This is a genomic window from Microbulbifer sp. ABF4_143, assembly GCF_056160225.1.
The window spans coordinates 169,818-227,488 of record NZ_JBSWWT010000002.1; the positions used below are offsets into that span (position 1 = coordinate 169,818).

Consider the following 57,671-nt stretch of genomic DNA (forward strand, 5'->3'; position numbering starts at 1 on the left):
CTGGTGGTCCCTGGCGAATTGATTAACCTGCGCGGCCTTTGTCTCCGCTATATCTCGAGTATAGACACCGCAGATCGCTTTTCCCTGTGTGTGTACCTGCAGCATCAACTGGGTCGCGCGCTCGCGATCGGCGCCGAAAAACAGCTCCAGGGTCTCGACAACGAAGTCCATAGGGGTGTAGTCGTCATTCAGCATCACCACCTTGTACATGGGTGGGCGCTTGAGTTGGGGGGGCGCCTCTTCAAGCGCCAGGTCGCCGTCCAGATCGCCCGGGTAGTGGAAGCCGTCGTCGGTGTCGTTCGAGTGTAGTTTAATGGCCAGTGAAATTCCCATAGTGTTAGTCAATCAAATCCTGCGAGTGGATGTGAAACGGGCGAACCGATTTTGCAGCCAGCCATTGTAACCTCATTTGACGTGGGGCACAGCGGGCGCCAGCAGCTCTTGACATTCACAAACCAGTTGGCTACAAGAGGTATTGCCTGCCCTTCGCAGGGCGCAATCGCGAAAATCGCGAGTTTCAAGAGAGTCGCGCAAATGGGAACTGCAGTCGCGACTGATGCGCAAGCAAGCGCAGATAACAATAAAGACTCTGTAAGGCGGCCAGCAGTCGCCCCGGCAATTAGAGGGAATTCGCCATGCCTACCGGTACCGTCAAGTGGTTCAATAACGCCAAGGGATATGGGTTTATTCTTGCGGATGAAGGGGGGGAGGACCTGTTCGCGCACTACTCCGCGATACAGATGGAGGGCTATCGAACCCTCAAAGCGGGCCAACAGGTCACTTTTGACATTATCAAGGGAGAAAAAGGCTACCATGCGGCCAATATCTCCACGCTGAGCGCCAAGGACACCGCCGAGGGAGAGAGTGGTACGGGGACCAAGAGCCAGACGCAGCGCGAGCAGGAGGCGGCAGCCCTCGAATAGTCTACCCCGGCGCAAGCGGCGAAAACGGGAATATAAAAAAGCCCCGCACCTTTCGGTGCGGGGCTTTTTGTTGTTGGCGTTTTGTCGGCGCTGGCGGGCGGACACAGGGGCCGCCCTCCAGGGGCATCAGGCCATGTGCTTGATCACTTCTTCGCCGAACTCGGAGCAGGATTTCAGCTCCGCGCCGTCCATCAGGCGCTCGAAGTCGTAGGTCACGGTCTTGGCCTCGATGGCACCTTCCATGCCCTTGATGACCAGTTCTGCGGCTTCGTTCCAGCCCAGGTGGCGCAACATCATCTCGGCGGACAGAATCAGCGAGCCAGGGTTCACCTTGTCTTGGCCGGCGTACTTGGGCGCGGTGCCGTGGGTGGCCTCGAACAGGGCCACCTCGTCGGACAGGTTGGCGCCGGGCGCGATACCGATACCGCCGACCTGGGCCGCCAGGGCGTCGGACAGGTAGTCGCCGTTCAGGTTCAGGGTCGCGATCACGTCGTACTCCGCCGGGCGCAGCAGTATCTGCTGCAGCATGGCGTCGGCGATTACGTCCTTGATCACGATTTCCTTGCCGGTCTTCGGGTTCTTGAAGCTGTGCCAGGGGCCGCCGTCCAGGGGCTGGGCGCCGAACTCTTCGCGGGCCAGCTCATAGCCCCAGTCGGCGAAGGCGCCCTCGGTGAACTTCATGATGTTGCCCTTGTGCACCAGGGTCACGGAATCGCGGTCCTGGTCGATGGCGTACTGAATGGCCTTGCGCACCAAGCGCTTGGTGCCCTCGGCGGAAACCGGCTTGACGCCGATGCCACAGTGTTCCGGGAAGCGGATCTTCTTGACGCCCATCTCTTCCTGCAGGAACTTGATCACTTTCTTGGCCTCGTCGGTGTCGGCTTTCCACTCGATACCGGCGTAGATGTCCTCGGAGTTCTCGCGGAAGATCACCATGTCGACCTTGTTCGGCTCCTTGACCGGAGACGGAACGCCGCTGAACCAGCGCACCGGGCGCTGGCACACGTAGAGGTCCAGCTCCTGGCGCAGAGCGACGTTCAGGGAACGGAAGCCGCCGCCCACCGGGGTGGTCAGCGGGCCCTTGATGCTGACCACGTATTCTTTGATCGCTTCCAGGGTCTCGGCCGGGAACCAGTCGCCGGCGTAGGTCTCCGCGGCCTTCTCGCCGCAGTAGATCTCCATCCAGGCGATGGACTTGTCGCCGCCGTAGGCCTTTTCCACCGCGGCGTCGATCACCTTGCGCATAACCGGGGTGATATCCACACCGATGCCGTCACCCTCGATAAAGGGAATAATGGGGCGATTCGGTACATTCAGCGAACCGTCGGAATTGACTGAGACTTTTTCGCCGTCTGCCGGCACTTGGATATGACCCATATTGCTTAAACTCCCAAAACTCTACGACTCTTTAGGTCGTGCGTTGCTTGCCCCGCCGCTCCTGACAATCCGGCGGGATGAAAAAACGGCGGGATTATATCAGCATCGGCCCGTTTTTGTAGTTGGATTACAATAGTCGATTTTAACCATGTCGCGGATCATTCTCTTCAACAAGCCCTACGGCGTCCTCAGCCAGTTCACCGACGACAGCGGGCGCCCCACCCTCGCCGACTTCATCCGCGAGAAGGGCTTCTACGCCGCCGGCCGGCTGGATTTCGACTCCGAGGGACTGCTGCTGCTCACCGACGACGGCGCCCTGCAGCACCGGATCAGTCACCCGCGGCAGAAGCTGCCGAAGACCTACTGGGTGCAGGTGGAGGGGGAGATAGACGATCGCGCCCTGGCGGCTCTGCGGCGCGGCGTGCAGCTCAAAGACGGCCCCACGGCGCCGGCGAGGGCTAAGCCCCTGCCCGAGCCGCCCCTGTGGCCGCGGCATCCGCCGGTGCGGGAACGCAAATCCATCCCCACCTCCTGGCTGGAACTGACCATCCGCGAGGGGCGCAACCGCCAGGTGCGCCGCATGACCGCGGCGGTGGGCTACCCCACCCTGCGCCTGGTCCGCACGGCTATAGGAAGCTGGCAGCTGGGGCATCTGCAGCCTGGCGAGCAAAGGATGGAGGAGGTTTTCACGGCTCCGGGCGCCAAGCCGGCGGCCCACCGGCGCCGCACTCAGCCCCGCCGGCGCCGCTGAGCAACCCTTAATCGCCACTAAGCTAAGGCGAGAGCAAAGCGGTCTTGGTCACAGACCCCTTTCGCGGGTAAAATTCGCCCCCTTTTTATGGCCCCGTAGCAGCTGATTGCCCCAACCTATGTCTGAATCCGTCTCCAAACAGCCCCAGCGTGTCATTGTCGGCATGTCCGGCGGTGTTGACTCCTCCGTCGCCGCCCTGTTGCTGATGCAGCAGGGATACCAGGTGGAGGGCCTGTTTATGAAGAACTGGGATGAGGACGACGGCACCGAGTACTGCACCGCCAAGGCGGACCTGGCGGATGCCCAGGCGGTCTGCGCGCGGCTCGGTATCAAGCTGCACACGGCCAACTTCGCCGCCGAGTACTGGGACCACGTATTCGAGTATTTCCTGGCCGAGTACAAGGCCGGGCGCACGCCGAATCCGGATATCCTCTGCAACCGCGAGATCAAGTTCAAGGTGTTCCTGGAGTACGCCGAGGTACTCGGCGCCGACGCCATCGCGACCGGCCATTACGCGCGGCGCAAGGATATCGACGGCCGCACCTACCTACTCAAGGGCCTGGATACGAACAAGGACCAGAGCTACTTCCTGCACGCGGTGGACGAGGCGGCCTTCGCCAAGTCCCTGTTCCCGCTCGGCGAGCTGGAAAAACCGGAGGTGCGCCGCATCGCCGAGGAAAACGGCTTCGTCACTCACGACAAGAAAGACAGCACCGGTATCTGCTTTATTGGCGAGCGCCGCTTCAAGGATTTCCTGGAGCAGTATCTGCCGGCTCAGCCGGGCGACATGGAGACGCCGGAAGGCGAGGTCATGGGGCGCCACGCGGGCCTGATGTACCACACCATCGGCCAGCGCCAGGGGCTCGGAATCGGCGGCGTCAGGGGCGCCGGCGAGGAGCCCTGGTATGTGGTGGGCAAGGACCTGGAGCGCAATGTGCTGATCGTCGCCCAGGGCGCGCACCACCCGCTGCTTTACGCCACCGGGCTGGAGGCGGCACAGGCTCACTGGATCAACGGCAGCGCGCCTGCGGCGGCCCACACCCAGGAGGGGCTGCGCTGCCGGGCCAAGACCCGCTACCGCCAGCCGGACCAGGAGTGCACGGTAAAGGTCCGGGAAAACGGCGACCTGGTAGTGACCTTCGACGAGCCGCAGCGGGCCATCACCCCCGGTCAGTCACTGGTGCTCTACGATGGTGAAATCTGCCTGGGTGGCGCCGTAATCGAGAAAGCCACCGGCGTGGGCACGGCCCTGCCGGAAAAATATCAGAAGAATTGAGGAGCGACTTTGAGTAACTGGCGGGATCAGGCACTGGCGCTGGCGGCCATATTCCAGGCCGCGACCCTGGTGGAGCGCCTGGCGAAGACGGGCACGGCACCCCAGGAACAGCTGGAAACCGGCGTCTACAGCCTGTTCCAGCTGAATCCGGACAATACCGAGGCGGTGTTCAACGGCGTGGGCAAGCTGCTGCCGGGCTTAAAAGTCTCCCGCCAGCTGCTGCAGTCGCGCCAGCACCCGGAATACACCGACTGCCTGCGCTACGCCCTGTCGATCCTCTACCTGCAGCGGCAACTGAGCAAGAAGAATGACCTGCTGGCGATCATCGGCAGCCGTCTGGAAAAGGCCAAGGCCCAGGCGGAGCACTTCACGCCAACTCACGAGAATGTGTTTTCCAATCTGGCCGGTATCTACAGCGACACGTTGAGCACCTTCCGCTTTCGCATCCAGGTGCTGGGTGATTTCAATTACCTGCAGCAACAGCGCATCGCGAATCAGATACGCGCCATGCTATTTGCCGGCGTGCGCGCCGCCACCCTGTGGCGCCAGCTGGGCGGCCGCCGGCTGCACCTGCTGTTTCAGCGCAAGAAACTGCTGGCCGCGACCGACGCACTGATCGCGCAAATCGAATCCACAAGTCACTAAACCCGGAGATTTACCATGACAGTCGAGCTATCCGCCCTTACCGCGGTCTCTCCCATCGACGGACGCTATGAAAGCAAAACCGCACCGCTGCGGGATATCTTCAGCGAGTACGGCCTGATTCGCGCGCGGGTGGAAGTGGAAGTGCGCTGGTTGCAGAAGCTGTCCCAGCACCCGCAAATCGAGGAGGTGCCGCCGTTCGACGAGGGGGCCAGCCAACTGCTCGACGCCATAGTGGCGGACTTCTCCCTGGAGGATGCGCAGCGCATCAAGGAGATAGAGCGCACCACCAACCACGACGTCAAGGCGGTGGAGTATTTCCTGAAGGAAAAAATCAGCGGCAACGAGCAGCTGGCCAGGGTCAGCGAGTTCGTGCACTTCGCCTGCACTTCCGAGGACATCAACAACCTGTCCCACGCCCTGATGCTGCGCGCCGGCCGCGACCAGGTGCTGCTGCCGGCAATGAATCAGATTGTCGCCGAGATTGCCGAACTGGCGAAAAAATTCGCCGATGTGCCGATGCTGTCGCGCACCCACGGCCAGACCGCCAGCCCGACGACGGTCGGCAAGGAACTGGCCAATGTGGCCGCGCGCCTGCGCCGGCAGATCAAGCAGATCAGCGACGTGGAGCTGCTCGGCAAAATCAACGGCGCCGTGGGCAATTACAACGCCCACCTGTCCGCCTACCCGGATGTGGACTGGCAGAAGAACGCGGAGGAATTCGTCACCTCTCTGGGTCTGACCTGGAACCCCTACACGACCCAGATTGAGCCGCACGACTATATCGCCGAGCTGTTCGATGCGATCGCGCGCTTCAACACGATTCTGATCGACTTCGACCGCGATATCTGGGGCTATATTTCCCTCGGCTACTTCAAGCAGAAGGTGGTGGCCGGCGAGGTGGGCTCCTCCACCATGCCGCACAAGGTGAATCCGATCGACTTCGAGAACTCCGAGGGCAACCTGGGGCTGGCCAACGCGGTATTCCAGCATTTGGCCGCGAAGCTGCCGATTTCCCGCTGGCAGCGCGACCTGACCGATTCCACCGTGCTGCGTAATATGGGGGTCGGCGCCGGCTATTCGGCAATCGCCTACGCCGCGACCCTGAAGGGCCTGGGCAAACTGGAAATCAACCGCGAGCGCCTGGCGGAAGACCTGGACAACGCCTGGGAAGTGCTGGCGGAGCCGATTCAGACGGTGATGCGCCGCTACAACATCGAAGAGCCCTACGAAAAACTGAAGGCGCTGACCCGCGGCCAGGGTATTACCCGGGAAACCCTGAAGACCTTTATCGACAAGCTGGATATCCCGGCCGAAGCGAAGCAGGCTCTGCACGAGCTGACGCCGGCCTCCTATATCGGCAATGCCGTGGAGCAGGCGAAGAAAATTTAACTCCGATCAGGCTCGCTGGCGGGCCTGCTACCGGTAGCGGCTTGTGGGACACGCCGTAAATCCATCCCTGGAGGCATGTCTGCGAGATCCCTCTCGCAGACAGTCCCGCAAGCCGCTACCGGCATCAGTCCCTTCGCATTTCACTTCGTACTGGTAGCAACCATGATCAAGCCGTTGACGCATTTGGGCGAACTGCCGGTAGCCGACTTCCTGCGCGACTACTGGCAACAGAAACCCCTGTTGATCCGCAACGCCTTCCCGGACTTCGTCTCGCCGATTTCCGGCGAGGAACTGGCCGGCATGGCCCTCGAGGAGGCGGTGGAGTCGCGCCTGGTGCTGGAACACGGCGACGAGGGCCCCTGGCAGCTGCGCAACGGGCCCTTCACCGAGGAGGACTTCCTGTCCCTGCCCCGCAGCCACTGGACCCTGCTGGTACAGGCGGTGGACCAGTGGCTGTCGGAAGTGGCGGAACTGAAAAAGTATTTCCGTTTTATTCCGGACTGGCGCCTGGACGACGTGATGATCAGCTATGCCGCCGACAAGGGCAGCGTCGGTCCGCACTTCGACCACTACGATGTGTTTCTGCTGCAGGCGGAGGGCAAGCGGCTGTGGCACCAGGGATCGAAAGTCGATGAGCGCAGCCCGCGCGTCGAGGGTACGCCGCTCCATATTCTCAAGGACTTCGAGCCGGAAAACAGCTGGCTGCTGGAGCCCGGCGATATGCTCTACTTGCCGCCCCAGTACAGCCACTGGGGTATCGCCGAGGGCGGCTGCACCACCATTTCCATCGGTTTCCGCGCCCCGTCGGCGGCGACCATTCTCGAGGATCTGGCCGCGGAGCTGGCCCGCGGGCTGCCGCAACGACTGCGCTACACGGACCCGGGAATCGCGCCGGCGGCCAACCCTGCGGAAATCGATCCCGATTCGGTAGCCCGGCTACAGGAACAGCTGGGCAGCTGGCTGCAACAGCCGCAGAATATTGCCCAGTGGTTTGGCGCCGTGATGACCGAGGCCAAATACCCGGATACCGTGGCCCTGGACGCGGGCGGCGCGGAGGACTGGCGCGAGCAGCTGGCCGCAGGCGCCGAGCTGGTGCTGAACCCCGCCTCCCGCTGCGCCTTCTGCCGTGAACCCGAGACGCTGTTTGTGGACGGTGAATCCTTCCCCGCCCCGCTGTCCTTCGCCGAGCGCTTCTGCGAAAACCACACCATCGCCCAGGGCGATATAGACGCGTTTCCGCAGATCGCGGAGCTGGTGGAGCAGCTGGTGGCCCAGGGCAGCCTGATCTATCCACCGGAGGACTTCTGATGGATATCTGGACAAAACCTACCGCGCCGGCCACCCGCCGGCTGCGCTCTCCAGCGGTGCTCTGATATGGTCGAGACAGTGATTCGCGAAGCCGACTGGCACAGGGATCGCGCATTGATCCGCCGCGTGCGCGAAGCGGTCTTTATCCGCGAGCAGGGGGTGGACCCGGCCATCGAGTGGGATGACCAGGAGGACACGGCGCGGCACTTTCTGGCGATGCGTGGCGGCGAGCCGCTGGGTACCGGCCGCATCACCGACGCCGGCAAGATAGGCCGCATGGCGGTTGCGAAATCCGCCCGCGGCGGCGGCCTGGGATTGCGCCTGCTGGAATACATCTGCGACTACGCGCGGGCGCGCGGCTTCGAACGCGTCTATCTGCACGCCCAGACCCACGCCGAGGGGTTCTACCGCAAGGCCGGGTTCATCCCTGAGGGAGAGACGTTTATCGAAGCCGATATTCCCCATATCAGGATGGTGCGCCGTTTTGACTGAGCAGCCCGGACCGCAGGCGCGAGCGCTCGACGGTATCGCCGACTTTCGCGCGGCACTGGTCGACCTGTTGCGCGGCGCGCGGCGGGAGCTGTGTATCTTCTCCGAGCAACTGGCCCGCCCCCTCTACCACGACGCCGAAGTGGTGCAGGCCTTGTCGGAATTCGCGCGCAGCAGCCGCTTTGCCCGCGTGCGCATACTGATCCGTGAAAGTGAATCCCTCGCGGGCCGCTCCCACCGCACCCTCGCGCTGGCGCAGCGCCTCAGCTCGCGGATAGAGATCCGCAGGGTCGAGGGTGGGGTGGATACCCCGGACTGGGAGTTCGCGATCGCGGACGGCCGCCGGCTGCTCAGATGCGACGACCGGCAGCTGTGGCTGGGCAGCTACCAGCCGCAGGCCCAGGTGCGCGCGCGCGAACTGCTGGACGCTTTCGAGCGCGACTGGCCGCTGGCGTCGACGGATCCGAACCTGAGACGCCTGTCTCTCTGACTCTCCGCTTCCCTCTGCCCCCAGCCCGCCTTCGGGGCGTGACCTATCCGGCGCTTCGCCGGCGCCCCACTGCGCAATTCCGCAAATTTCCCCGCCTCCGAATCGGAATGGCGGCAAATTGCCTTCGCATTTCACGCCATGGCTTTAGCATGATTCGGGAAAGTCAGCGCTGTCATTGGCTTTTTATTGCCCATCTGCGCGGGTTTCCATTCGCGCAGGGCACACCGAGAAATGATAAGAAAAGGAGATCTCCATGATACGCAACAGGCTTAGCGTCATCCTCGCGGCCGCGGCCCTGGTTCCCGCCGGCCAGGTACTGGCCCACGGCAGCATGGTGGTGCCGGAGAGTCGCGTCTACAACTGTTTCCTCAACAATCCGGAAAACCCCAGTGACCCGGCCTGTGCCGCGGCCAAGGAGGTCGCCGGCCCGCAGGCCTTCTACGACTGGAACGGCGTGCGCCAGGGCGATGCCGCCGGCAATCACCGCGAGGTGGTGCCGGACGGCCAGCTGTGTGCCGGTGGCGGCGCCCAGTTCGCCGGGCTGGACCTGGCGCGCCCCGACTGGCAGGCGACGCCGATAGCGCCCAAGCCGGACGGCACCTTCGACTTCGAGTTCTGGGCCACCGCACCCCACGCCACCCAGGACTGGGTCTTCTACGTGACGCGGCAGGGCTACACGCCGGACGCGCCACTGGCGTGGGGCGATCTGTTCGAGTTCTGCCGTCTCGGCGATGTGCCCCTCGGCGCCGACAACCGCTATACCCTCAACTGCCCCCTGCCGCCGGTGACCGGCAAGCATGTGATCTATACCACCTGGCAGCGCTCAGACAGTCCCGAGGCCTTCTACACCTGTACCGATGTGATTATCGGTGGTGCCAGCAGCCCCTGGGTGGACGAGGGCCCCTTCAGCGCGCAGAGCGATCTGGCCGCGGGCAGCACCGTGACCCTGCGCCTGTTCAACAGTACCGGCAACGATATGGAGAGCGTCCAGTACACTGTCGCCGCCGGCGCCACGGCCGCCGCCGACTGGGCCTACGCCTTTGCGCAGGCGGTCAACAGCCAGTCCCAGTACGCGCGTATCGGGGTGCTGGATCCCGACAGCGGCGATATCACCCCGCTCCACGCGGCCAGCGGCAACCGGGTCTACACCGAGGCGGATCTCGACCTCAGCCACGAAATCGATATCCAGATACCGGCTGGCAACAGGGCTCCGGTGGCCGCGGTCAGCGCCGATCCGGAGTCCCTGACCGGCGCCGGCAATGTCAGTCTGTCCGGGGCCGGCTCCAGTGACGCCGACGGCGATCCGCTCAGCTATCGCTGGGCAATCACCGCCGGCAGCGGCGCCAGCCTGAGCGGTGACAGCGGTGTGTCGGTCACGCTGAATCTGAGTGCGCCGGCGCAGGACCAGACGGTAGCGGTGCAGCTGACCGTCAGCGACGGTCAGCTGTCCGACAGTGTCGCGACGGAGATCACCCACCGCGCCGGCGGGGGCGGCGACTACGACCATGTGTATCCGGACGGCATTGGCAGCTATGTGCCGGGGGAAACCCTGGTGCGCGGCGGCGATGGCGAGCGCTATCAGTGCCGCCCCTGGCCCAATGGCGACTGGTGCAATGTCAACAGCCCGTACCACTACGCGCCGGGCTCGGGTGTCAACTGGCAGGATGCCTGGATACGCCTCTAGCGGGTTGTTGAAAAAGGTTATCCCTGACCTTTTTCAACCCGGGTTTACGGCGCATGTCCGCAAACCCTCAACGACAAATCAAGCACTTAGGTGCTTGATTTGCGGCCAGGCCGGCCAGCCTTTCACCGAGATACATGGCCGTGAGCCTGTCCAGCCGGTGCACGCCGCCCCCTTCCGTCTGCAGCGCGATCAACCCGGACTGGGCGCCCATTCGGTTGCGGCCGCAGGCGTCCCAGCCGGTGGGCAGGTCGATGCTTGTCCACAGCATGCCGTGCTGGCTGGCAAAGACCTGCAGCGTCTGAATCGTGTTCAGCTGGTCGCCGCTGGGGCTGGAGCCGATGGTAAAGCCCGCGGCCAGTTTACCGGCCCAGGTGCGCCGGCTGTAGCGCTCGCTGGTGGCATCCATAAAGGCCTTGAACTGCGCCGAAACCGAGCCCATAAACGTCGGCGAGCCGAAGGCGATGCCTGCACAGCTATCCAGCTGCCGCATGATCTCGCTGTTCGTGTAGCGGCCGCGGTCGATATCGTCGCCGTTTATTCTGAAGACCGAAGCCTCGGTGCCCGCAATCGATCGAATGCCGGCGGCTACCGCGCCCGCCAGGGTCGCGGTGGTGCCACCGGCGGAGTGGTAGACGATCGCAAATCTGCTCACGCCTGTGCTTCCCGCGCTTCGAACAGGGCGGCGAGCGCGCTGTCCACCTGGGGTTCCCGGGGTACCTCTATCTTGAAGATATCGGCGAGGGTATCGCGCAGTTCCTGTGGTCCCGCAAGCCTGAACGTCATTTTCGGACCCTTGAGCGGGTGGTAGCTCAGCTCGCGGCCGCGCAGCGTGTGACGGCCGCCGGCGAAGGCGCGTACCGCGATCAGTTCCCGCACGAAGCGCGACTCGGGGTGCGTGGAGCAGTACCAGTTGAACACCTTGTAGTCGCCGGCGGTCTGTTTCTGCAGATCGAAGCTGTAGACCGGCAGCCAGTTTCCGTCGATCCGGGTCTGCAACAGGTAGTCGCCCCCGGTTCTGCGCAGCCGGTAGACCCCATGGCTGGTGGTCTGCTCGGTTTCGATATCCAGTCGCAGCGGCGCCGTCGGGGTCTGCGCGCCGAAGCCGACATCCAGCAGATACGGAACTTCCGCTATTTCCGCGCGCAGTATCATATGGGATTGCGCCGGCTGGTGATTCTCCGGCACCTGCCACAGTACCCGCGCCGCCAGCCCGGTAACCGCTATGCCGATTCCCTCCAGTACCGCACGGAACAGGCCGTTCTGCTCGTAGCAGTAGCCGCCCCGCCCGTCGCGCACCAGCTTGCGTTCCACCGACGGCAGCTCGATATCCACCGGCCAGCCGAGAAACGGATTCAGGTTTTCAAACGGAATCGACTGAGTGTGCAGGGAGACGAGGGTTCTGACCGTATCCAAATCCGGCGACGGGGTGCCGCTGTAGCCGATACGTTGGAAATACGCGGGGAGATCGATTGCTGCTGCGTTCATGCTGACAATTTCCTGTAGCCGATAAAGGATGCGCGCAGCTTAGGACCTCAAGTTAAGTTAAGGTCAAGAGAAAAAGCTGGAGAAGAATTCTTGTGGCACCGAAGGCGCCGTGGATACCTGGGCCGCCAGGGATGGCCGTTGGCCGCGACTGATGTCCGAAGTGAACGGAAAGTTAGCCGGCAACTAAAAAAGGCCCCGCAGGGCCTTTCTTGTTTACGCATACTTTGCTTTGAACTCCCGCCGCCGGCGATGCAGTACCGGCTCGGTGTAGCCATTCGGTTGCGCGCAGCCCTCGAACACCAGTTCGCAGGCGGCCTGGAAGGCGATGCTGTTGTCGAAGTCCGGCGACATATCTCGGTAGTTGGGATCGCCGGCGTTCTGGCGGTCCACCACGGCGGCCATGCGCTGCAGGGTTTCCAGCACCTGCTCCCGGGTAACCACGCCCTGCTTCAGCCAGTTGGCGATATGCTGGGAGGAGATGCGCAGGGTGGCCCTGTCTTCCATCAGGCCCACGTCGTTGATATCCGGCACCTTGGAACAGCCGATGCCCTGCTCCACCCAGCGCACCACATAGCCGAGAATACCCTGGGCGTTGTTGTCCAGCTCGCGCTGGATTTCCTCCGCGCTCCAATTGGTGTCTTCCGCCACCGGCACTGTCAGGATATCGTCCAGCTTCGCGTGGGGGCGTTCCGCCAGTTCCTGCTGGCGTTTGGCGACGTCCACCTTGTGGTAGTGCAGCGCGTGCAATGTGGCCGCCGTCGGTGACGGCACCCAGGCGGTGTTGGCGCCGGCCATCGGGTGGGCCAGCTTGGCGTGCATCATTGCCGCCATCTGATCCGGAATCGGCCACATGCCCTTGCCGATCTGTGCCCTGCCCTTCAGGCCGGTGGCCAGGCCCACATCCACGTTCCAGTCCTCGTAGGCGGCGATCCACTTGGACTGTTTCATATCGCCCTTGCGGATCATCGGGCCGGCCAGCATCGAGGTGTGGATCTCGTCGCCGGTACGGTCCAGGAAACCGGTGTTGATAAACACAACGCGCTCTTTGGCGGCGGCGATACAGGCTTTCAGGTTGACGGTGGTGCGGCGCTCCTCGTCCATAATGCCCATCTTCAGCGTGTTGCGCTCGAGTCCCAGGGCGTCCTCTATGCGGTCGAACAGGGTATTGGCGAAGGCCACTTCCTCGGGGCCGTGCATCTTCGGCTTGACGATATAGATGCTGCCGGTGCGGGAGTTTTTCAGCGGCCCATTGCCGCGGATATCGTGCAGGGCAATCAGGCTGGTGATCATGCCATCGAGTATGCCCTCGGGTACCTCCTCGCCGTCGCCGTATAGTATCGCGTCGTTGGTCATCAGGTGGCCGACATTGCGCACAAACAGCAGGCTGCGTCCGGGCAGCGTAAAGGGATTACCGTTCGGCGAGATATATTCCCTGTCCGGGTTCAGCTTGCGCTCGAAGGTCTTGTCGCCCTTGCGGATGGTTTCCGTCAGGTCGCCCTTCATCAGGCCGAGCCAGTTGCGGTAGACAAGCACCTTGTCCTCGGCGTCCACGGCGGCGACGGAGTCTTCGCAGTCCATGATGGTGGTCAGCGCAGACTCCAGCAGGATGTCCCTGATACCGGCCGCATCGCTCTTGCCGATCGGGCTCTCCCGGTCGATCTGAATTTCAAAGCGCAGGCCGTGCTGGCGCAGCAGAACGGCGTTGGGCTTTTCGATATCGCCGCTGTAGCCGGCAAACTGCTTGGATTTTTTCAGTGTGGCGATATCACCGTTGGCCAGCTCGACTTCCAGCAGCGAGCCGTTGATGCGGTACTGGACCGCATCCTTGTGACTGCCGCAGGTCAGCGGCGCCGACTGGTCGAGGAATTCCCGCGCGTACTCGATCACCTTGGCGCCGCGCACGGGGTTGTACTGGCCACCCCGCTCGGCCCCGCCCTCTTCGCTGATCACATCGGTGCCGTAGAGGGCGTCGTAGAGGCTGCCCCAGCGGGCATTGGCCGCGTTCAGCGCGTAGCGGGCATTCATCACCGGCACGACCAGCTGCGGACCGGCCATGGTGGCGATTTCCGGGTCGACATTTTCCGTGGTCGCGGTGAAGTCCGCCGGCTCATCCACCAGGTAGTCGATCTCGCGCAGAAACGCCTTGTATTTTTCCAGATCGCGGTAGGCGCCGGGATTGTCGCTGTACCAGCGGTCAATTTTTTCCTGGATCTGATCGCGCTTTTCCAGCAGTGCGCGGTTCACCGGTGCCAGGTCGCGGACAATCTTTTCGAATTCGGCCCAGAAGACATCGGCACTGACGCCGGTACCGGGAATCACTTCCTCGTTGACCAGTTTGTGCAACGCCGATGCGATTTGCAGTTCGCCGATTTGGACTCGTTCCGTCATATCCGGGCCTCTCGCAGATTGTTGAAACTCGATTGTTCACCTGGGGCATTCTAAACAGCCGCCCGATCATACCGCTAATTTATAGGCGGAATTTCCGCTATTCACATTTTGAATTTTATTGTGAAGCGTGTGTTCGCCTTGACAGGGGTTGCCCCGACGATCCACTCGGAGCGAAGGCCCCGCTAGCGGGGCCGCCGCTGGGTCGGCTACAGAGTTGCGTGCCACCAAGATACGGAGGCGAACACAGGGGGCATCCCTACAGCTGCCGGCCGATATCCAGAATCAGCCGCCGCAACCAGCGGTGCGGCGCGCTCTGTTGCAACAGCGGGCTCCAGGCCATCTTCAGTTCCAGCGGCGGAATTTCCAGCGGCGGGTCGCGGCGCACGACCCGCGGGTTGTCCCTGGCCAGCTGCGCCAGCCGTGTCGGTACGGTCACGATCAGGTCACTCTGTTCCGCCAGCAGCATGGCCACCTGGTAGTGGCGGGTGAACACGGAGATATCGCGCTTTTCGCCCAGACGGCCTATGGCCTCGTCCACCCAGCCGAGGCGCTGTACATCTTCCGGGTTGACGCCGACGCCGACGCCCATGCCGGTCTTGCTGACCCAGATATGCTGCGCCTTCAGGTAGCTGTGCAGATTGTAGTCTTCGAGAATCGGGTTGTCGGCGCGCATCACGCAGGAGAAGGAGTCCCGCCACACGGTGGCCTGGTGGAAGCTCTGGGGCATGCTGTCGAAGCGGTTGATCACCATATCCACCTTGCCCTGCTCCACGTCCACGAAGCTGACATCGCTGGGGGTCATGATATCCAGGCTGATGCCGGGCGCGTCCTCGCGCAGCTGTTTCAGCAGCTGCGGTATCAGCGTGGATTCCGCATAGTCACTGGCCATAATGCGGAAGGTGCGCCGCGCCTCGGCGGGCTCGAAATCCCGGTTCGGCTGTATCACCCGGTCAATCGAGGCCAGCGCCTCGCGCACCATCGGCTGCAGCTCCAGGGCGCGCTCGGTCGGCATCATGCCCTCGCGGGTGCGCACCAGCAGCGGGTCGTCGAACAGCTCGCGCAGGCGCTTGAGGCCGTTGCTCATGGCCGGTTGGGACAGGCCCAGGTAGTTCGCGGCGCGGGTTACATTGCGCTCCCGGAGCAATACATCCAGGTAGACCAGCAGGTTCAGGTCGGCTCTTTCAAGGTTCATAGGCAGGATTTACCCGGTATTCGTTCGATCGATAGCGAAAATAAGAGCAATAAATTGGGCAAATTATGCCAGTACCACTAGGATACTCAACACTTATTCGCAGTCACCGTTTCGAGGGAGATCAACAGATGACTACTGGCAACTACGACCGCAAGGCGGAAATCGCAGCTATCGAGAAAGACTGGGCGGAGAACCCGCGCTGGAAAGGCGTAAAACGCACCTACAGCGCCGAGGACGTGGTGCGCCTGCGCGGCTCCATCAAGCGCGAGAACACCATCGCCAAGCGCGGCGCGGAGAAGCTGTGGCAGCTGGTCAACGAAGGTGGCCGCCCGTCCTTCCGCCCGGACAAGGACTTCGTCAACGCCATGGGCGCCCTGACCGGCGGCCAGGCCGTGCAGCAGGTCAAGGCCGGCGTGCAGGCCATCTACCTGTCCGGCTGGCAGGTGGCGGCGGACGCCAACACCTCCGAGACCATGTACCCGGACCAGTCCCTCTACGCGGTGGATTCCGTCCCGACCGTGGTGCGCCGCATCAACAACGCCTTCGAGCGCGCCGACCAGATCCAGTGGAAAAGCGGCAAGAACCCGGGCGACGAGGGCTATATCGACTACTTCGCGCCGATCGTGGCCGATGCCGAGGCCGGTTTCGGCGGTGTGCTGAACGCCTACGAGCTGATGAAGAACATGATCCGCGCCGGTGCCGCCGGTGTACACTTCGAGGACCAGCTGGCCTCGGTGAAGAAGTGCGGCCATATGGGCGGCAAGGTGCTGGTGCCGACCCAGGAAGCGGTGCAGAAGCTGATCTCCGCGCGCCTGGCCACCGACGTGGAAGGCGTGCCGACCATCGTACTGGCGCGCACCGACGCCAACGCGGCGGATCTGCTGACCTCCGACTGCGACGAGTACGACGCGCCCTTCCTGACCGGCGAGCGCACCGCCGAGGGCTTCTACCGCGTCAAGGCCGGTATCGACCAGGCCATCGCCCGCGGCCTGGCCTATGCGCCCTACGCGGATCTGCTGTGGTGTGAGACCGCCACGCCGGACCTGGACGAGGCGAAGAAGTTTGCCGAGGCCATCCGCAAGGAGTACCCGGACCAGCTGCTGTCCTACAACTGCTCGCCGTCCTTCAACTGGAAGAAGAACCTGGACGACGCCACCATCGCCAAGTTCCAGCGCGAACTGTCCGCGATGGGCTACAAGTTCCAGTTCATCACCCTGGCGGGTATCCACAGCATGTGGAACGCCATGTTCAACCTGGCCTACGACTATGCCCGCGAAGACATGAGCGCCTACGTGCGCCTGCAGGAGAAGGAGTTCGCCGACGCCGAGAAGGGCTACACCTTCGTCGCGCACCAGCAGGAGGTGGGCACCGGTTACTTCGACGATATGACCAACGTGATTCAGGGCGGCCAGTCCTCCGTGACCGCGCTGACCGGTTCCACCGAGGAAGAGCAGTTCAAGTAAGACGCAAACGCTTAAATATCCCTACTTCACTCATGGTTCGGGCCGCTTATGCGGCCCTTTTTTATTCTCAATCCCCGCGCAGCGGCCTTCGCCGGTCGACAAACCGGTGCAGCGCTCCGGCCACCGTATAGCCCTCGAGGCGGTGTTCATAGGTATCAGTGCGCTCGAACTCCATGCGCTCCAGGCAGCGGTGGATGTCGGCATAGGCGGCCGAGCGGTCTTTCCAGATTTTGCGCCCGTCCAGCACCAGCGGCAGCATCTTCCACCACTTTTTGCTCGAGACCTTCAGCTGCTGCAGTGCGACTGCCAGCAGCGCCTCCTCGTCGGTGAAGTCCGTGCCGAGGGGGAAGTACGGCAGCAGCGCAAGACGTTTCTGTTCGCCAAACGCGGCTTCGATGCGCGCGGGCGTATTGGCGCCGAATTCCAGCGGTATCGCGAAGTCCTTTTCCAGCTTGCCGGCGCTCTTTGCCTTTTCCATCAATGTGCTCTGGAAGCGGGAATCACAGATACACAGCATCGACACAATCACGTCGCGGTCGGACCTGCCGCGCAGGTCGGCGACCCCGTATTCGGTGACGACGATATCGCGCAGGTGGCGCGGGATGGTGGTGTGGGGGTATTCCCAGACGATATTGCTGCGGCATTCGCCGCCGCAGGTGCGGGTACTGGGCAGCGCGATAATCGAGCGCCCGCCCGGCAGTTCGTGCGCCTGGGCGACGAAGTTGTACTGGCCCCCGACGCCGCTGACCACCTGGTTGTCCTCCAGACCATCGGAGATTACCGCTCCGGTCAGCGTCACCATCATCGCCGAGTTGATAAAGCGTGCCCGCTGGCGCTGCGCGGTTTTCAGCTCGCGCTCCTGCTGCAGGTCGTTGATGAAATCGATCGCCGTCATGTGCAGGCCGGCGCGCTCGCTGTCGGACAACTCGCGCAGTTCCCGGTACAAAAATTCGGGGCCCAGGTAGAAACCGCCGTGCAGCCAGGTGCCGCCGCGCAGTTTTTGATTGAGGCAGCGCCCCAGCAGCCGGCGCCGGCCGTGCTCACTGTGCAGATCGCACTCCTCCTCTTCGCCCTCGGGGTTCAGCAGTTTGTGCCCCCGCCAGCTGTAGCTGGGATCGACGATACCGAGCCTCTGCAGGAAGGCCGTGTCCGCCGGTGTCAGCGGGCATTGAATGCGGCCGCAGTCTCTCAGCGCCAGCAGTGTCTCCTCGTTGACGATATCGGAAATTCTGTCGCTGTCGAGCAGTCGCTGCAGCGCCGCGTCGGGATAGACCTCCCGCGCCAGCACCCCTTCCCGGCGCAGGTGCAGGAAACCCGGCGGCACCATTTCACTGGCGCCGTAGAGCCCCCGCGCGAAGGGTTCCAGCATCGGCGGCAGCCGTTCGCGCAGTTGCAGCGAATCGTCACAGGTGAGGTCGCGCACTATGGCGCGGAACTCGGTGTTGTCCGTCTGCCGCAGCCGTAGCGCGTGACAGATGGCGTCCCCGAGCGCGCCTATGCCCACCTGTAAGGTGCCGCCATCCGCCACCAGGCTGGCAATATGGAAGGCGAGGCTGTACTCGGTGAGGCCCACCGGCAGTGTCGGCGCAGCAAACAGCGGTGTGTCGAAGGTTTCCCCCTCGAGCAGGAAATCGAACTCGGCGGTTTTCAGCTCGCCGTCGCCGACCATATACGGCAGCTGCGGATTGACTTCACCGACCAGCAGTAGCGGGTAGTCCGTGCGCGCCCGTGCCATTTTCAGCAACGGCAGGGTCAGATCCGGGTTGGCGCTCAGGCTGTAGCGGTCGCCCTGCCCGCCCGGCGACACCATCTGCGCGATCACATTGACGCCGCGCTCGAGTAGATCCCGCGGCACATGGGTGTAATTGGCGCTGACGTAGCTCTGCTGCGCGCCGGCGTTGCCGAGGAAGGCGCCGGGCTGCAGGAAAAACTCGCACACCTCGATATTCTCCGGCAGCAATCCCCTGTGCCGTGCCGGGGTGTAAGCGAGATCCTGGTAGTGATTGTAGAGCCGGTCCAGCAGCGGCTGCACGAAGCGGCGGCCTATCTCACCGTGGCCGACGGGCCTCTCCAGGGTCAGCGCGGTGAATATCGTCAGGGAGATGGAGGGGTCCGCGGCGGCGCGGGCATAGAGGGCGTTGGCGAAATGGTTGGCCTTGCCGATACCGAGCGGCAGCCCGAGCACGATGCGCTTGCCGACGCGCTCCAGCACCGCATCCACGCATTTTTCGGTACAGTCGAAACGTTGCGGCTTGTCGGCGTCGGAGTGGCTCATAGTCTCTGCTTAAAGCATCTCCCGGCAGGGGCGCGGATCGACACCTACAGGGTGCCCTGGCTGATCGGTTTCAGCTGTTCGAAGTGATCCACCTGAATCGCCATATCCACCGCGTCGGCGGTATCCCGCAGGCTGGCGGCTTCCTCCTCACTAATCAGCTTGCGCGTCAGCCCCTCGTCGATGGTCTTGCGGCTCAGGGTGCGGATGCCGCCCCGCTTCAGCTTGTCTCTCGCCGCCTCGGTGGCGCAGACCTTGTTGAAGGCCTGCTCCACCAGATCCACGCCGTCGCCGGGATTGCCGAGAAAGACTCCCTTGGTCAGCCGGTCCCGGCTTTCCGAGGGCGACATCAACAGTTCGGCACAGGCCTGCGCCTGGCGGTCGGAAGCGGTGTGCACGCTGTGCCCCCAGGGCATGGTCAGGAAGTGCATCAACTGGCCGAGGAAACGGCGCGGGAAATTCTGGAAAACCTCCAGCAGGCTGACCTCGATGCGGTGCAGGCCGGCGCGCATGGCAAATTCCAACAGCGGCCTGTCCTCCTTCGGACTGCCGTCGTCCTTGAAGCGCTTCAGGGCGCAGCTCAACAGGTAGAGTTCGCTCAACACATCCCCGAGGCGCGAGGAGATCAGTTCCTTGCGTTTCAGCTCCCCGCCGAGGGACATCAGCGAGATCTCGGTGACCAGCGTCAGCACGGCGGAATAGCGGTTCATCTGCCGGTAGTATTTGGCCGCCGCACCCACGCCGCGCGGGCTGCTGGCGAAGAGCCCGACGGTCCAGCCGTGGAAGACGCCGCGGGCGAAAGTCTTCAGCTGGAACCACAGATGCTTCGGCAGCAGCTTGTCGAGGGCCTCCAGGCCCGCCTCCGTGTCCGGGTTTTCCGCCGCCATCATCTCCTCGAGCAGATACGGGTGGCAGCGGATGGCGCCCTGGCCGAAGATCATCAGGCTGCGGGTGAGGATGTTCGCGCCCTCGACGGTGATGGCCACCGGCACCGCGCGGTAGACGTTGCCGATATAGTTCAGGGGCCCGTCCATGATGGCCTTGCCGGCGTGGATATCCATCGCATCGTTGATCGCCTGGCGCAGACCCTGGGTGGCGTGGGCCTTCATAATCGCGGACACTACCGCCGGCTTGCGCCCCTGGTCCAGCGCGCGGGTGGTGGTCTTGTGGGCGCTGTCGAGCACATAGGCGATGGACGCTATCTCCGCCAGGCGCCGCTGCACCCCCTCGAACTTGCCGATGGGAATACTGAACTGCTCGCGGATGCGCGCATAGGCGCCGGTGGTACGCGCCGCCATCTTCGCACCGCCGGTGGACAGCGACGGCAGCGATATACCGCGCCCGGCGGCCAGGGCGCTCATCAGCATATGCCAACCGCGCCCGACATTCTCCTGGCCGCCGATAACCCACTCCATCGGCACGAACACATCCTTGCCCCAGTTGGGACCGTTCTGGAACGCCTGCATGGCCGGCAGGTGGCGCTGGCCGATGGTGACGCCCTCGGTATCCGTCGGCACCAGCGCCACCGTGATGCCCAGCTCTTCCTTGTCGCCGAGGATATGCTCCGGGTCGTAGAGTTTGAAGGCGAGCCCGAGGATGGTGGCCACGGGCCCGAGGGTGATATAGCGCTTGTGCCAGTTGACGCGCATGCCGAGGGTCTTCTCACCCTTGTATTCCCCGTAACAGACTATGCCGTTGTCCACCATGGCGGCCGCGTCGGAGCCGGCCTCGGGGCTGGTCAGGCCGAAACAGGGAATCTCGCGGCCGTCCGCGAGGCGCGGCAGGTAGTACTGCTTCTGCGCCTCAGTGCCGTGGGCCATCAGCAGTTCGCCGGGGCCGAGGGAGTTGGGCACCATCACCGTCACGCCGACACAGGTACTGCGGGTGGAGATCTTGGTGACTATCTCCGCGTGCGCGGTGGGCGAGAATCCGAGCCCGCCAAACTCCTTCGGAATGATGATGCCGAAGAAGCGCTCCCGCTTCAGGTAATCCCAGACCTCGTCCGGGATGCGGTGCTCCTCGAAACTGATCTTCCAGTCGTCCACCATGCGGCACAGCTCTTCCACCGGCCCGTCGAGAAAGGCCTGCTCCTCCTCACTCAGTGTCGGCGGCCCCATATTCAGCAGCTGGTCCCAGTCCGGCTTGCCGGACAGCAATTGCGCGTCCCACCAGATTTCGCCGGCCTCCATAGCCTCGCGCTCGGTTTCCGAGATCGGCGGCAGGACCTTCCTGATCAACTTCAGCAGCGGGCCGGTGATCCATTTTTTGCGCAGGTCGCTCATTTTTACCTTCCGTGTGGCGGGCCGGCGCGGCGCAACTAAGTAGGCGCCGCGTAGCGGTGTTGGATATCAGCTGACAATGATAGGTGAGGAAGGCCCGCATTTCTCCCGAACATGCGCAGCGAGACGGTTGCAGGGCGCGCCGGCGTCGATTCCTGCGACAGCTGGAGCAATATCAGGCGAACGCCAGCGCCCCTATACCGGTGAAGATAATCAGCGCGGCGATCAACCTGCGGGTCGAGAAGCGCTCGTTGAGCACATAGACGGAGATCACCGACGCAAAGAGTATGCTCGCCTCGCGGGTGGCGGCCACGGCGGCAACCGGCATCACCGAGGTGGCCCAGAGGGCGACGGCGAAGCCGCCGGTGGCCAGTATCCCCGACGCCGAACCGCGCAGCAGGTTCGAGCGCGCGAAGGCGAATCCGCGCACAGGCTGGGTCAGCAGGACGGCGAGGAGAATGCCCGACCCGGACAGTATTTCGAGCCAGGCGACAAAGCTGAGCGGATTTTCCACCGCGCGCACCCCGGCCGCGCCCAGGGTCGTGTAACCGGTGATCGCGACGCCGGTGCCGAGAGACAGGAGTATGCCGCTACGGGATACCCGCAGCTCCTTCATCAGCAGCGCGAATATACCGCAGCTCACCAACAGAACGCCGGTCAGCTGCAGCGGCAGCAGGGACTCATCCAGAAACAGCAGCGCCGCCATCGCCACCAGCAGCGGGGTGACGCCGCGGGCGATGGGATAGGCGGTGCCGTAGTCGAGCGCCCGGTAGGAGCGCGTCAGCAGGAAGAAGTAGAGGTACTGGAACAGCGCCCCGCCCAGCAGAAACCCCAAGGCCTCCGGATCCGGCAGCGGCAGCTGGGTGGCGAGGAGCGTGCCGAGCAGCAGCCCCACGCTGCGGATCATCGCCAGCTGCAGGAACCCCTCGGCGCTGTGTTTGACCACCGCGTTCCATACGGCGTGGGCCAGTGCGGACAACAGGACCAGCCCGTAGACAGTTGATTCCGGTACTACCAAGGTTTAAAACTCAAGTTTTCTCGGCGCCGGGTTTCCGCCTGGGCTGCAGGCCGTCAGGTCAGGGACTGCGGGGAAACGATCACGCCGTTATTGTCTGCGTATACGTATTCTCCAGGCCGGAAAGTCACCCCGCCGAAGGTCACGGCAATATCTCTCTCGCCGATCCCTTTCTTTTCGGTTTTCATCGGGTGAGTTCCGAGCGCCTGTACCCCTAACTCTAGCCCAGAAATCTCGTCCACATCGCGAATACAGCCGTACAGGATGATGCCTTCCCAGCCATTGGCACAGGCCTTCTCCGCCAGCATGTCGCCGAGGCACGCGCGGCGCATGGAACCGCCGGCATCCACCACCAGCACCTTGCCCGCGCCCGGCTCGGCCACCAGCTCCCGCACCAGCGAGTTATCTTCGAAGCACTTGACGGTTACTATCTGCCCGCCAAAGCGCTCGCGGCCGCCGTAGTTGATCAGCATAGGCTCGAGGGCTTGAACCAGTTCCGGGTGGGCGTCGCAGAGGTCGGGGGTGGAGATCGCCATGGGTTCCTCTCGTTGGGTGTCGTTTTTAAAAAGGGGATAATAGCGACTCCACTACCCCGGCGCAGCGCATTCGGGCAATACCGGGCATTATCCCGATGGATAATACCCGGCGACAGGGCGCGCCCTAAGGAACCTCTGAATAATTCCGCAATGCCTCTGCGGGCCCTGAAGGCTGCAGCTGTTAGGCGCAGCTCGCCGCGAATGGCCCAGCCCTTTGCAAGAGCTGCAACGGCGCAGATGCGGCCTTCAGGCCCCGCCCTGCGGGGCTTGCAGAGCGATTCACACTCTGCGTTGCGGCTTCTTGAAAGGTCTAGACATTCCTGCGAAGCCGCGCCTTGATTGTGAACCGCTCTGTAAGCCAGAGGTATCGCGGAATTATTCAGAGGTTCCCTAATAGGTCACCTTGACCGGGGTGCCGACACGCGCGTAGCGGTAGAACTTCTGCGCCATATGCGGCGGCATACGCACGCAGCCGTGGGATGCGGGATAGTTGGGCACATGGCCCGACGCGTGCATGCCGATGCCCCCGTTGAAGCGGATATAGTTATTCATTTTCGCGCCGCGATAATAGGTGCCGGGCGGGCGGCGGTGCTTGCGCGTATTGACATCGGCCTTCACCACGCGACCGGTGCGCCGGTCCACGTAGCTGCCGTATATCGAAGAGCGGTGGCGCGGGTGCTTGGACAGCACGCGGAAGTTTCCGGGCCGGGTGCTGTAACCGCGCTTGCCCGATGAAACCTTGGATACGCCGACAAGCCTGCCCCCTTTGTAGAAGTAGGCACGCTGTTCACTCAGATCGATATGGATAGAGGCCGGGCCGGACGAATTCATCGCGGCCTCGTCGTCGAACCAGTTGACGCCGCGGCTGTTGGCCAAGGCGGAGGGTGCACCCAGTAGCGCAACCAGGTAGAGCGCCACGGCGGCGTGGAGCAGCGGAATGCGTTTTCGTTTGATTGAGTGCATGGCTCACCTCTTCTCTCTGCCTGACAAGGAGCCGGAGCAGACACAGGGTCCGCCCGGCACTGCCGTAATCCCAGACGCTGCACTGTAATTTCACAGTCCAGCTCAAATACCCGGCGGCGATATAGGCAACACCGTTTCCGGTTTTCACGCCGCCTTGGGACTAATTCGATTCTATTGAGGAGGTGGTAGGCACTTAGATTGAATTATTCTCTGCGCCCGTAGCGTTATTGGAATGGAGCTTGAACTTAGCGTGCGCGCGCCGGGGCGCCCATAAAAATGGCAGGAAAAAATCGGGCAATTTTTGCGCTGCGCCGCAACACAGGTCTAGAAATAACGGGGATTTTCCGACCCTATTCCCCGATAAAATTTACCGCGACGTAAAAGAAAAGCGGCCCATTCGGGCCGCTTCGCTTGCAATATCAGCCTTCCTCGTTGGCGAGGAATAGCCAGGTATCTACGGCGGTATCGGGATTCAGGGAAACACTGTCTATCCCCTCGTCCATCAACCAGCGGGCGAAGTCCTTGTGGTCGGACGGTCCCTGGCCGCAGATGCCGACATATTTTCCGGCCTTCTTGCACGCCTGGATAGCGCGCGACAGCAGCAGCTTGACCGCCGGATTGCGCTCGTCGAACAGGTCCGCCACCAGGCCCGAGTCGCGGTCCAGGCCCAGGGTCAACTGGGTCAGATCGTTGGAGCCGATGGAGAAGCCGTCAAAGTGCTGCAGGAACTCCTCGGCGAGCAGCGCGTTGGACGGCAGTTCGCACATCATGATCACCTTCAGACCGCCCTCGCCGCGCTTGAGGCCGTTGTCGGCCAGCAGGCCCACAACTTCGGCGGCCTCCTCCGGCGTGCGCACGAAGGGCACCATGATTTCCACATTGGTGAGGCCCATTTCGTCGCGCACTTTTTTCAGCGCGCGACACTCGAGCGCGAAGCACTGACGGAAGTCCGCAGAGCGATAGCGGGCCGCGCCGCGGAAGCCGAGCATCGGGTTTTCCTCGCTGGGCTCGTACAGCTGCCCGCCCACCAGGTGCGCGTATTCGTTGGACTTGAAGTCCGACAGGCGCACTATGACGCGGTTGGGCGCGAAGGCCGCAGCCAGGGTCGCTATGCCCTCGACCAGCTTCTCGACGATGAAATCCTCCGGAGAGGCGTAGCCGCCGATGCGCTCGCGGATATTCTTCTGCAGGTCGTCCGGCAGCTTGTCCAGCTCCAGCAGCGCCTTGGGGTGAATGCCGATCATCCGGTTCAGGATGAATTCCAGCCGTGCCAGACCGACGCCCTGATTGGGCAGGTGGCTGAAGGCGAAGGCGCGATCCGGGTTGCCGACATTCAACATGATCTTGAATGGCAACTCGGGCATATCGCTGACTTCGGTTTCCTCCCGCTCGAAATTCAGCTCGCCGGCCATCACAAAGCCGGTATCGCCCTCGGCACAGGAGACGGTTACCGGCGTGCCGCTGCTCAGCTTTTCCGTCGCGTCACCGCAACCCACTACCGCGGGGATACCCAATTCGCGCGCGATGATCGCCGCGTGACAGGTGCGGCCGCCGCGGTTGGTGACGATGGCACTGGCTTTTTTCAGCACCGGCTCCCAGTCCGGGTCGGTCATATCGGTGACCAGCACTTCGCCATCCTGCATGGCCGCCATGTCCTCGACGGATTCCAGCACGCGCACCCGGCCCGCGCCGATACGCTGGCCGATGGCGCGTCCCTCGCACAACACCTCGCTCCGCTCGCGCAGGTGGAAGCGCTCGATACTGGTGCCGGTGTCGCGGGAGCGCACGGTTTCCGGGCGCGCCTGGACGATAAACAGCTCGCCGGTATCGCCGTCTTTGGCCCACTCGATGTCCATCGGGCGGCCGTAGTGCTGCTCGATCTTGCGCGCCTGCTGCGCCAGGCTGGTGAGCTCTTCGTCGCTGAGGGCGAAGCGCAGGCGATCCTCCTCCGGTACCGGCACCGTCTTGACCGAGCGCCCACATTCACCGCTCTGGTCGTAGACCATCTTGATCGCCTTGCTGCCGCGGTTGCGGCGCAGTATCGCCGGGCGGCCGGCGTCCAGGGCCGGTTTGTAGAGATAGAACTCGTCCGGGTTGACCGCGCCCTGCACCACTGTCTCGCCGAGACCGAAAGCCGCGGTGATAAAGATCACGTCGCGGAAGCCGCTCTCGGTGTCCAGCGTAAACATCACACCGGCGGCGCCGGTCTCGCTGCGCACCATATGCTGGATGCCGGCGGACAGGGCCACGCCGGCGTGGGCGTAGCCGGTGTGCACCCGGTAGGCGATGGCGCGGTCGTTGTACAGGGAGGCGAACACCTCGTGCACGGCCTTCAGTACCGCGTCGATACCGCGGATATTCAGGAAAGTCTCCTGCTGGCCGGCGAAGGAGGCATCCGGCAGGTCCTCGGCGGTCGCCGAGGAGCGCACGGCCACGGCGGTATCGCCGCCACCGAGGGCCTCGTAGCCGTCGCGGATCTCCCGCTCCAGCTGGGCCGGGAAGGGGGTATTCAGAATCCAGCCGCGGATCTCCTCGCCGGCCTCGGCCAGTGCGGTCACATCGGAGACATCCAGCGTTTTCAGACGCTCGGCGATGCGCTGCTCCAGCTGCTCGTGGGCCAGGAAGGCGCGGAAGGCGTCCGCGGTGGTCGCGAAACCGCCCGGTACGCGGACACCGGCCCCGGCGAGAGAAGAGATCATTTCGCCGAGCGACGCGTTCTTTCCGCCGACCTTGTCGACATCCCCCATACCCAGTTTTGCGAAGTCAATGGTGAAGTTCGTCAAGTGAAGGCCCTCTGCAACAGGTTTGGTGGCGGCCGATTATAAGGATGACGCTTGTAAAAAATAGCCCGGAAAATGCGAAGAAAATGCGAAATTCTGTTGTAAATTTTCTACAAGATGCGGCGCGACCCGGGGCGCAAAACCGATTAAACTGCGCACTCTGCGGACTGATTTGGTAGCAAAATGGCAAAAGACAAACGCACTGCATTTTTTATATCCGACGGCACCGGCCTGACGGTCGAGGCAATCGGCCACAGCCTGCTGGCACAGTTCCGCGACCAGCATGTGGAGCAGGTCACCCTGCCCTATATCGACTCCAACGAAAAGGCGCAGCAGGTGCTGAAGCGAATAGAACAGGCCGCGACCGAATCCGGACTGCAGCCGATTATTATCACCAGCATCGTCGACCAGAGGATTCGCGAACAGCTGCACAGCAGCTCGGCACTGATGCTGGATGTCTTCGAGAGCTACCTGACGCCGCTGGCCAACCTGTTTGGCAGCGATCCGGCGCAGTCGGTCAACGTCTCCCACGGTATCGCCGATGACCGGCGCTACAGCGAGCGCATCGACGCGGTACATTTCGCGATGGACAACGACGACGGGCGCCGGGTGCGGGAATTCGAACGCGCCGATGTGATTCTCGTGGGGGTGTCGCGCTCCGGCAAGACACCCACCTGCCTGTATCTCGCTCTGCAGTTTGGCCTGCGCGCGGCCAACTACCCGATCACCGAAGAGGATATGGACTCCACTGCGCTGCCCAGAATACTGCGCCCCTACCGCGACAAACTGTTCGGCCTAACCATAGATCCCAGGCGTCTGATGCAAATCCGCCAGGAGCGCCGCGCCAACAGCCGCTACGCTTCAATGGAACAGTGCGAGTTCGAAGTCCGCCAGGTGGAACAGATGCTGCGCCGGGCACAGATCCCCTATCTGAACGCCACCCAGCTGTCGGTGGAGGAGCTGGCCACGCGCCTGATGTCCCAGGCCGGTATAGAGCGGCGCGTGGGCTGAACGCCCTTTTCTTGGGGCGGCAAAATGTGTAGTGTGCGCCGTCTTCCGACAACCGTATCCCGAAATGCAAATCGTATCACTGCCTTACTCCATCAACACCGCCGTGGCTTTCCAGGCGGTTGCCGATCTGCCGGCTCCGGTATGGCTGGACAGCGGGCGGCCGCTGGCGCCCGGCGGGCGCTACGACATCATCAGCGCGGACCCGATACAGACCTTGCGGCTGGAGGCGGACAGCGACGCGCCCTTTGTGCAGCTGGACGACCTGCTGTGCGAACTGAGCCCCCAGGACAGCGACGCCCAACTGCCTTTCTGCGGCGGCGCCATCGGCTATGCGGGCTATGAGCTGGGTATGCGGGGCAACTTTCTACCGCCGGATCCGCGCCCGAGCGGAATGCCGGGCGGATTTTTCGGCCTCTACGGCTGGGCGCTGATCGTCGATCACCAGCTGGGGGCCAGCCACCTGGTCTTCCACCCGGCCTGCCCCCGGGCGCAGGTGCGCGACCTGGTGGCCCGCTTTACCGCAGTGCGCTGGCAGACGGAGCCCCGCACGGGCGACTTCAGGCTGCTGACGCCTTTCGCGCACGAGCTTTCTGCAGAGGAATACCGGGCCCGGGTTGCCAGGGTGCTGGAATATATCGCCGCCGGCGATATCTACCAGGCCAACTTCACCCAGCGCTTCAGCGCCAGCTACGAGGGCGATCCCTTCGCCGCCTATCTGGCGCTGCGCAGTCGCGCGGCCGGGCCCTTCTCCGCCTATCTGGCGCTAGCGGAGGGCAGCCTGATGAGCCTGTCACCGGAGCGCTTTATCCGCGCCGATGGCGGCGGCCTGCAAACGGAACCGATCAAAGGCACCGCGCCGCGTTCACAGGACCCGGCTGAGGACAGCCGCGCGGCGGCGGCGCTGCAGCAGAGCCCCAAAGACCGGGCCGAGAACCTGATGATCGTCGACCTGCTGCGCAACGACTTCGGCAAGCTGTGCCGGCGAGGCAGTGTGCGGGTGCCCCAGCTGTTTCAACTCGCCAGCTTCGCCAATGTGCACCACCTGGTCAGCACCATCACCGGAGAACTGCCGGACGAATACCAATTCACCGATCTGCTGGAGGCCTGTTTCCCCGGCGGCTCCATCACCGGTGCCCCCAAACGCCGCGCGATGCAGATTATCCGCGAGCTGGAGTCGAGCCCGCGCGGTGTCTACTGCGGCAGTGTCGGCTACATCAGCAGTTGCGGCCGCGCGGATACGAATATCGCGATCCGCACCTTCAGCGCCGGCGGCGGACGCATCACCTGCGCCGCCGGCGGCGGAATAGTCGCGGACTCGGACCCGGCGGCAGAACACGCCGAGTGCCTGGCCAAAGTGCGGCTGCTGCTGGAGACCCTGGAGCAGCGCCATTGAAGGGGGCCGGGCGGCCCGGCCGTCGGCTCCCCGCCGCTGATTGCATTCTTTTTGTTTCCCGCCCCCGGACTCGAAGTTCCCAAGGTTATAAAGCTATCCACTATTGATATTTCAAAGTTATTAGACGCTTTGCTAGATTTTGCGCCAGTCAGGGGAAACCCGCCGAAATAAGCCTTGAGGGATCTGCGTTGAAAATCACACTGGTCAAGAAAATTCTCGCCGACGGCTCGCCTTGCGCCAAATGCCGCGATGTGCAGAAAAAACTGGAGGAGAACGACCAGCTGCGCTTTATCGACGATACACTGATCGCGGATGTGCGCGACGAACAGAGTCCCGGCATGCAGATAGCGCGCAAATACAATGTCGAGCGCGCGCCCTTCTTTCTGGTGGAGCGGGACGGCGAGGAGCCGCAGATCTACACCGTCTACTTCAAGCTGGTCAAGGAAGTCTTGCAGCAGAAAAGTGCGCAGTGAAGCCCCTTCTCAGCAGCCGTGGTGGCGACCAAGCACCGGGTACTTCCCGGCTGCGCAACTTTGTCAGCGGCTTATTGTGGCCATGGCCACATCACTCTGAACGCCTTTAGGGCGTAGCGCCCCTTCGCATCAATATACGGGCAGCTCCAGGTCTGCAAACAGCTCGTCCACCTCGGACCTGGAGCTGGCGTGGGCGGCCTGATCCACCAGCTCCCGAGTCAGGTGCGGGGCGAACTGCTGGATAAATTCATACATAAAGCCGCGCAGAAATATCCCTTTGCGGAAACCGATCTTGGTCACACTGGACTCAAACAGGTGGCTTGCATCCAGCGCCACCAGGTCTTCATCCGCTTCGTCCACCGCCATATCGGCGACTATCCCGATACCCAGGCCGAGGCGCACATAGGTCTTGATAACGTCCGCGTCCGCCGCGGTGAAGACCACCCTTGGCGACAGTCCCTTCTCCAGAAACGCCTCGTCCAGCTTTGAGCGCCCGGTAAAGCCAAACACATAGGTGACGATCGGGTGCTTGGCCACCTCCTCCAGATCGAGCTTGCTGACCTGGCACAGGGGGTGGTCCTTCGGTACCAGGACACAGCGGTTCCAGCGATACACCGGCATCATCACCAGATCGCTGAAGAGTTCCAGCGCCTCGGTGGCGATGGCGAAATCCGCGGTGCCGTCGGCGGCCATTTCGGAAATCTGCATCGGCGTGCCCTGGTGCATATGCAGGGACACATCGGGATAGCGGGCGATAAAAGACTTGATGACCGGCGGCAGCGCGTAGCGCGCCTGGGTGTGGGTGGTGGCGATGGCCAGGCTGCCCTTCTTGTCGTTGCTGAACTCCTGCGCAACCTGCTTGATGTTCTCCACCTTGCGCATGATTTCGCCGGCGGTTTTCAGAATCGCCTCGCCGGCGGGCGTCACGCGCGTCAGGTGCTTGCCGCTGCGGGCGAAGATTTCCACGCCGAGCTCGTCTTCCAGCAGGCGTATCTGCTTGCTGATCCCCGGCTGCGAGGTGTAGAGGCTCTGTGCTGTCGCAGAAACATTGAGGTCGTGATGGGCCACTTCCCAGATATAGCGCAACTGCTGCAGCTTCATAGCTTCTCCCTGTTCCCTAGCGTGTTACTCCCGCGGCGGCAGGCCGGCCGCGGTTATAAAAACCGTCTGAGTTTATGCGAGAAAAGAATAGCAGTGAAGTCGCCCGGGGGCCAACGCAGACGGCAGTGCTGCGATCCCGCGCCCCTATGGCAGGGGACATTGGCGGCGAGCCTACTGACATCGACTGACACCGGTTCCGTTTAAGCTCGCCCAGACAACCACTGGAGGCAGGAATATGTCACAAAATGAAATCTCCTCGATGATGAGCCATGTATCCATCGGCACCAACCGCTTTGCCGAGAGCACGGCATTTTACGACCGGGTGCTGGCGACGCTCGGCGTGAAACGGCTGCTCGACTATCCGGAAGCCGTCGCCTACGGCAAACACTTTCCCGAATTTTGGGTCCACCCGCCCTGCGACGGCAAGCGGGCGACGGTGGGAAATGGCACCCATTTCGCCTTTCTCGCCGAGAGCACCGAACTGGTGGATGCATTTTACAGCGCGGCCATCGCCGCCGGCGCCCTTCCGGAGGGAGAGCCGGGCCCGCGCCCCCTCTATGGCGAAGCCTATTACGGCTGCTTCGTGCGCGACCCTGACGGACACAAGATAGAGGCGATGCACTGGAGCGAAAGCCTGGCCGGCCACCCGGCCTGATATCCGCCACCGCTACCCCGGGGCCTGCCGATCCGGTATGGTTCCGGGACAAAACCGACCCGCCAAGCCGATGAACAAATCCGAACGACTGCTGCAGCTGCTAACCCTGCTGCGCACCCGCCGCACGGCCGTTACGGCCCGCGCGCTGGCGGAGCGCCTGGGCGTCTCCGAGCGCACTCTCTATCGGGATATCCAGTCCCTGACCCTGTCCGGCGTGCCGATCGAGGGTGAGGCGGGGGTCGGCTACCGGCTCGGCAGGGGCTCCTTCGTCCCCCCGCTGATGTTCACCGAGGACGAGATCGAGGCCCTGCTGCTGGGCGTGCGCATGGTGCAGGGCTGGGGCGACGAGGATATCGGCGCCGCCGCGGATTCGGCGCTGCACAAGATACGCTCGGTGCTGCCGGACAAGATGCTTCAGGACCAGGAGCGGCAGCGGGCCACCTTCCTGGTACCGGACACCCAGCGCCGGGAAAAGGCCAAATACAGCGGGTTGATTCGCCGCGCGATCAAGCGTCGCGAAACCCTCTGGCTGGACTACCGCGACGAGCAGGGAAACCAGACCCAGCGCGAGGGAAACCCGCTCGGGCTTATCTATTGGGGCGCGGCCTGGACGCTGCTGGCCTGGTGCCGGCTGCGCGACGACCACCGCATGTTCCGCCTCGACCGCATCCTCGACCTGAAACCCACCGGGCAGCAGTTCCAACTGGAGCGCCACCAGACCCTGGAGGCCTATATCCGCCAGTACGATCCGGAATTTGTCGACCGGGCATTTTTATAGGAACGGCTGGGGCCCGGGTTTCCTGTAGCTGGCTTCGGGGCAGCGCCCGGAGCACCTGAAACCCGCCCCTTACTCCACCTCGTTGGCGACGCCGTGGGGCACGTGTCCGGTGGCCACATGCTCGGCCGCAGAGGCGCAGTGGCTGGGCTGGTCGTCGAAGAAGACATCGGCGCCGAAGGCACGCAGGAATTCCCCTTTCGGCAGGCCGCCGAGGAACACCGATTCGTCGATGCGGATATTCCAGGCGCGCAGGGTGCGGATCACCCGCTCGTGGGCCGGCGCCGAGCGGGCCGTGACCAGCGCGGTGCGGATCGGGCAGCTGTCCGCGTCGAACTCCGCCTGCAGCCGCTGCAGGGCTTCGAGAAATCCCTTGAAGGGACCGCCGCCGAGGGGCTTTTGGGCCGAGGCGCGCTCGGCGGCGGCGAAGGCGGCCAGCCCCTCGCGCTTGAAGATCTGCTCCGCCTCGTCGGAGAAGATCACCGCATCGCCGTCGAAGGCAAAGCGCAGCGTGTCGTCGCGGCGCTCGCGCGCACCGCCCGCGATCAGCGTCGCCGCGGCCACGCCCTGCTCCAGCGCGCGGCGCACATCCAGGCCGTCGGTGGAGAGGAACAGGTGGCAGCCGAAAGGCGCTATGTAGCGGTAGGGGCTCTCGCCGTTGCAGAAGGCCGCGCGGGTGATATCCAGCCCGTAGTGCTCGATGGAGTTGAACACCCGCAGGCCGGTATCGGCGCTGTTGCGCGACAGCAGTATTACCTCGACCCGCGGCTCGCCCTCGAGGCGCTGGTTGATCTGCAGGAACTTCTCCACCAGCGGGAAGGCGTCGCCCTTTTCGAGGACATCGTTTTCGTGTTCGATCTGGTAGGCGGAGAAAGCCTCGAGCCCCTGCTCCTCGAAGACCCGGTGGCTGTCCTCCAGGTTGAACAGTGCCCGCGAGGAAATGGCGATCACCAGCCTGTCGACGCGCTGGGCCATCAGGGCGCCTCCACGTCGTCGAGGCCGCCGGGGCGGGCTTCGTTCCGGTGGGCATCCAGCAGCGTGGACAGCATCTGCTGCAGATCCTCCTGTGTGCGCTGTGAGCGCACGCCGGCCTGGTTCACGATGACCAGGATCAGCGCGTGGCAGGTCTCCAGGGTCGCGCGGGCCAGGCGGTTCATCTCGTTCGGGGGGCAGACGAAGCCGAGGCGCGCGTACATCGCGGTCAGATGGCTGATCACCAGTTCGTCGTGGCGCTCGTCGAGTTCGTGCAGCTCGGGGATACCCCACATGGCCTGTACCAGCGGCAACAGGCCGCGCTGCTCCCGGTACACGGCCACCAGTCGCTGCACCAGCTCGGCGATAAACTGCTGCAGGTCCATGTTTTCCAGGTCCCGCTGCGCCAGCTCTTCCAGTGCGGCGGTCATGCCGGCCAGCCACTGTTCGCCCATCGCATAGAGTATCGCGTGCTTGTTGGGGAAATAGTGATACAGCGAGCCGACGGAAACACCGAGCTCCTTGGCGATCAGGATGGTGGTCAGGTCGTTGAGGCCCACTTCCTCCAGCAGGCGCCCGGTGGTATCGAGAATCTGCCGCGCCCGCTCCCGCGCGCGGGCCTGTACCGGCTCGCGGCGGGGGGTCAGCTGGCTCTTGCGTTTTCTCTGCTCGGCGTTGGACAAGGTCACTTCCCTTTCTTGAACTGGGGCCAGTTTACCACCAATCGAGGTGCTGTCTCAGAGACAAAAAAAACCGGCGCAGAGCGCCGGTTTGGAGAGTTACCACCCTGTGAGACCAAGCGGTAATCAGAAGCGGTAGTCGAGGTTCACGCCCAGCACGCGGCCGCGGGATGGGTCCGTCTTGGTGGCGGGCAGGTTGTACAGCGCCTCTGCGTAGCCCCAGTGGTAGTACTCCTCGTTAAACAGGTTTTCCGCGTAGATACCGGCGGTCCAGCTGTCCTCCGGGGAGGTCAGGGCCAGGCGCAGGTTGACGATATCGCGGCTCGCCAGCTTGACCTCTTCGGTATTCTCGAGGTCGGAGAACTGTTCACCGGTGAAGGTGTACTCGGCGGAAACGGACATCTCGCCCAGGCCGGTATCGCGGCTGTAGGTCAGCACCGCGGCGGAGGAGAAGTTCGGCGAGAAGGCCATCTCGTTGCCGTCGCAGGCGTCACACAGCTCCTCCGGCGCGCCGGTGAACTCGGTGTCGAGCCAAGCCATGCCCAGGTACAGGTCCAGGTTGTCGGTGATCAGCCAGCGGGCGTCCAGCTCCAGGCCCTGGCCCTGGGATTCGCCCACATTGCGGGTCACCGCGGCGGCGCCGATAAAGAAGGCCTGCTGCAGGTCCTCGTAGGTGTATTGGAAGGCGGCGGCGTTCAGTGCCAGACGGTTGTCCAGCAGGCGCGCCTTCAGACCCAGTTCGTAGGACAGCACGCTCTCCTCGTCGAAGTGGCTGGGCTCGGCGTTGGATGCATCGACGGTCCACTCGGACTCCTCCATCCAGGTCTCCGGATCCTCGGCGAAAGCCGGATCGGTAACCCGGTAGGTCAGGTAGTCGAAGCCGCCGGACTTGTAGCCGGTGGCGACGCTGGCGTAGCCGGTGATGGCGTCGCTGAAGTGGTGGGTCAGGGTCGCGCGACCGGACACATTGCTCCAGGTGTCGTCGCCGGTGATGGGGCCGTCGGTGAACATGGCCTGGTAGTTCCAGCCGCCGGTCCAGGTGTCCGGCCAGGGGGAGTCCACGGTGTAGGTCTTCTTGTCCTGGGTGTAGCGAATACCCAGACCGAGGCTGGTGGTATCGGTGAAGTCGAAGGTGGTGTTGGCGAAGACGCCCCAGCCGGAATAGTCGCCGCGGGTATTCGCGGCCTCAATCGAAAGCTGGCCCGGGGCATACTCCCAGGGATCGCCCTCGAAGCCGAAGAACTCGTCGATGGCGTCCTGGGGCAGGCTGGCGCAGGTATCGAAGGTGTCCAGGCCCTCCTCCCACTCGTCGGCGTAGATGCCGTCGCAGATAAAGTCCTCGTGATCGATACCGGCGAAGAAGGCGTCGATATCCTCCTGATAGTAAGAGGCACCCAGCACGTAGTTGAACATGCCGCTGTTGTTGGAGGTCAGGCGGAATTCTTGGCTGAAGAAGTCGCCCGACTGGTCGCGCACGAAGGTGTCGATCGGATCGGCGGTGCCGTCGAAGTCCTCGATATAGGTGTAGTTGTGGGTCTTGTAGCCGGTGATGGCGGTCAGGGTGCTGCCGCCGGCCAGTTCGTGCTCGACGGTCAGGATCACGTCGCCGATATCGGACTCATCCAGGCCCTGCGCGTCGTTGTACACCTGGTCGTAGTCGCCGTCGGTATCCAGCGCGCGGTAGATGGTGCCGTCGCCGGTGCGGTCCTCGTACTGGGCCATCAGGGTGATGGTGGTGTTCTGCAGGCCGTCGTAGACGGCGGTGACGCGCATCGCGTCCGACTCGCTGGCGCCCAGGTCGCGGCCGCCGGCCAGGTTCTTCACGTGGCCGTCCTCCCGCTGGTGCATGCCGGCGATGCGCACCGCCAGGTCCTCGCCCAGGGGCATATCCAGGCTGCCCTCGAACGCCTGGCGGCCATACTGGCCCGCGCCCACGGAGATGGCGCCGGCGAAGCTGTCACCGGGCTTCCTGGATACCATCGAGATGGCGCCGGAGGCGGTGTTGCGGCCGAACAGTGTGCCCTGCGGGCCTTTGACCACCTCGACCCGCTCCAGATCGTACATGCTCGGCGTGGCGCCGGCACGGCTCTGGTAGACGCCGTCCAGGAATACGCCCAGGGCCGGATCGCTGCCGCTGCCGAAGCTGTTGTTGTTGACGCCGCGCACCGACACGGAATCGAAGAAGGAATCGCTGGTCTCACCGGAGACGCCCGGCGTCAGCGCAAACAGATCCTTGAAATCGTTCAGGTTGCTGTTCTTGACGGTGTCGCCGGTGAAAGCGCTCACCGCCATCGGCACGTCTTTGAGGGATTCTGCACGCATCTGTGCGGTCACCGTCACCTCTTCGATTTCCGCCGCCGCGGCGCCGGTGCTGACGGCAATGACTGCCGCACCTATGGCCGCAGCCAGCGCGTGCTTGTTGTTGTGCAAAACTCTATTTGATCCAGGCATGGTCGCCCCCGTCGTTTATTTTTATCGGGGTTGCTCATCCGATACTGCCGATGGGCTTCACCCCAGCGAGTGAACTGGAAGGTCTGTTATCCCACAAACCGAACAATTATTCAAATTTGAGATTCTGCTCCTAATAATCCCATCGCAGAGGCCTTCGCGCAGGGCGGCTGTCAGCCGCCCAGCTTGTCCTTGAGGCTGTAGTAGAGCATCCCCGCCACCAGCCCAGGCCAGCGCAGCAGGGTGCCGCCGGGGAAAGTGGGTGTTGGAATTCGCGCCAGTATATCAAAGCGCTCCTCGGTGCCGGATATCACTTCCGCAATCAGTTTGCCGGCGAAGGTCGCGGTGGGCACGCCGTGGCCCGAGTAGCCCTGGCTGTAGTAGACATTGGGCTCGAGGCGCCCCAGGTGTGGCATGCGGTTCAGGGTAATCGCCAGAGTCCCGCCCCAGCCGTAGTCGATCCGGGTGTCCGCCAGCTGTGGGTAGACGCGCAACATGTATTTACGCACGAAGCTGCGGATATCCTGCGGGAATCTGGATGTATAGTTTTCTCCACCGCCGAAAATCAGCCGGTTGTCGCCGGACAGCTTCCAGTAGTCGATCACGAACAGCGTGTCCTGCAGGGCGTAATCGTTGGCGATCAGCTCTTTCGCCAGGGGCTCCGGCAGCGGCTCCGTGGCCAGTACGAAGTTGTTGATCGGCATTATCTTGCCGGCCATGCGCGGCTCCAGCCTGCCCAGGTAGCCGTTGCAGGCCAGCACCACATTCTTCGCTTTCACTTGCCCTTTTGCCGTGTCCACGACACAGGGCGTACCGCCGCGGTACTGGGTCACGCGGCTGTGCTCGTAAAACTGCACCCCGGCCGCCGCGGCCGCGTCGGCCAGCCCAAGCGCGAAGTTGAGCGGATGCAGGTGCAGGGAACCGCTGTCTATCTGCGCGCCGAAATAGCGCTCGGAGCCGACCAGAGTGCGCACCTCGTCCTCATCGGCATAGCGGATCTGCTCGTAGCCGTAGCGCTCGCGCAGCAGCTCCGCCTCCTCTTTCAGGTATTCGTTGTGACTGCGCTTCGCGGCCAGGTGCATGATGCCGCGCTTCAGGTCGCACTGTATGTTGTGCTTGTGGATCAGCTCATCGACCAGCCGCACCGCCTCGACGCTCATGTCCCAGAGCTTTTTCGCGGTATCCAGCCCGAGCATCTTCTCCAGATCTTCCTGCCCCCTGCGCTGCCCTACCCCGACATGGCCGCCGTTGCGCCCGGAGGCGCCCCAGGCAATGCGCTCTGCCTCCAGCACCACCACCTTGTAGCCCCGTTGCGCCAGATGCAGCGCCGACGACAGGCCGGTGTAGCCGGCGCCGATCACGCAGACATCCGCCTCGACGTTGCCCTCCAGGGCCGGATAGACCGGCGCCGGGTTGGCGCTCGAGGCGTAATAGGAATCGGTGTGGCCAGTCAGTTTGCTCACGGTGCCGGCGACGCCCGGGGGGGCGCCCTTCTTTAGCGGGGCGGCGACAGTCATGCTTGCGTCTCCTAGCAGAGTCCTTTTGTACGGCCTTTGGGTGATCCAAAACCGAACAATCATTCAATTTATATTGAATAATAATTCGGTTTATTGCCATAATCAAAGCCCGCGAGCGAGAAATCCCCTCGCCCGCGTCTCAGCCCTGCGCCGCCGGGCTTCGCGCGCCCGACCTGTCCGGGGCGCCGCCAGCGGCTCTGGGCGTATACTAATGCAGCCCACAAGGGGCGAGATCTTTTTTGATCAAGGTGCAAAATGGACAAGATTACACAGTGGCTCGCAGATCACGATATTTCAGAGGTGGAGTGTCTGGTGCCCGATATGTCCGGCAATGCGCGGGGCAAGTTTACCCCGACGGACAAATTCCTGACCGAAGACAGCCGCCTGCCGGAAAGCATCCTGGTGCAGACGGTCACCGGCGATTACGTCGACGAACACAACGAACTCGTGGATCCGGCCGATACGGATATGCTGCTGGTGCCGGACCCCGACTCCATTCGCCTGAACCCCTGGGCCAACGAGCCCACGGCGCAGATCATTCACGACTGCTACACCCGCGACGGCAAGCCGCACCCGATCAGCACCCGCAACATCCTCAAATTCGTGCTGGACAAATATGCGGCCAAGGGCTGGCAGCCGATCGTCGCGCCGGAAGTGGAATTCTACCTGGTCAAGCGCAACCTGGACCCGGATGAGAAACTGCAGGCCCCGGTGGGCCGTTCCGGGCGCACCGAGAAAACCCGCCAATCCTACAGTATCGACGCGGCCAACGAGTACGAGCCGATCATCGAGGACATGTACGACTTCTCCGAGGCCCAGGGGCTGGACGTGGACACGCTGATTCACGAGTCCGGCACCGCGCAGATGGAGATCAACTTCCTGCACGGCGATCCGCTCAAGCTGGCGGACCAGGTGTTTACCTTCAAGCGCACGGTGCGCGAAACGGCGCTGCGCCACGGCATCTACGCCACCTTTATGGCCAAGCCGATGGAGGACGAACCCGGCAGTGCACTGCATATCCACCAGAGTATCGTCGACGCCGAGACCGGCAAGAACATCTTCGTGGATGACGACGGCAAGGAAAACGAAACCTTTATGCACTTTATCGGCGGCATGCAGAAATACACGCCGGGCTTTATCAGCTTCTTCGCCCCGAACGTGAATTCCTACCGCCGCTTTACGCCGGAGATGGCCGCACCCACCAGCCTGCACTGGGGTTACGACAACCGCACCACCGGCCTGCGTGTGCCGGACAGTTCCCCCCAGGCCAAGCGTCTCGAAAACCGCTTCCCGGGTGCCGACTGCAACCCGTACCTGGCGATTGCGGCATCACTGGCCTGCGGTTACCTCGGCATGATCAACCGGGTAGAACCGAGCGAGCCCTACCGGGGCGACTGCTCCATGGAACCGATCACCCTGCCCCGCACCCAGGAGCACGCGCTCAGCCTGCTGCTGGAATGCGAAGAGGCGGCGGAGATGTTCGGGGAGAAATTCGTGCGCGCCTGGAGCGCGATCAAGCGCGACGAGTACGAGGAGTTCAACCGGGTGATCAGCTCCTGGGAGAGGGAATACCTGCTGTTGAATGTGTAAACCACTCCCCGAGCCACGAAAGCCCCGCGACCGGGGCTTTTTTGTGCCCGGAAGCCCCCGGCACAACAAATTCGCCACAACCACTGGATAGGATATTCATCCCCGTCTTGTGATCAGCTGCGCAAACATAATCAAAAGATTTTCAACACGCAGCATTTCCATCATCGCTTTATTGCCTGGCCGAGTACAGAGGCTACTCTAAATTCCGTCCGGCACCCCGGACACCCGGTTTGAGAAAGCGGCGCGCCCAATCCGTATCCACGGCCCCTCCCGGGCGCCCGGCCATCTTCTGCAGTCTGACCACTCTACGACACCGGCCTGTATCGACACGGGCAGCGTCTCTGCATCGCTCCCGTGGCGAGGCGATCCCTCGCCGATACACGGTCGCTTTCAACATAAAAGCAATAAGGAAAGCTAGCAATGAAGCATCTAGTCGCAATCACATTGGCTGTGGCGGTCGGCGCCCAGGCGGCGGACAGAGTTCCGGCAACCCCGGATATGCTGTCCCCGCAGGCGCTCGCCGCCGTCGCGGGTTCGGACGTCGCGCTGGAACAGGTGCGCTCGCGCACCCTCCCCAATGGCAAGACGGTCACCCGCTACCGGCAAACCCACCAGGGTATTCCGGTCTGGGGTCAGACAGTCACCAGCCGCGGCCAGGGAGTCAGCGCCGAAGTGGAAGGCGATGTACTGACCGGGCTGAGCCTGGAGGTGCCCTCGATCCGCGCCGCCATCAAGGCCGACAACGCGCTCGACAGGGCTATGAACCACCTGATCAACCAGCGCGCCCAGCAGGGGCTGATCCGGGGCGCCCTCTCGCTGCCGGCACTGAAACTGGCGGCAAAGAACCAGCGCCAGCAGCTCTTCATTCACGTGGATGACCAGGACCGCGCGCGCCTCGCCTACCTTGTCAGCTGGGTCGAGTACGGCGATGAGCCGTCCCGCCCCTTCTACTTTATCGACGCACTGACCGGCGAGGTGCTGGAGCACTGGGACGGCTTGGCCCACCAGGACGCCACCGGCCCCGGCGGCAACCAGAAGACCGGCCGCTACGAATACGGCACCGACTTCCCGCCGATGCAGGTGGACGGCAGCTGCCGCATGGACACCGCCAACGTGGAAACGGTGAACATGAATCACGCCACCAGCGGCGGCAGCATCTTCCAGTTCACCTGCCCACACAACGACTACAAGGCGATCAATGGCGCCTATTCACCGCTGAACGATGCCCACTTCTTCGGCAATGTCGTCTTCAACATGTACAACGACTGGTACAACACCGCGCCGCTGACCCAGAAGCTGCGCATGCGTGTGCACTACAGCAACAACTACGAGAACGCCTTCTGGGACGGCAGCCAGATGACCTTCGGCGACGGCGGCAGCACCTTCCACCCGCTGGTCAGCCTCGACGTGTCCGCCCACGAGGTCAGCCACGGCTTCACCGAGCAGAACTCCAATCTGCAGTACTCCGCCCAGTCCGGCGGTATCAACGAGGCCTTCTCCGACATGGCCGGCGAGGCCGCGGAGTTCTATATGCGCGGCAGCAACGACTGGCTGGTGGGTGCGGATATCTACAAGGCCAGCGGCGCGCTGCGCTATATGGACGACCCGACCCGCGACGGTAAGTCCATCGGTCACGCCTCGGATTACTACTCCGGCATGGACGTGCACTACAGCTCCGGCGTTTTCAACCGCGCCTTCTACCTGATCGCCAACACCACCGGTTGGGACACCCGCAAGGCCTTCGATATCTTCGTGCTCGCCAACCAGATGTACTGGAACGCGACCTCGGACTTTGTCGACGGCGCCTGCGGCGCAGTGTCGGCCGCGCAGGACCTGGAGTACGACCTGGCCGCCGTCACCTCGGCCTTCGACACGGTGGGGGTTTCCACGGCCAGCTGTGGCGGCAGTGGCAATCCCGGCGGTGGCGAGTTGCAGAACGGCGTGGCGGAGACGGGCCTCTCCGGCAGCACCGGCGATGAAATCCACTACACCCTCGAGGTGCCCGCCGGCGCCAGCAATCTGAGCTTCCAGATTTCCGGCGGCAGCGGAGACGCGGATCTCTATGTGCGCTTCGGGTCTGCGCCCACCACTTCCAGCTACGACTGCCGCCCCTACCGCAGCGGCAACAACGAGACCTGTGACATCTCCAACGTCCAGGCCGGTACCTACTATGTGATGGTGCGCGCCTACAGCAGCTTCTCGGGCGTCAGCCTGGTGGGCAGCTTCGATGAAGACGGCGGAGGCAGCGGCGACGGCTGGGTGGAGACCGACCTGTCCGGCGGTGAGGGCTCCTGGCAGCACTTCACCCTGGACGTGTCCTCCGGCATGTCGTCCCTGGAGGTGCAGATGTCCGGCGGCAGTGGCGACGGCGACCTCTATGTACGCCACGGCGCCCAGCCCACCACCGGCAGCTGGGACTGCCGCCCCTATCGCTGGGGCAATGACGAGAGCTGCAGCTTCAGCAGCCCCCAGTCCGGTACCTGGTATATCAGCATCCGCGGTTACTCCTCCTATTCGGGCGTAACGCTGGAGGCCCAGGCCAATCCGTGATTGGTGCCAGAAAGCGACAAATAAAAAGGGGCAGCCGACCGGCTGCCCCTTTTCGCTTCCAGGATACCCGCGATTTTACTTATGGCTCGGATCCCGCCAGTACTCCTTCACCGTGTCTTTCATCTCCTTCGCCAGCACGGTGATGCCAAACAGGTTGGGCAGTGTCATGATCACAATGGCCACCGCCGACAGGTTCCAGATAATCGTGGTGTCCTCGATCGCGGCCCAGAAAAAAGCCACCACATAGACCAGGCGGTAAGGCATGACCGCCCTGGGCCCGAACAGGTAGATCATTGAGCGGTCGCCGTAGTAGGACCAGGCGATGGCCGTGGAGAAAGCGAATAGCAGTATCCCCAGCGTGACGATCAGGCTGCCGTACTCGCCGAAGAAGCCGCGCTGGAAGGCCTTGTTGGTCAGGGCCACCGAATGCACCAGAGAGTTGCCCCAAATATCCACGTTCGGATTGGCAAAACTGCCGTCCACCACCGTCAGCACACCGCTGAAGGCGTCATCGCCGACGCGGAATTCGAGATCCTCCGCCACCGAGCGCGCGTGGATCAGGGTGAACTCCTTCTGGTTCAGTGCGTGGCCGTCCGCCACAACCACGGAGCCGTTGTAGGGCTTAACGTCGCTCTTGCCGCCGCTCAGGAAGTTGAACAGTTCCTGCACGTCTTCCGGATTCTCGTCGCTGTAGCTGCCGGCCACGGCGATCATGTCGGCGCGCTCGAACTTGTTCATGTGCTTTTCTGTCCAGACCCCGGAAGACAGGATCACCAGGCCGGTCAGGGTACAGATGATGATGGTATCGATAAACGGCTCCAGCAGGGACACCATACCCTCGGAAACCGGTTCGTCCGCGCGCGCCGCGGCGTGCGCAATCGGCGCTGAGCCCTGCCCCGCTTCGTTGGAGAAAAGACCCCGGTTGACGCCGCGGTTGAAGGCGTAGGCGAAGGTGGCACCGAGGAAACCGCCGGCGGCGGCACTGCCGGTGAAGGCGTCTTCAAAGACGGCGAGGAAGGACGGAATGATGTTCTGGTAGTTATAGATGATTACCGCCAGCGCGCCGATGATATACAGCACCGCCATCACCGGCACTATCGTGGAGGTCACCTTGGCGATCCGGGTGATACCGCCGATGATCACCATACCCAGCAGTATCGCCAGGATACCGCCGGTCAGTGCCTTGTTCAGGCCGAAGGTGTCGTACATCGCCTGGGCGATATTGTTCACCTGCGGCAGGCTGCCGGTACCGAAGGAGCTGATTACGGTGGCGACCGCGAAGAGTACCGCCAGCCATTTCATGTTCAGGCGCCGCTCCATATAGAACATGGGGCCGCCCGCGTAGTAGCCATCGGCGGCCTTGATGCGGTACTTGTGCGAGAGGGTTACCTCGACGAACTTGGTCGTCATACCCAGGAAGGCGGTCATCCACATCCAGAAGAGCGCCGCCGGCCCGCCGAGGAAGATGGCCAGCCCCACCCCGCCGATATTGCCGGTACCGACAGTGCCGGACAGTGCGGTGGAGAGCGCCTGGAAGTGGGAGGTGTCACCAGGATCGCCGGGCTTGTCGTACTTGCCCTGAACGATTTTGATCGCATGCCCGAAATAGCGGATCTGCGGAAAACCCAGGTAAAGGGTGAAGAAAAAGCCCACACCCAGCAGCACCCAGGGAAACCAGGGTGCCGAACCGAGCATGCCGTCCAGCGACAACAGCAGTTGATTAAAGGATTCCAAACTAACCCCCACTACTCTGAATTATTTCTGATTGTTTTCTATACAGTTACAGCTGTAATTTGCTGCGCAGGTTAGCAGCTTCCATAACAGTAGAACAGTAATAGCCCCTTTCACAAAAGAAAAGGGAACTTTTCCCGGTGTGGAAACAGGCCGAACTGACCTCCGGTGTGCAGAAACACCAGGTTCCGGCAATCCCGGTAACTGCCTTGGTGCAATTCCTGCAACAAGCCGTAGAAAGCCTTTCCGGTATAGACGGGGTCCAACAACAGTCCCTCCAGATTCGCGGCTTCGGCGATGGCGCGGTACACGGGCTCCTCTGCCTCTGCGTAACCCGGCCCTATATAATTCGCATTGACCCGCACGTTGAGTGCGTTTTCATCGACGGCGTTGCCACTCAGGCCCGCCCAGCGGCGGACATCCTCGCGCACCTTGCGCTGAAAGTAGTCTTCGCTATCGCACACCGCATAGCCCGTGACCTGCGCAGCGGACTCGAGCAACTGGCAGCCGAGCGTCAGTCCGGCCTGGGTCCCGCCGCTGCCGGTCGCACAGACGATATGCTCCGGCTCGAAGCCCCGCTCGCGGCAATCCGCGAGCAGCTCCTCGGCTCCGGCGATATAGCCCCAGATACCCAGCCCGTCGCTGGCTCCAGTGGGAATACAGAGAGCCCTGTGGCCGCGTTCGGCATAGAATTTCCGCCAGTGGGCGAAGAGCGCGGGGAGCTCTTCGAAATACTGGCGCGCCGGGTAGAACGCCATCGAGGCCCCGGCGATCTGGTCCACCAGGAGGTTGCCGTCGGGAACAGCGTCCGGCTCGCCGCGCAGTATCAGCTGTACTCTCATCCCCAGGCGGGCGCCCACCAGCGCCGTGGTGCGGCAGTGATTGGACTGCACCCCGCCGCAGGTAATCAGCGTGTCGCAACCCCGGGCACGAGCCTCACCTGCGACGAACTCCAGCTTGCGCAGCTTGTTGCCGGACATAGCTGTCTCGGTCAGGTCGTCCCGCTTGACCCAGATGCGCGGCCCGCCGTGGGGCGTGGAGAACTTCTCCGTGATGCGGTCCAAGGGCTGCAGCGGCGTCGGCAGCCGGGCCAGCCTCACCCGCGTTGGATAGGAAAGGTCCATGGTCGCCTCCCTGTGCCGATCCAGCTTCTCCGATACAAAAAACCCGGCAGATGCCGGGTTTTTCCTGACCAGAAGCGCTGCGACTTCAGATCTTCTTGATAGTGCCCTTCGGCAGTATCGCGTGAACGGCCACCTTCTGGAACTTGAGCGACATATTGTCGGCAACTTCCAGCACTATGTAATCGTCGTCCACCTTGTCGATACGGCCCAGCATGCCGCTGGTCATAACGACCTCATCGCCCTTCTTCAGCGAACTGACCAGTTCCTGGTGCTCCTTCTGGCGTTTGCGTTGCGGCCGGATGATAAAGAACCACATAAACGCAAACAGGCCCGCAAACATCAGCAGGGTTACCATCGGGTTACCCTGGGGGGCTGGAGCTGTCTGTTGCGCCACGGCAGAGGGAATAAAAAAGCTCATGCAAATCCTCAAAGAGTCAGCCAATCAAATTGCGCCCAACTCTAACGGGTTTGCCCTGCCGAGGCAACGGACCGGCCCGCGGGGAGCCGGCCGAATCGATCAGAAGCGCTGGCGCACCTGGCGGCGGTAACCGGTCGGCGACATTCCCGTCCAGCGCTTGAAGGCACTGGTGAAGCTGGTTCTGTCGGAGAAATCCAGGATCCGCGAAATGCCGTCCACACTGAGTGCCGTATCTTTCAGGAAGTGCACCGCGTGACGGAAACGCACATGGTCGCGCAGTGAGGCAAAGCTGAGATTGTGCTCCTGCAGGCGCCGCTGCAGAGTGCGGGTGGACATACTGAGATCGGAGGCCACCGGGCGGATGGCCAGGGATGCCTTACCGATACGCTGCTCCAGGACATCGATCACCCGTGCGGCAATGCCGAAGCTGGTCGCTTCCGGCGGTGCCAGCAGCTGGTCAAGAATATTCGGGTCACCGGATAACCTGGCCTGCTGGAGTGGCTTGTCTTCTGAGAGCGAAGTCTGGTCGGGCTGAATATGATTCATCGAGCTGCTCCTTTTTAGTTCCGTGAGCCGCAGTTATTTTTCTTTGTCCGCTTCCTGCGAATCCCTATTACCTCAACCTGCCCAATACAACTGCCTACTAGAGCGGGCTACTACCCGGGTGCCGGGACACACCTGAAACCGACATCGAATCCTTCACAGAGCTGTACATTTTCTGAACTGTTTGCACCGACCAGATCCCCCAGGGAACCAAAGCTCGCGCCGGCGCACCTTTCCTTCACATCAGCCAGTATAGACCAAGAATTGAGAATGCAAGGGGCGACAGCGATTTTTTTTAGACCGCGTCACAATAGGACAGTCAGGCGCCAAACAGGCACCGGAGTACCGGTTCCGGTAAAACCACACTGTCGACGGGGGCGACATTTGACGGGGCTGGGCGCCGGGGAGCGCTATGCCCGCCCGAGCGGCGCCCGAGGTAGCGGCGATCAGTTCAGGTTGTCGGCTACCCAGTTCAGTACGTCGTCGTGGTGGGTCTTGGTCTTCACCTTGTCGATGATATGGCGCAGGCGGCCGCTCTTGTCGATGATAAAGGTGGTACGCAGCAGCCCCATATATTCCCTGCCCATAAACTTCTTCAGCCCCCAGCAGCCGTACTTATCGGCGATCTTGTGGTCCTCGTCGGAAAGCAGGTCAAAGTTGAGCTCGTGCTTATCGATAAACTTCTGCAGCTTGGCCTCAGGGTCCGGACTGACCCCCAACACCACGGTATCCAGCTTGGCGAATTCCTCCGCGCTGTCGCGAATGCCACAGGCCTGGGTGGTGCATCCCGGCGTCAGCGCCTTGGGATAGAAGTAGAGCACGACATTGCGCTTGTCGCGAAAGTCCTTCAGCGACACCTTGTCGCCATTCTGGTTGGTCAGAGTAAAGGCCGGTGCCAGGTTGCCGATCTTCGGAAAAGCCATAGGAGTCCCCGTTGAGCTGGTCTGAAAACTGGCTGGGGATTATAGCGAAAAGTATGGGATCGGAGTGGGTCTAATAGCCAAAGTTAAAACTCCTGCAGTCGATAGCCCCTCTCCCTTCGGGCACAGATACCGCACTGGTTGAGTTTCTGCACCAGCTCTGCCCGCTCGGCATCGGTCAGGAAGTCCCCGACTTCCAGGCAACCCTCCGGGCCGCTGAAACTCACAGAGGCCGGTTCAGTCGCGCTGCCCCCCATACGTACCAGCACCGCCAGGCTGTCCCGCGCGAACTCCCGGTGATACACGCTCTGCTGCCGGTGCCCCTTGCAGCAATCCAGTACCACCCGCTCGCCGCTGATGCGGATCACCTCCCGCCGGGTCCCCTCCATATACACATAGCCGAACAACACCGCCAGCAATAGCAGTTCCAGGCCGGCAAACGGCAGTATCATCCAGGCACCGGCCAGGGCAAAGGCGAGACTGATTCCCAGTGATACGGCCACCAGGGAGATGAACACCCATAGATTGCCGGACAGGGACAGGGACTGGTTGGGGGCGAGCAGGATACAGGCGCTGCGGGACGAGGTGCGGCCGACTTGGGTGACCATAGGGGTAGTCCGGATACTGCACTCCCCCCAAGTGTAGCATCGGGCATGGAGCTTCCCGATACGATTCTGCTGGCCACCCCAGCGCCCCGCTGACACAATACCCGCCAGCGGCAGCCGCTATTTACCGGCTCAGATGTTGTGTCTGATGCTGTCATAGCTGGCGATTCACTTCCCGGATCGTCTGGAGAAGTACATCAGCCTATGAGGCTATTTGGCTGACACAGGGGGGAGTCCTCGGACCAGCTGCTGGTCTCTATTTACTCTCTTGCGCTTGTCGGGTGCGTCCGCAGAGGGATTGAGAGTACTTGGCTCCCCACCCCCCTGCAAGACGTTTCAGATTCGTATTTTTAATGAACACCATCTCAGGCTTTCTGAGAATATTGATTGACTCGGTCAAAATGGGAATTTTGCGTCAAAAATAGATCCGTCCCCTTTAATTCTTCCCCTTTAATTCTTTTTATTCCGTAAGGCCTGACCCCGTGACCCCGACCCCGTGACCCTCTTTTCCCTTTATTATCAGAACCTTAGCCGTTTATGGGCGGACACTAAATAGAGAGGTTTATATGATCTTCCATTAATGTCAAATATTTTTCCACCAAATCAAAATAATCTTTATTGTTCTCATCGTTAGCGTTTTCCTCCATGTACAGCCTAGCTCTTTCTATAAAAATTTTTATCGGATTTAGATTCCCAGATATGTAACACCCAGTAATGTTGTTCACATAACAAACTAGTTCATATATAGGAACATCTCTCCTATACCCCTTTTTCGGGCAGTATCCCTTAGCGTTTAAAATCTTCTGAAGCCGCTTCAGTTCAGAAACCATTCAACTCTCCTTGTTTATGGAGTAACATCTTTGACAACCAAGCCAGGGTTTAACTCTCTCATCTAAATATTGATTTATTGGGATAGGGTCATTTGAAAACCTAGGGTCAATGATATTTTCTCCATCAAAAAATACTCTGTGATCAACGAACTCTTCTAATTCACCAAACTCATTTATCTTAATAATTCCGCCAGGAACAGTTAGGTCTAGTATGCTGCCTTGATGCCCAGAGGCTTTATAGAGCTGCCGAGCGATGTCATCGCAATCAACGCAGTCAACGTCTCTTAAGGAATGTTGAAATTCTGGGTCTTCCTAGTAAACTTTTAATACCGTCATTTGGAGCAGTCTCAGAAACGGCCTCCCTCTCAGGCGCATCAAACTCCCCATCCACCCGAGTCTGCGGCGTATCCCCGTCAGGCGTTTTCGATGCATCCGCCGAATCCGCGAGGCCGTCACTATCAGGCCCACTATCCGAACCACCGCCTGAGCTTCCTTCCCAATCACCACCAGCTGCTGTCCTCTATCTATTCTCTTGCGCTTTTCGGGTACGCCCGCAGAGGGGGTGGGGCTTACCTGTTAGCAGATAAGCCCTGCCCTCTGCGGGACGTAATAGATTTGCTTTTTTAATGAACATCTTCTCAGGCTTGCTGAGAATATCGATAGATTCAGTCAGAGTTGGAATTCGGCGTCAAAAATAGATCCGTCCCCTTTTCTCCCCCATCCACCCGAGTCTGCGGCGTATCCCCGTCAGACGTTTTCGATGCATCCGCCGAATCCGCGAGGCCGTCACTATCAGGCCCACTATCCGAACCACCGCCTGAGCTTCCTTCCCAATCACCACCAGCTGCTGTCCTCCATCTATTCTCTTGCGCTTTTCGGGTACGCCCGCAGAGGGGGGGGCTTACCTGTTAGCAGATAAGCCCTGCCCTCTGCGGGACGTAATAGATTTGCTTTCTTAATGAGCATCTTCTCAGGCTTGCTGAGAATATCGATAGATTCAGTCAGAGTTGGAATTCGGCGTCAAAAATAGATCCGTCCCCTTTTCTCGTTTTCTCGGGCCATCCTCGACCTTGAGCAGTTCATCCGGGTTGGCGAGGCCCTCGAGGGCGTCCCCGGCGCTGACCCGTAGCTGCTTTTCATCGTAGGTGCTGTGGCTGGTCTCGCGGGCGGCGAGGATTTCGAGATCGCAGGACCAGGCGCCGCTGACCTCTATCTATTCTCTTGCGCTTTTCGGGTACGCCCGCAGAGGGGATGGGGCTTACCTGTTAACAGATAGCCCCTGCCCTCTGCAGGACGCAATAGATTCTTTTTTAATGAACAATCTCTCAGGCTTACTGAAGTAGATCAATGGTCATCTTCACTGTGGCAATCTGACGCCGCAAGTTGAATTTTCTCACCGCAGTTTCGAGGGATGCGGTGCCCTAACGATGTAAATTGTAAGGCCTGACCCCGTGACCCTTTTGAATAGCCGTCTGGCGCTGCCTCTAAGGTCGTCAGCGGTATTTTTCCATAACTCTAGCTCGTAACCATTTTATTTTTCCGTGGCTTCGTTAGCGCGCTTTTTACAAAATCCATGTAAAATCAACAACCTGTTTTTGGGGTAAAGTATTTTTTCCGCGACCCTTAATCCCCGCCCACCTTGTCTCATGGAAGAGCAGGCTCTGGATATCCGCAACAAACAATGACATCAGATACATCACATTCTGGATAAACCCAATGGTTCCAATTTTCGACAATCCATTTTCTACTAAGTGTTCGACTTCCTTCACCAGCAGATTCCTTAGGCAGTACAACCAAAACCAACCCGGCCTTATACCCAGAAATCACTATTAGGCCCTGACCCTCACCTTCTTGTGCGGGATCAAAAACCATGAAGTCAACAACGCCTTCATATGGGTACTTTCCAGGAAGACGAAAAACTGTCCCTCTGGGGAGGTATTCTTCCTTGCTATCAACTAATCGAACCCATTTCATCATTTCACCTTTAAGTCATGCTGCCCAGAATTATCAGACGATGCCGATCCGTAACTGGAAGCCGGCTCTAAACCGCTTTATGATCGAGTTCGGCGATCGACTCGCCGGCTACCAGCAAGCAACTGGCAGGGTCGGTTACGCAGAATTATTTACACTCTCGATTGACTCGGTCAAAATGGGAATTTGGCGTCAAAAAACAGATCTCTCCCCTTTACTCATTCTTGGTTCATAAGCTGCCGGTACTTCCCGAAGAGCTCTACGGCCTCGGGATCACCTTCTATGAGTCGCTCATAGAAAGAAGGATCTTTCGCCCACTCATCAAAAACGAGTGAGGATACAATCTCTCCTTCACCTTGATCCACTGCCGACAATATCCAATGCGATGACAATCGATCATCTGAAACATTAAAAAACTCAGCGGCAAATGGCCTAGGATACTCGTCATACTCTTCGGAACACAGGTAATACCAAGGGCTGTTATCCCAAAAAACCACACCATAAACCGTATACTCCCTGCCAACCTCAAGGTCGATTTCTCCGTCTGGCATAGAGATATATTTTCTTAAACGCTCCAACAGCCTTTCATCAGAAAGGCTGTTTAGATTATTTACTTTACAAACAACTTTCATAATCGCTCCGTCAGAATCAGAAAGTACCTTTTCTCGGATCTGGAACTCGCTCTATGTTGTTCGGGCCATCAGTGCTGTGCTTTTTAAATTTGAAGTCCATCAGTTTGCCAGTCTGCGGATCTCGCACGTAATGGACAACTGAATCATTTCCGTTCGCAGACTTGACCTTCAACTCCAATTTTTCCATTCCCTTGAATTTCGGGTCATTCAAACTTTTGATAATGACATTACCCTGCCCTTCCTGGGCGGCTTTCAACGCCATTTGATCTTGAATGCTTTTCGGCGCCCTGCTCCATTTGTCCGCACCCTCTGTAACATTATCAGCATTTTTAGCCCTATCAGCCCCAACCCCCATCTTCTCAGGGCCATGGTACCGCGTCCAATCCGGATGATATGGGTCATCCAGCATCTCTTGGGTCGGCTCTTCGATTTTCTTTGATCCGGCCTTAAGCCCGAGCGCAGTAACGCCTCCCAGGGCAATTACCGCAGCGGTTTGTGCGCCAGCCTTCGTGGCTCGCATCTGCTCCCGTGCATTCACAGCTTCCGGATTGCTCAGGTAGTCTTCCACAAACTCGAAGGCTTGCTCTTCCTCCCGACTAAGCTCTCCCGCCAAGTAGGCATCTACGTTCTGGTCGTATAATTGCTCGGCTTCCTTCAACTTGTCCGGATCGGTATAGAAATCATACTCTCCGGGGCTGACGCCATGGGCAGCGGAACCCAGCAAGTTGGCAGCGCCGTCCACCAGGTTTTGCTGCAAATCACCAGTAACCTCACCCAGTACAACCTGGCCACCGTATTGCAACAATTGTTTAACAGGCCCCCCAGCCATAAGCTGCAGGCCCATGATCGCCGCGCTGGCCTCTTCAGTGGGCAGGCTCTCTAGCACCTCATTTACTTTGTTTAAAGCGCTTAAGAGCTGTATACCAGTTGCTTGATCAGATACGACAACATTGACTGTGTTGCCGGAAGGATCGGTAAAACTTCCATCCGCGGTGACACCGTCCGCACTGCTTGCAACAACATTAAACGCGTCTGAACCCAGCTCATCTACAATAGCCTTTACCGCAAGAAGCTCCTCGGCTATTTCCTGGTACTCCGGTTTTTCTACCAGTTGAAGATAGGCCTCTGGATCACCGCCATTGCGGATCACCTCATCCAAGTGATCTTCCATTAGCGGCCCTAAATGCGCCAGCTCATCTGGAAGATTCGTGGTCAGCACCTTGAGTTCGGTATAGGCGGACTCCACACTCTCCTTGATACTTGAAAAATCGTCAGCGATCTCCTCTCTGCCGGTTTCGGACAGCAACCGGTGATCGACAGTAACATCGATATTCCCCTCCTGCCGCTCCACCTCGAAGAGTTCTTTCTCGGTGTTTTCAATATCCCGATTCAGCCCGGCCAGATCCCCGTTCTTCTCGCTGTCCTCATCCCGGATAGTGATAGTGCCCTGCCCCACGGTGGCCAGGGTCTTGTCCTTGCTGTACTGGCTGTTGTTGCTGTACTGGGCGTTGGAGGTGTTCAGGCGCAGGTCGTCGTTGCCGCTGGCGTCCTGCGCATGCTGCTGAGCCGGGTCGGCGGGGTTGGCGCCGTTGAGGCCGACGCTGGTGCTGATACCGGCGCTGCGCTGGCTGGCGTAGTCGGTGTTGCCCAGGTCGGCGTAGTCGAAGGTCCCGGTGGTGAGTTCGAGTTTGCCGAGCTCCTTGCCCTCTTCGTCTACGGTGGCCACCAGGGCGCCGGTGACCTGGGTGTGGCCGCCGACATCGATGCTGGCCTCGCCGCCTGAGGTGAGGCTGGTGAGGACGGTTTCTTTTGTCTGGTAGCGGCCGCTGGCGCTGTTGGCGCCACCGTTGACGCTGCTCAGCCCCCTGTCTCCCAGGCCGGCACCGCCGCTGATCCCGGCGCTGTTGTTGCTGCCGCTGGCGCGGTTCTGCTGGGATTCGACGATGAGGTCGCCGCCGACGGCCACTTCCAACCGGCTGTCCGCGTGCACATTGGCGCCGGCGATGCTGGTGTCGCCACTGCTGTTGAGGGCGATCTGGTCGGCGGTCAGGGTGCTGTTGTTGTAGCTGGTCTGGCGGTCGCGGCTCTGGCTGCGGTCCAGACTGCCGCTGACAGACGGGCCGCCGGCGGCGCCGTAGACGGTCTGCTGCACGCTGAGGTGGCCGTGTTCCGTCTGGGTGCGTTGGCTGGCGGTATCCACGCTGGCCTGAATGCTCAGGTCGCCGGTGTCTATCGCGATGGTGTTGTCCGCCTGCAGCTGGCTGCCCCGGATCAGGGTGCTGCCGTCGCCGCTGTCGCCGCCGGTTCTGATGGCGATATTACTGCCGCTGAGGCTGCTGGCAACGGAGCTGGTCTGGTAGGTCTCGGTATCGGTTTTTGCGGCGTCGATATCCAGCTGCACGCCGGCGTTGAAGCCGTAGGTGCCGCTGCTCTGGGCGGCGGCCACGCTCTGTTGCATCAGTGCGGTGGTCTTTGAGGCCACGTCCGCGGCAGCGGCGGCAATGCCGGCCTGATACCACTCCTTGTCACCCTCGGCGTCGTCGATCAGCTGCTTGAGTTCGACGATATCCCCCTGGGTCACGCCCGGCTGGCCGCTTTGATAGTCGGCTTCCAGTTGCGCCAGGGTGTCCTTCAGGTTTTTCAGGTCCTTCTGGTATTTGCGGTAGTCCTCCTTGGCCTGTTTCAGCTTGCCGGTGGAGGCCTCCAGGGCCTGGGCGGCCTTGGCGACTTCGACGGCCTGGTGCTGCACCACCACATTGAGCTCGGCGCTGCCGCTGGTCTCGCTGGTTTTGGTCTGCAGGCTGCCCTTGGCTTCCACTATGGCGACGTTTTCGCCGGCCAGGGCGATATCGCCCGCGCCGCTGCCGTCGGCATCGGCGGTGAGATGGGAGCCCTCGATGGTCAGGTCGCCGATGGCGTCGAGGCGGATATCGCCGCCGGCGGTCAGGCTGCTGCCCCGGTGGCTGACTTCCACACTTTCACTGTCGGCGGCATGGTACTCGGCATCCGCCAGCTTGATCTTGAGCTGGCCATCTTCCGCCTTGACCAGTTCATCGGGCCGGGAGAGGCTCTCGGCCAGGTCGCCGAAGCCAACCCGCTGGGTCTCCTCGCTATAAGTGGTGTGAGCGGTCTCGGGGGCGGCGAGGATTTCGAGATCGCAGGACCAGGCGCCGCTGACCTCTATCTATTCTCTTGCGCTTTTCGGGTACGCCCGCAGAGGGGATGGGGCTTACCTGTTGACAGATAGCCCGTGACCTGGAAAACATTTAATAGATTCTTTTTTAATGAACAATCTCTCAGGCTTACTGAAGTAGATCAATGGTCATCTTCACTGTGGCAATCTGACGCCGCAAGTTGAATTTTCTCACCGCAGTTTCGAGGGATGCGGTGCCCTAACGATGTAAATTGTAAGGCCTGACCCCGTGACCAGTGACCAGTGACCAGTGACCAGTGACCAGTGACCAGTGACCAGCGCGTGACCAGCGACCATGACCCCGTGACCTGGAAAACATTTATACAGATATCCCATTATCATCCATTATTCTTCGTATCTTTTTGGAAAACTGTAGAATTTCATCTTTCGAGAAATTAACATAAGTGGGAAGAGAGTCTGCCGGAACATTCTGCAACAATCCAAATCCCGCTCCCAAGATATATCGCAGTTCGTCTTCGCTAAGAAGAACTGATACTACCTTTTTTTCATATCCACTAACTTTATCATTCATTGGTTCACCATTTCACTTATAGCTAGGCTCGTATGCAGGATTGTTCTTCACGCTCTGAGATTTACTCGGAACCTGTAACTCCAAGAAGTTTTCCCACCCTATACCGTTTGGCCCATAATCAGGTCTAAAAGCTGTTGCTTCTCCATCGGGGCTTTTTATCACAACAGTTTTCGTGCGTTCATCCAAGTAGAACTTCTTGCCGTTAGCCGCATAACGAACTTCGGTTGAAGGGCTAGAAACAAGGTTTTCGATAAATGCTTGAAATTCTACTTTGGTGGATATCCCCAAGCTTTCAAATTCCTTACCTTCGACCACGTGTTTCTGGAATGCATGGCCATTTACTATCTCTTCAGCAAGCAGTTGATCATTCAACCGAATCCCATCCGCAATGTTGCCTGGTCTACTCTCCGGGGGCTCTCCAGAAATCACCTCCCTCTCAGGCGTATCAAACTCCCCATCCACCCGAGTCTGCGGAGTATCCCAGTCAGGCGTATCCGATGCATCGGTCGAATCCGCGAGGCCATCACTATCAGGCCCACTGTCCGAACCACCGCCTGAGTTTCCTCCCCAATCACCACCAGCTGCTGTCCTCTATCTATTCTCTTGCGCTTTTCGGGTACGCCCGCAGAGGGGGTGGGGCTTACCTGTTAGCAGATAAGCCCTGCCCTCTGCGGGACGTAATAGATTTGCTTTTTTAATGAGCATCTTCTCAGGCTTGCTGAGAATATCGATAGATTCAGTCAGAGTTGGAATTCGGCGTCAAAAATAGATCCGTCCCCTTTTCTGTCCCCTTTTCTCTTCATGGCCGCTTCGGTGAGCTGTTTGATCAGAGGGGTCAGGATGCCGTCTTTGCCGCTGAGGTCTTTGCCCTCACGCAGCGCCTTGACGGCTGCATCCATATCGAAGGTAGGTTTGGTCATGGGTCATCTCTTTTTTGCTAATGGTAAAGAAATGACACAGAATTCTGAACACTACCGTTGTGTCTGGTGCTATCACAGCTGGCGATCCACTTCCCGGATCGTCTGGAGAAGTACATCAGCCTATGAGGCTATTTGGCTGACGCAGAGTTTTGAACACCCTCCCCCTGAATGAACGTCTTCTCAGGCTTGCTGAGAATATTGATTGACTCGATCAAAATGGGAATTTTGCGTCAAAAATAGATCCGCCCCTTTAATTCCCAAAATATATCCGTCCCCTTTAATTCTTCTGAACACCTTCTATACTCTTCTCTATTGCACTCCTATCCGCAGAGCAGAAGAAAACTTCAAGTTCATGCTCCTCATCACCCTCCCAATCAAGAACAGAATCTCGCAGTATCTCCAGATAAATCTTCAAATCTTTTTCTGGCAACCTTGGTAAAGCTTCATGCACCAAAACCACCTTCCGGCATGGGATCCACTCTAGATCCCTCAGGCAGTCATACAAAGCATCCCAGTTGAAACCAAAATATCCGGGAAACCAAAGTAAATAGTACATCGCTTTCAACAACTCTTCCGGGAGGGAAATCCCCGGATCAATACGAACATAAAAAACTTTCGCAGCATCATATGATGGAAGACTATCAAAAAACTTGAACGGCAACATTGTCACCTCTTCACTTATTAATCGGAATAAAGGTTTTATAATGGTCTGGCGTGCAGTACATTTCACCACCTTTACCAACAACTATTCGCTGAGGCCCAGGACCTGAAATTCCTGGGGTTGGATGTACGTATTCCGTGTAATAGCCGAGAGGCTGTTTCGGCAAATCCCCGGCACGATTCTGGAATGTAGACCCATCGTTACGATGTGGAAAAGAACCACCTTTTTTTATTCTCTCCAAAGTAGGGCCAAGATCAACGGTCCCCTGGAAAACTTGGCCGGTCTTTCGATCAACAACCTTGACACGATTAATGAAGCGGGTTGGCTCGTTTTCGGCAACATCATAATTTTTAACCCTATCAGCCCCAACCCCCATCTTCTCAGGGCCATCGTACCTCGTCCAATCCGGATGATATGGGTCATCCAGCATCTCTTGGGTAGGCTTATCGAGCTTAGCGAGCTTTGTCGCGTCTGTAGGTTCAGTCGCATCTCCCTTTTTTGGCTGCCCCTCATCTAGCCAACGCGATGCGTCATCCAGCGAGTCCTGTGCCTTCTTGGTAGCAGGTGTAGTGGCAACCTCCGCGGTTGCCTTGGCCCCCGCCCTACCAATGACCGTAATCAAACCGCCACTGGCAATGTTCGACGCCATGCCAGTGGTGTTGTCAAACTCTTCCGCTCTACGGAAGTAATACGCAGTCGCATCCCTTAGCTGATCTGCATTGTCGTACTCCTCGTCCAGCCGGGGATTATCCATGATGTGGTACTTCAGAGTCTGCAGGGCCGCAACTGGGCCGCCTTCCGGGTTATCCAGGTCCCACGCTATTCTCTGGACAGCAGCCCAGTTGATTTCCCCGATATCGTTCCCAGTGACTTCCATCTCAGCCAGAGATTCCTGCAGCTCACCGAGAAGCGCCATGGCTTCCTGCTGCTCGGGAGTCAGGCTTTGCCATTTTCTCTCCAAGTCTTCCAGGGGACGGGGAGAGGGAGCGCCAATGCCCATGGCTTCCAGCTGTTCCGGGGTGTAGGTCTCCCCTTCGACAAGACCCAGTTCCTTGGCGATATCGGCGGTTATCTCGAGGCCTTTTTCGACACCGGCAACGAGGACGGTTACTGTCTCTTTGGAAGCCTCCTTGACCGTTTCGATATCATCGGCAATATCCGCCCGCCCCTCTTCAGGCAGCAACCGGTGATCGACAGTAACATCGATATTCCCCTCCTGCCGCTCCACCTCGAAGAGTTCTTTCTCGGTGTTTTCAATATCCCGGTTCAGCCCTGCCAGATCGCCGTTCTTCTCGCTGTCCTCATCCCGGATAGTGATACTGCCCTGCCCCACAGTAGCCAGGGTCTTCTCCTTGCTGTACTGGCTGTTGTTGCTGTACTGGGCGTTGGAGGTGTTCAGGCGCAGGTCGTCGTTGCCGCTGGCGTCCTGCGCATGCTGCTGAGCCGGGGGTCGGCGGGGTTGGCGCCGTTGAGGCCGACGCTGGTGCTGATACCGGCGCTGCGCTGGCTGGAGTAGTTGGTGGTGCTCAGGTCGGCGTAGTCGAGGGTCTCGGTGGTGAGGTCCAGCTTGCCGAGCTCCTTGCCCTCTTCATCTACGGTGGCCACCAGGGCGCCGGTGACCTGGGTGTGGCGGCCGGCATCGATATGGAGGTTGCCGCCGGCGCTGATCAGGCTGCCCTGGGCCCGGGTCTCCTCAGTGCCCTGCGCCTGCTGCTCCGACG

48 protein-coding genes and 1 pseudogene (2 of these 49 cut by a window edge) are annotated in these 57,671 nt (G+C 61.1%); 17 read left to right on the plus strand and 32 right to left on the minus strand.

Annotated features, from left to right (window positions below):
• Positions 1 to 333: the 5' portion of an ATP-dependent Clp protease adapter ClpS gene (gene clpS / locus ACXAF3_RS02510; protein ID WP_475110791.1), read on the minus strand. It extends 48 nt beyond the left edge of the window; the window shows 333 of its 381 coding nt (coding positions 1-333); the start codon lies at positions 331 to 333; its stop codon lies beyond the left edge, outside the window.
• A gap of 302 nt (positions 334 to 635) precedes the next feature.
• Here clpS and cspD point away from each other — a divergent pair, with 302 nt between their 5' ends.
• Positions 636 to 923 carry a cold shock domain-containing protein CspD gene (gene cspD / locus ACXAF3_RS02515; RefSeq protein WP_475110698.1) on the plus strand — a complete coding sequence of 96 codons (288 nt, stop codon included), beginning with the start codon at positions 636 to 638 and terminating at the stop codon, positions 921 to 923.
• A gap of 126 nt (positions 924 to 1,049) precedes the next feature.
• On the opposite strand, the gene icd is transcribed toward cspD, so the two are convergent.
• Positions 1,050 to 2,300 carry an NADP-dependent isocitrate dehydrogenase gene (gene icd, locus ACXAF3_RS02520; RefSeq protein ID WP_475110699.1) on the minus strand — a complete coding sequence of 417 codons (1,251 nt, stop codon included), beginning with the start codon at positions 2,298 to 2,300 and terminating at the stop codon, positions 1,050 to 1,052.
• A 148-nt stretch (positions 2,301 to 2,448) separates the two neighbouring features.
• On the opposite strand from icd, the gene ACXAF3_RS02525 reads away from it, so the two are divergent.
• From ACXAF3_RS02525 to ACXAF3_RS02560, 8 genes are all read left to right on the plus strand, one after another.
• Positions 2,449 to 3,051 carry an rRNA large subunit pseudouridine synthase E gene (locus ACXAF3_RS02525; protein ID WP_475110700.1) on the plus strand — a complete coding sequence of 201 codons (603 nt, stop codon included), beginning with the start codon at positions 2,449 to 2,451 and terminating at the stop codon, positions 3,049 to 3,051.
• Between the two features lie 118 nt (positions 3,052 to 3,169).
• Complete coding sequence (gene mnmA, locus ACXAF3_RS02530; RefSeq protein ID WP_475110701.1) at positions 3,170 to 4,327, plus strand: tRNA 2-thiouridine(34) synthase MnmA; 1,158 nt, start codon at positions 3,170 to 3,172, stop codon at positions 4,325 to 4,327.
• Positions 4,328 to 4,336: 9 nt separating this feature from the next.
• Complete coding sequence (hflD, locus tag ACXAF3_RS02535) at positions 4,337 to 4,972, plus strand: high frequency lysogenization protein HflD (protein WP_475110702.1); 636 nt, start codon at positions 4,337 to 4,339, stop codon at positions 4,970 to 4,972.
• Positions 4,973 to 4,987: 15 nt separating this feature from the next.
• The gene (gene purB, locus ACXAF3_RS02540; protein ID WP_475110703.1) at positions 4,988 to 6,361 is read left to right on the plus strand and encodes an adenylosuccinate lyase; all 1,374 of its coding nucleotides are present in this window, start codon (positions 4,988 to 4,990) and stop codon (positions 6,359 to 6,361) included.
• A 162-nt stretch (positions 6,362 to 6,523) separates the two neighbouring features.
• On the plus strand, positions 6,524 to 7,669 hold the full coding sequence (locus tag ACXAF3_RS02545; protein WP_475110704.1) for a JmjC domain-containing protein: 1,146 nt from the start codon (positions 6,524 to 6,526) through the stop codon (positions 7,667 to 7,669).
• A 66-nt stretch (positions 7,670 to 7,735) separates the two neighbouring features.
• Positions 7,736 to 8,161 (plus strand): GNAT family N-acetyltransferase, encoded by a 426-nt coding sequence (locus ACXAF3_RS02550; protein ID WP_475110705.1) that lies wholly within the window; start codon positions 7,736 to 7,738, stop codon positions 8,159 to 8,161.
• Positions 8,154 to 8,648, plus strand: coding sequence for a DUF7931 domain-containing protein (locus ACXAF3_RS02555; RefSeq protein WP_475110706.1), 495 nt, complete (start codon positions 8,154 to 8,156; stop codon positions 8,646 to 8,648). Before ACXAF3_RS02550 ends, ACXAF3_RS02555 begins: the two co-directional genes overlap by 8 nt.
• 253 nt (positions 8,649 to 8,901) lie before the next feature.
• The gene (locus tag ACXAF3_RS02560) at positions 8,902 to 10,332 is read left to right on the plus strand and encodes a lytic polysaccharide monooxygenase (RefSeq protein ID WP_475110707.1); all 1,431 of its coding nucleotides are present in this window, start codon (positions 8,902 to 8,904) and stop codon (positions 10,330 to 10,332) included.
• Between the two features lie 67 nt (positions 10,333 to 10,399).
• Here the strand turns inward: ACXAF3_RS02560 and ACXAF3_RS02565 are convergent, their stop codons facing one another.
• The 4 genes from ACXAF3_RS02565 to ACXAF3_RS02580 all read right to left on the minus strand — a co-directional run bounded on the left by ACXAF3_RS02565 (position 10,400) and on the right by ACXAF3_RS02580 (position 15,397).
• On the minus strand, positions 10,400 to 10,984 hold the full coding sequence (locus ACXAF3_RS02565; RefSeq protein WP_475110708.1) for a flavodoxin family protein: 585 nt from the start codon (positions 10,982 to 10,984) through the stop codon (positions 10,400 to 10,402).
• Positions 10,981 to 11,817 carry an arylamine N-acetyltransferase family protein gene (locus ACXAF3_RS02570; protein WP_475110709.1) on the minus strand — a complete coding sequence of 279 codons (837 nt, stop codon included), beginning with the start codon at positions 11,815 to 11,817 and terminating at the stop codon, positions 10,981 to 10,983. The genes ACXAF3_RS02565 and ACXAF3_RS02570 overlap by 4 nt, the downstream gene beginning before the upstream one ends.
• Before the next feature lie 213 nt (positions 11,818 to 12,030).
• Positions 12,031 to 14,205 carry a malate synthase G gene (locus ACXAF3_RS02575; protein ID WP_475110710.1) on the minus strand — a complete coding sequence of 725 codons (2,175 nt, stop codon included), beginning with the start codon at positions 14,203 to 14,205 and terminating at the stop codon, positions 12,031 to 12,033.
• A 256-nt stretch (positions 14,206 to 14,461) separates the two neighbouring features.
• The gene (locus tag ACXAF3_RS02580; protein ID WP_475110711.1) at positions 14,462 to 15,397 is read right to left on the minus strand and encodes a LysR family transcriptional regulator; all 936 of its coding nucleotides are present in this window, start codon (positions 15,395 to 15,397) and stop codon (positions 14,462 to 14,464) included.
• Positions 15,398 to 15,525: 128 nt separating this feature from the next.
• On the opposite strand from ACXAF3_RS02580, the gene aceA reads away from it, so the two are divergent.
• Entirely contained in the window at positions 15,526 to 16,860 is a 1,335-nt protein-coding gene (gene aceA / locus ACXAF3_RS02585; protein WP_475110712.1) for an isocitrate lyase, read from the plus strand.
• 67 nt (positions 16,861 to 16,927) lie between these two features.
• Here aceA and ACXAF3_RS02590 read toward each other — a convergent pair whose 3' ends face one another.
• From ACXAF3_RS02590 to ppsA, 6 genes are all read right to left on the minus strand, one after another.
• Entirely contained in the window at positions 16,928 to 19,135 is a 2,208-nt protein-coding gene (locus tag ACXAF3_RS02590) for an acetyl-CoA hydrolase/transferase C-terminal domain-containing protein (protein ID WP_475110713.1), read from the minus strand.
• Positions 19,136 to 19,179: 44 nt separating this feature from the next.
• The gene (locus ACXAF3_RS02595; protein ID WP_475110714.1) at positions 19,180 to 21,414 is read right to left on the minus strand and encodes an acyl-CoA dehydrogenase; all 2,235 of its coding nucleotides are present in this window, start codon (positions 21,412 to 21,414) and stop codon (positions 19,180 to 19,182) included.
• Between the two features lie 172 nt (positions 21,415 to 21,586).
• Positions 21,587 to 22,429, minus strand: a complete 843-nt coding sequence (locus tag ACXAF3_RS02600) for an EamA family transporter (protein WP_475110715.1) — start codon at positions 22,427 to 22,429, stop codon at positions 21,587 to 21,589.
• Positions 22,430 to 22,482: 53 nt separating this feature from the next.
• A complete protein-coding gene (gene rraA / locus ACXAF3_RS02605) occupies positions 22,483 to 22,962 on the minus strand; it encodes a ribonuclease E activity regulator RraA (protein ID WP_475110716.1) in 480 nt (159 codons plus the stop codon).
• Positions 22,963 to 23,352: 390 nt separating this feature from the next.
• Positions 23,353 to 23,925: a L,D-transpeptidase family protein gene (locus ACXAF3_RS02610; RefSeq protein ID WP_475110717.1), complete on the minus strand. Its 573-nt coding sequence runs from the start codon at positions 23,923 to 23,925 to the stop codon at positions 23,353 to 23,355.
• A gap of 419 nt (positions 23,926 to 24,344) precedes the next feature.
• On the minus strand, positions 24,345 to 26,708 hold the full coding sequence (gene ppsA, locus ACXAF3_RS02615; RefSeq protein WP_475110718.1) for a phosphoenolpyruvate synthase: 2,364 nt from the start codon (positions 26,706 to 26,708) through the stop codon (positions 24,345 to 24,347).
• Between the two features lie 180 nt (positions 26,709 to 26,888).
• Between ppsA and ppsR the strand changes: the two genes are divergently transcribed.
• The 3 genes from ppsR (at position 26,889) to ACXAF3_RS02630 (ending at position 29,582) form a co-directional block, all read left to right on the plus strand.
• Positions 26,889 to 27,716, plus strand: coding sequence for a posphoenolpyruvate synthetase regulatory kinase/phosphorylase PpsR (gene ppsR, locus ACXAF3_RS02620; protein ID WP_475110719.1), 828 nt, complete (start codon positions 26,889 to 26,891; stop codon positions 27,714 to 27,716).
• 64 nt (positions 27,717 to 27,780) lie between these two features.
• Positions 27,781 to 29,109 (plus strand): aminodeoxychorismate synthase component I, encoded by a 1,329-nt coding sequence (pabB, locus tag ACXAF3_RS02625; RefSeq protein WP_475110720.1) that lies wholly within the window; start codon positions 27,781 to 27,783, stop codon positions 29,107 to 29,109.
• A gap of 188 nt (positions 29,110 to 29,297) precedes the next feature.
• Positions 29,298 to 29,582: a hypothetical protein gene (locus tag ACXAF3_RS02630; protein ID WP_475110721.1), complete on the plus strand. Its 285-nt coding sequence runs from the start codon at positions 29,298 to 29,300 to the stop codon at positions 29,580 to 29,582.
• A 129-nt stretch (positions 29,583 to 29,711) separates the two neighbouring features.
• Here ACXAF3_RS02630 and cysB read toward each other — a convergent pair whose 3' ends face one another.
• On the minus strand, positions 29,712 to 30,683 hold the full coding sequence (gene cysB / locus ACXAF3_RS02635) for an HTH-type transcriptional regulator CysB (RefSeq protein WP_475110722.1): 972 nt from the start codon (positions 30,681 to 30,683) through the stop codon (positions 29,712 to 29,714).
• A gap of 235 nt (positions 30,684 to 30,918) precedes the next feature.
• Between cysB and ACXAF3_RS02640 the strand changes: the two genes are divergently transcribed.
• Positions 30,919 to 31,338 carry a VOC family protein gene (locus ACXAF3_RS02640; protein WP_475110723.1) on the plus strand — a complete coding sequence of 140 codons (420 nt, stop codon included), beginning with the start codon at positions 30,919 to 30,921 and terminating at the stop codon, positions 31,336 to 31,338.
• Between the two features lie 70 nt (positions 31,339 to 31,408).
• The gene (locus ACXAF3_RS02645; RefSeq protein ID WP_475110724.1) at positions 31,409 to 32,116 is read left to right on the plus strand and encodes a helix-turn-helix transcriptional regulator; all 708 of its coding nucleotides are present in this window, start codon (positions 31,409 to 31,411) and stop codon (positions 32,114 to 32,116) included.
• Positions 32,117 to 32,185: 69 nt separating this feature from the next.
• On the opposite strand, the gene ACXAF3_RS02650 is transcribed toward ACXAF3_RS02645, so the two are convergent.
• From ACXAF3_RS02650 to ACXAF3_RS02665, 4 genes are all read right to left on the minus strand, one after another.
• The gene (locus ACXAF3_RS02650; RefSeq protein ID WP_475110725.1) at positions 32,186 to 33,088 is read right to left on the minus strand and encodes a 5'-nucleotidase; all 903 of its coding nucleotides are present in this window, start codon (positions 33,086 to 33,088) and stop codon (positions 32,186 to 32,188) included.
• Positions 33,088 to 33,774, minus strand: coding sequence for a TetR/AcrR family transcriptional regulator (locus ACXAF3_RS02655; protein ID WP_475110726.1), 687 nt, complete (start codon positions 33,772 to 33,774; stop codon positions 33,088 to 33,090). The genes ACXAF3_RS02650 and ACXAF3_RS02655 overlap by 1 nt, the downstream gene beginning before the upstream one ends.
• Before the next feature lie 117 nt (positions 33,775 to 33,891).
• Positions 33,892 to 36,195: a TonB-dependent receptor gene (locus ACXAF3_RS02660; RefSeq protein ID WP_475110727.1), complete on the minus strand. Its 2,304-nt coding sequence runs from the start codon at positions 36,193 to 36,195 to the stop codon at positions 33,892 to 33,894.
• Between the two features lie 191 nt (positions 36,196 to 36,386).
• Positions 36,387 to 37,676, minus strand: coding sequence for an NAD(P)/FAD-dependent oxidoreductase (locus ACXAF3_RS02665; protein ID WP_475110792.1), 1,290 nt, complete (start codon positions 37,674 to 37,676; stop codon positions 36,387 to 36,389).
• 309 nt (positions 37,677 to 37,985) lie between these two features.
• On the opposite strand from ACXAF3_RS02665, the gene ACXAF3_RS02670 reads away from it, so the two are divergent.
• Both ACXAF3_RS02670 and ACXAF3_RS02675 read left to right on the plus strand, forming a co-directional pair.
• A complete protein-coding gene (locus ACXAF3_RS02670; protein ID WP_475110728.1) occupies positions 37,986 to 39,320 on the plus strand; it encodes a glutamine synthetase family protein in 1,335 nt (444 codons plus the stop codon).
• Between the two features lie 420 nt (positions 39,321 to 39,740).
• Positions 39,741 to 41,870, plus strand: coding sequence for a M4 family metallopeptidase (locus ACXAF3_RS02675; RefSeq protein ID WP_475110729.1), 2,130 nt, complete (start codon positions 39,741 to 39,743; stop codon positions 41,868 to 41,870).
• A 75-nt stretch (positions 41,871 to 41,945) separates the two neighbouring features.
• Here the strand turns inward: ACXAF3_RS02675 and ACXAF3_RS02680 are convergent, their stop codons facing one another.
• The 15 genes and pseudogenes from ACXAF3_RS02680 to ACXAF3_RS02750 all read right to left on the minus strand — a co-directional run.
• Positions 41,946 to 43,604 (minus strand): alanine/glycine:cation symporter family protein, encoded by a 1,659-nt coding sequence (locus tag ACXAF3_RS02680; RefSeq protein WP_475110730.1) that lies wholly within the window; start codon positions 43,602 to 43,604, stop codon positions 41,946 to 41,948.
• Between the two features lie 110 nt (positions 43,605 to 43,714).
• Positions 43,715 to 44,725: a D-cysteine desulfhydrase family protein gene (locus ACXAF3_RS02685; RefSeq protein WP_475110731.1), complete on the minus strand. Its 1,011-nt coding sequence runs from the start codon at positions 44,723 to 44,725 to the stop codon at positions 43,715 to 43,717.
• A gap of 85 nt (positions 44,726 to 44,810) precedes the next feature.
• Entirely contained in the window at positions 44,811 to 45,143 is a 333-nt protein-coding gene (gene yajC, locus ACXAF3_RS02690; protein ID WP_475110732.1) for a preprotein translocase subunit YajC, read from the minus strand.
• A 99-nt stretch (positions 45,144 to 45,242) separates the two neighbouring features.
• Complete coding sequence (locus ACXAF3_RS02695) at positions 45,243 to 45,689, minus strand: helix-turn-helix domain-containing protein (RefSeq protein ID WP_091511814.1); 447 nt, start codon at positions 45,687 to 45,689, stop codon at positions 45,243 to 45,245.
• Positions 45,690 to 46,132: 443 nt separating this feature from the next.
• Entirely contained in the window at positions 46,133 to 46,609 is a 477-nt protein-coding gene (bcp, locus tag ACXAF3_RS02700; RefSeq protein WP_475110733.1) for a thioredoxin-dependent thiol peroxidase, read from the minus strand.
• Between the two features lie 83 nt (positions 46,610 to 46,692).
• Positions 46,693 to 47,214 carry a DUF2244 domain-containing protein gene (locus ACXAF3_RS02705; RefSeq protein WP_475110734.1) on the minus strand — a complete coding sequence of 174 codons (522 nt, stop codon included), beginning with the start codon at positions 47,212 to 47,214 and terminating at the stop codon, positions 46,693 to 46,695.
• A gap of 545 nt (positions 47,215 to 47,759) precedes the next feature.
• Positions 47,760 to 48,041, minus strand: coding sequence for a hypothetical protein (locus ACXAF3_RS02710; RefSeq protein WP_475110735.1), 282 nt, complete (start codon positions 48,039 to 48,041; stop codon positions 47,760 to 47,762).
• A gap of 1,644 nt (positions 48,042 to 49,685) precedes the next feature.
• Positions 49,686 to 50,018, minus strand: a complete 333-nt coding sequence (imm45, locus tag ACXAF3_RS02715) for an Imm45 family immunity protein (protein WP_475110736.1) — start codon at positions 50,016 to 50,018, stop codon at positions 49,686 to 49,688.
• Between the two features lie 212 nt (positions 50,019 to 50,230).
• Positions 50,231 to 50,644 (minus strand): hypothetical protein, encoded by a 414-nt coding sequence (locus ACXAF3_RS02720; RefSeq protein ID WP_475110737.1) that lies wholly within the window; start codon positions 50,642 to 50,644, stop codon positions 50,231 to 50,233.
• 16 nt (positions 50,645 to 50,660) lie between these two features.
• Positions 50,661 to 53,828: a hemagglutinin repeat-containing protein gene (locus ACXAF3_RS02725; protein ID WP_475110793.1), complete on the minus strand. Its 3,168-nt coding sequence runs from the start codon at positions 53,826 to 53,828 to the stop codon at positions 50,661 to 50,663.
• 553 nt (positions 53,829 to 54,381) lie between these two features.
• Positions 54,382 to 54,741, minus strand: coding sequence for a hypothetical protein (locus ACXAF3_RS02730; protein WP_475110738.1), 360 nt, complete (start codon positions 54,739 to 54,741; stop codon positions 54,382 to 54,384).
• Positions 54,742 to 55,166: 425 nt separating this feature from the next.
• Positions 55,167 to 55,289 (minus strand): annotated as a pseudogene (locus ACXAF3_RS02735) (IS256 family transposase); the annotation flags it as partial.
• A 277-nt stretch (positions 55,290 to 55,566) separates the two neighbouring features.
• A complete protein-coding gene (locus ACXAF3_RS02740; protein WP_475110739.1) occupies positions 55,567 to 55,953 on the minus strand; it encodes a barstar family protein in 387 nt (128 codons plus the stop codon).
• A 10-nt stretch (positions 55,954 to 55,963) separates the two neighbouring features.
• Positions 55,964 to 57,283, minus strand: a complete 1,320-nt coding sequence (locus tag ACXAF3_RS02745) for a guanyl-specific ribonuclease (RefSeq protein ID WP_475110740.1) — start codon at positions 57,281 to 57,283, stop codon at positions 55,964 to 55,966.
• A gap of 62 nt (positions 57,284 to 57,345) precedes the next feature.
• Positions 57,346 to 57,671, minus strand: the 3' portion of a protein-coding gene (locus tag ACXAF3_RS02750; protein ID WP_475110741.1) for a hemagglutinin repeat-containing protein. It continues 61 nt past the right edge of the window; 326 of the gene's 387 nt are visible here — the last part of the coding sequence; its start codon lies beyond the right edge, outside the window — the gene reads right to left on this strand; it ends in the stop codon at positions 57,346 to 57,348.

What these genes read in the sequence shown, in the direction of transcription:
- cspD (WP_475110698.1), top strand. Translation starts at nt 636, where the DNA reads ATGCCTACCGGTACCGTCAAGTGGTTCAATAACGCCAAGGGATATGGG.
- icd (WP_475110699.1), bottom strand. Translation starts at nt 2,300, where the DNA reads ATGGGTCATATCCAAGTGCCGGCAGACGGCGAAAAAGTCTCAGTCAAT.
- ACXAF3_RS02525 (WP_475110700.1), top strand. Translation starts at nt 2,449, where the DNA reads ATGTCGCGGATCATTCTCTTCAACAAGCCCTACGGCGTCCTCAGCCAG.
- mnmA (WP_475110701.1), top strand. Translation starts at nt 3,170, where the DNA reads ATGTCTGAATCCGTCTCCAAACAGCCCCAGCGTGTCATTGTCGGCATG.
- purB (WP_475110703.1), top strand. Translation starts at nt 4,988, where the DNA reads ATGACAGTCGAGCTATCCGCCCTTACCGCGGTCTCTCCCATCGACGGA.
- ACXAF3_RS02545 (WP_475110704.1), top strand. Translation starts at nt 6,524, where the DNA reads ATGATCAAGCCGTTGACGCATTTGGGCGAACTGCCGGTAGCCGACTTC.
- ACXAF3_RS02550 (WP_475110705.1), top strand. Translation starts at nt 7,736, where the DNA reads ATGGTCGAGACAGTGATTCGCGAAGCCGACTGGCACAGGGATCGCGCA.
- ACXAF3_RS02560 (WP_475110707.1), top strand. Translation starts at nt 8,902, where the DNA reads ATGATACGCAACAGGCTTAGCGTCATCCTCGCGGCCGCGGCCCTGGTT.
- ACXAF3_RS02570 (WP_475110709.1), bottom strand. Translation starts at nt 11,817, where the DNA reads ATGAACGCAGCAGCAATCGATCTCCCCGCGTATTTCCAACGTATCGGC.
- ACXAF3_RS02575 (WP_475110710.1), bottom strand. Translation starts at nt 14,205, where the DNA reads ATGACGGAACGAGTCCAAATCGGCGAACTGCAAATCGCATCGGCGTTG.
- ACXAF3_RS02580 (WP_475110711.1), bottom strand. Translation starts at nt 15,397, where the DNA reads ATGAACCTTGAAAGAGCCGACCTGAACCTGCTGGTCTACCTGGATGTA.
- aceA (WP_475110712.1), top strand. Translation starts at nt 15,526, where the DNA reads ATGACTACTGGCAACTACGACCGCAAGGCGGAAATCGCAGCTATCGAG.
- ACXAF3_RS02590 (WP_475110713.1), bottom strand. Translation starts at nt 19,135, where the DNA reads ATGAGCCACTCCGACGCCGACAAGCCGCAACGTTTCGACTGTACCGAA.
- ACXAF3_RS02595 (WP_475110714.1), bottom strand. Translation starts at nt 21,414, where the DNA reads ATGAGCGACCTGCGCAAAAAATGGATCACCGGCCCGCTGCTGAAGTTG.
- rraA (WP_475110716.1), bottom strand. Translation starts at nt 22,962, where the DNA reads ATGGCGATCTCCACCCCCGACCTCTGCGACGCCCACCCGGAACTGGTT.
- ACXAF3_RS02610 (WP_475110717.1), bottom strand. Translation starts at nt 23,925, where the DNA reads ATGCACTCAATCAAACGAAAACGCATTCCGCTGCTCCACGCCGCCGTG.
- ppsR (WP_475110719.1), top strand. Translation starts at nt 26,889, where the DNA reads ATGGCAAAAGACAAACGCACTGCATTTTTTATATCCGACGGCACCGGC.
- pabB (WP_475110720.1), top strand. Translation starts at nt 27,781, where the DNA reads ATGCAAATCGTATCACTGCCTTACTCCATCAACACCGCCGTGGCTTTC.
- cysB (WP_475110722.1), bottom strand. Translation starts at nt 30,683, where the DNA reads ATGAAGCTGCAGCAGTTGCGCTATATCTGGGAAGTGGCCCATCACGAC.
- ACXAF3_RS02640 (WP_475110723.1), top strand. Translation starts at nt 30,919, where the DNA reads ATGTCACAAAATGAAATCTCCTCGATGATGAGCCATGTATCCATCGGC.
- ACXAF3_RS02645 (WP_475110724.1), top strand. Translation starts at nt 31,409, where the DNA reads ATGAACAAATCCGAACGACTGCTGCAGCTGCTAACCCTGCTGCGCACC.
- ACXAF3_RS02650 (WP_475110725.1), bottom strand. Translation starts at nt 33,088, where the DNA reads ATGGCCCAGCGCGTCGACAGGCTGGTGATCGCCATTTCCTCGCGGGCA.
- ACXAF3_RS02670 (WP_475110728.1), top strand. Translation starts at nt 37,986, where the DNA reads ATGGACAAGATTACACAGTGGCTCGCAGATCACGATATTTCAGAGGTG.
- ACXAF3_RS02675 (WP_475110729.1), top strand. Translation starts at nt 39,741, where the DNA reads ATGAAGCATCTAGTCGCAATCACATTGGCTGTGGCGGTCGGCGCCCAG.
- ACXAF3_RS02685 (WP_475110731.1), bottom strand. Translation starts at nt 44,725, where the DNA reads ATGGACCTTTCCTATCCAACGCGGGTGAGGCTGGCCCGGCTGCCGACG.
- yajC (WP_475110732.1), bottom strand. Translation starts at nt 45,143, where the DNA reads ATGAGCTTTTTTATTCCCTCTGCCGTGGCGCAACAGACAGCTCCAGCC.
- ACXAF3_RS02695 (WP_091511814.1), bottom strand. Translation starts at nt 45,689, where the DNA reads ATGAATCATATTCAGCCCGACCAGACTTCGCTCTCAGAAGACAAGCCA.
- bcp (WP_475110733.1), bottom strand. Translation starts at nt 46,609, where the DNA reads ATGGCTTTTCCGAAGATCGGCAACCTGGCACCGGCCTTTACTCTGACC.
- ACXAF3_RS02705 (WP_475110734.1), bottom strand. Translation starts at nt 47,214, where the DNA reads ATGGTCACCCAAGTCGGCCGCACCTCGTCCCGCAGCGCCTGTATCCTG.
- ACXAF3_RS02710 (WP_475110735.1), bottom strand. Translation starts at nt 48,041, where the DNA reads ATGGTTTCTGAACTGAAGCGGCTTCAGAAGATTTTAAACGCTAAGGGA.
- imm45 (WP_475110736.1), bottom strand. Translation starts at nt 50,018, where the DNA reads ATGATGAAATGGGTTCGATTAGTTGATAGCAAGGAAGAATACCTCCCC.
- ACXAF3_RS02720 (WP_475110737.1), bottom strand. Translation starts at nt 50,644, where the DNA reads ATGAAAGTTGTTTGTAAAGTAAATAATCTAAACAGCCTTTCTGATGAA.
- ACXAF3_RS02740 (WP_475110739.1), bottom strand. Translation starts at nt 55,953, where the DNA reads ATGTTGCCGTTCAAGTTTTTTGATAGTCTTCCATCATATGATGCTGCG.